The organism is Bacillus sp. TH19, from assembly GCF_016651075.1.
GTDB lineage: Bacteria > Bacillota > Bacilli > Bacillales > Bacillaceae_G > Bacillus_A > Bacillus_A mycoides.
On record NZ_JAEKEO010000001.1, the window covers coordinates 461,373 to 519,043 of the forward strand.

A 57,671-nucleotide genomic window follows, 5' to 3' on the forward strand; every position below is an offset into this window, starting at 1 on the left:
TATAGAAAAGAATTTACATGTATTAGAAGATGCTATTGTGGAAGGGCGGACAACGTTTGGAAATATACTGAAGTATATTAAGATGACAGCAAGTTCAAATTTTGGAAATGTATTAAGTTTATTAATTGCTAGCGCATTTCTTCCTTTTCTTCCAATGTTACCAATTCAAATATTATGTCAAAACTTACTATATAATTTATCCCAACTTTCAATTCCATGGGATAAAGTAGATAATGAATTTTTAGTGAAACCAAGAAGTTGGGATACAAAAGATTTATTTCGTTTTATCATTTTTATTGGGCCGGTAAGTAGTGTTTTTGATATAATCATTTTTATTGTAATGTGGAATATATTTGGTGCAAATATTCCTGAAATGCAATCCTTATTTCAAACGGGTTGGTTCGTAGTAGGGTTACTAACACAATTATTAATTGTGCATATGATTCGTACTCAACATATTCCTTTTCTACAAAGTACGGCTGCTAGACCTGTTTTGATACTTACAGGTTTAGTTATGATTATAGGGATTTCCCTTCCATTTACCAGGTTAAGTACCCAAATTGGCTTAACTCCACTTCCGTTGTATTATTTCCCGTGGTTATTTGGAATTTTAACAATATATGCTCTAGTTACTGAAATTATAAAGAAAATATACATCAGGAAGTTTAATCGATGGCTTTAAAACTAAACCATTTTGTTGAAGTTCATTGTACGTTGAAAAGGCGGAGTCTCTTTGGAGACTTCGCCTTTTCGGTATATCATGAATTACAGGAATTACTAGTAGCCTCATAATATTTCCTCATATATTCATGCCTCTGTTTATCTCTTGAGAAACTTTGCACCTTCACACAAATTGAGGGGGAAGTTTTCTTGGCTAAAAATAATCTAGATAGTTTAATTCCTAATTGTTCCTGTATCTTTTATTTTAACATGTGTATTCACACGTATTTTAGCTTTTGAAAAAGCGCGCAACCAATCTTCTTTTACCTTTTTCCATTCTTTATATTGAAAAGCTCTAGCGTGTAACGATAAACCAATTGGATCAATTTTATTTCTCTGCATATCCTGTAACATGCCTTGTAATTTTTTATTGAACTCTTCCTGGATTTCATGTTCCAATCTACCTATATTCTTATTACCATGTAAACGAGTTTTAGTTAAGTTTCCGTTGGTTTTTTCAATTAAGGATACATTCATACTTACATCTATATTAAAAATAAATTTACCTTTTTGGAAATCAACACTAATTTTTCTCTTTGCATTTTGTACGAAAACAGACGTATTTGGCTTTTTATCAGATTTTTTTGGAGAAAGAACAAGGTGTAGTATCATCCGACCTGTATTTTTTGACTTATTAATAAGGTTGAAAAACTTCACATCGGTTTTAGGAATCTTCGTTAAGTACTTTCCTTGATGATTTAAAAATGCAATTCCTACCGTATCAATTTCATTATTTGTTTTCTTGATAATGGGAACAGTTTGCGTCATTCCCTGTTCATTTTTTTCTCTCATTAATTGTTGAATTGTAGAAGAGACGGATTGATTATTTTGAATTGAAGACTCGATTACACCATTTATATAAGATGGAAGTGATGGCTTATCAGGCCTATTAACTTTAAACATATCTTCTGCCGGTCCATCAACAAGCACCACTTTAGCATTGATGGTAGCGTAAGGATCACGGTAAGAGGAATCGAGCGCCTGTATCCAATTTTCTTCTTGTGCTAATTTATCCCCAATTAAAATAACTTCAGCTTTGGATGATGTCACATACCCTGTTAATTTCGTATCCATTTTGCTAAATCCATCATATATGGTTGACGCCTGAACCCAATGCTCTACAGTACTGCTTTGCTGTTTATGATGAAAGAGTGGTATGCTTGTGCCCACTTTTATGTTTCCATTAGAAGTACTATCTAAGCCGATTAAAAGGATTAAAGAAACTTTTTCAAGAGGAATTCTCTGACCACAACCAATTAAACATACACAACAGATTACAATCCATATCCATTTTCGAATCAAAGCTGTTTCCTCCTAGTAAACCAAGTAAAAAGAATGCTGTATGCGAAAAAAAAGATTGGTAATAGAATAAAGAAAATGATATTTAAGATATCCATAAGAGAATATATAAACAAATATTGATCCACATCGGGATTTAGAAAAACGAATAAGCCGACTATTAATACCATAAAACCAACCAGCACCCAATTGCGAACGGTTTTTTGAAATAAAATGGTCACAGATTCGAAACTGAAAAATAAATACGGATATATTGTAGTGGAAAATACAATCAAATAGTAAGCGATATATAAAATTTCTAATCGTTCTATGAAAGAAAAACGAACTCCTTTTAACAGATGAAATACTGGCCAAATTACTTCTTTTATCCCCTCCGGACTAAAGTATATATAAGAAAGAATAGTCACATATAGATAGAAAAACATGGTTCCAGTATTCGCTATTAGTATTCCTTTTATGGCTTTTTGTTTTTTTTGTAAGAACGGATAAATAAAATATGCAATTTCTAAGCCCGCATAAGGAGTAATGGTTTCTTTTGTTGCCTTTACAATAGGATATAAGCCATCTTTAAAAATAGGTAGTAGGTGTAAAGGATTGTAAATACTCTGTAATGAGAAAAGGAGAAAGATTGGCATCCAAGTAGTGAAGAAGAAAACAAGCATAGAGTAACTAGTAAGAGCCCTTATCCCACTCAGTGATAAAATAATAAAAGGTAATAGTAATAATATGGAAATTTGATAAGCAGGAGTGGAAGGGAATATCCACACTTTTACAATATCAGTTGCCTTTAATAAAGTATTAAAACCAGCAAAAAATAGATAAAAGGCATATAAAAGAAGAAAAATTGTCCCTAGCCATTTACCAAAGTATGCATTTAAGATCTGAGAGAAATTTTTGTTAGGATTTTTTTGTAACATTAATATAATAATTACGCCAATTATAGAAGTAATTATCCATCCCAGAATGATAGAAATCCAGCCGTCTGTACCAGCGGTAGTGGCAAGAGGGCTTGGCATAATTAACATACCTGATGCAAGTTGCAGTGAATGAATGAAAACAATATATTCGAATAAGGTTATACTTTGGAATTTAAGATTCCCCATGCGAACCACCTTCTTTTTTCTTTCTTTGTTTCGGCTGTCCCGTGCTCGAGCGGGTGGTGATCATAGAAATGGGAAATCTTACAAAAGAATCTTTTAACTCTTGGAGACGAAATGGTGCAATTGGCAATCCATATGGTGAACCATAGGAAGTTAATGAAACAAAATGAGCAAATAAGAGCATTAATCCACTAACAATACCTACAATTCCAAAAAAGTAGGCAAATAACATCATTGGAAAACGAATAAGCCGAATACAACTTGATAAATCATAATTAGAAACAACAAATGATGCAATGGCAGTAATAGATACGATAATAACCATAACGTTACTCACAAGTCCTGCTTGAACAGCTGCTTGTCCAATTACAATACCTCCAACAATTCCAATTGTTTGTCCAATTGGTTGTGGTAGACGAATACCCGCTTCACGAAGCATTTCTAATGTGATTTCCATAATAAATGCTTCTAGTAAAGGCGAGAAAGGGACTTTAATTCTTGACGTTGCAATAGAAGTATATAGATCTAAAGGAATGATTTCAAAGTGGAATGAAACCATTGCAATATATATTGCGGGTAAAAATATAGCTATAATAAATCCTAAAAATCGTAATAAGCGAAAAGATGATGCAATCAGCCAATGTACATTATAATCATCGGGAGTCTGAAAAAATCCAATTAAATTCATTGGAACGATCATTGCACCAGGAGATCTATCAATTAACACTGCTACTTTACCATCAAGAATATGATTAGAAATAGCATCTGGGCGTTCACTTAAATAAGCCTGTGGAAAGGGAGTCCAATTTTGATCTTTTGTAAAGTTGGACAATTCTCCTATGCTCAATACTGTATCAGTTTTAATTTTACAGATTCTTGTCTCCACTTCCTGTACCACATCTTCGTTAGCTACATCGCCTAAGTAAAGTAAATATACAAAAGTAGTGGCCCGTTCTCCGATTGTCAATTTTTTGATTTTTAACTCAGTAGAAGGAATATATCTACGAATGAGACCTATGTTTTTAGTGGCATTCTCAATAAACCCATCATGAGAACCTTTAATGGTAACTTCTGAAATAGGTTCCTGAATCGATCTTTCTGCCCATCCCTTTGTATTTATGAGAAGGGCTTTCTTTTCCCCTTCCATAAACAGTACACATTGTCCCTCGAGCAGCCCTTTTTTAATTTCATTCCATGTATATACTGTTTTTGTATAAGTAGCAATAATATTAGAATTAAATACCTGCCTGTCTTCATTTACTTCTTGTAATAATGGTGTAACGACATTTCCTTTTAGTGCAAAACCATCTGTCAGACCTTCAAAATAATATAGTAAAATATTCGTTTTTGTTTTTAATTGTAATGGATGTTCAACTAAATCGGCACAAATATCAAAGATCTGTTCTAATGTATTCTTAATTTCTTGTAAATTATTTGTCTGGATAGTTTCAACAATGGTATTTTCCATGGTTTCTAAGTTCTTTTCATTTAAAGACATGATTTACACCTCTTTACGTATAACGGTCGTGTTTTTATTATTTTTATATAATCAAATTTTATTCATTGGGATAGCAACACATCGCTATCAACTTGAAATTTTGTGGCACCCCAGAACGAAATTTTAAAGCCTTCTTGAAACAAAAAATTTCATTTTATCATTATTTTTGTGGTGACCTGTTTGCTTGGTTAGCGTGGTTGCCAAATTTAATTATTGCCGAATTATTTATAAGACAAAGTCTTAATAAAGAGCAACAACAGAAAAATACTGATTTACATTTTTGATGCAAATCTGATGTGATATTGAGACCAGGACTCTTAGGTAATTCAATGATTTTCTATAAAAATACACCTAATACTAATCCAAGACTAATAATTATATGAACTGTACCCCGAATCATGGACACTTAAAAAAAGCCCCATGATTCGGTTTTTTTTGTATTTTTATCAAAAAACCGGAACCAACGATAGAAATGAGGTACGGAGAATGAGTAAGATTATTTTTAACGAAATTCAAATGAAACAGCTAGAAAAAAATAAAAATGCATTAAAAATGTCGGAATGTTAGATTAGCTATTGTTCAGATTTCAAAGTAAGAGCGGTAAAAGAAAATCAACAAGGAAAAGGTCCTATCCAAATCTTTTTAGAGAATGGGTTTAACTTAGCTGTGATTGGTGAGGAAGGCTTTTATACAGAACGCCGTGGGAAAGGAAGCACGTATTGCGTTTTTAGAAGCGGAATTGACATTCCTAAAAAAGTTAGACGAACTCGAAAGGCAGGCGTTACAGGTAAACGTAAAAAGACCGCCTATTACGGGCGGTCGCTTTTCTTAGGACATAAACAAAGGATGCAAAGTGCAACAAAAAATATAGGTAACAAAATTATAAGCGATAGCCTCTTCATAAAACAGGTATTGAATCATCGGCATGTCCCAATATGAAACTTTTAAAACTGCAACTGTATTTTCTCTCGATGTTTCATTTAGTGTTGTACCTATAACTTTTCTGTATACAGTAAATTCTCCGATATAAGCTGGATCATCAACATGACGGAACGGTGTGTCACCTTCAAGCTCAATGTCCGTAGATTTTATATTAGGATATGTATCTTTAATTTTTTCTTTTAATATAGCTAAATCACTTTTACTTATTTTTTGAGGTGCTCCCGTAGTGGCTTGTGCGTATACGTGTAATTTTATGTCATCTTTTTGGATAGCTGACCTACCTACTATTCTATTTGGAGAAAATATAAGTAATATCACATGCAAAATAAAAAAAATTACAAAGACTTTAGAGGATTTTTCTAACTTGTTCAATTATCATATCACCAATATATACTAATTATATTATAAGGTATATTAGGTTTTTTTAGTTAGACGTACCAAACTGTTTTTGTTGACTGAGACGAAATTGTTCTTCATACCAACTCACTTTTGCCGTGAGCTCCTCTATTTGAGCTTGAAGTGATTCAATTGTGGGTTGATTTGGATGTGAAAGTGTTGTTTTCATAGATAAATCCATTCGATAAAATTGTCCAAATTCCTTTTACATATATGATTTTTATAGAATGGTTCTCGCATGTACGGCTTGATGCCCTTGTTTTTGGTGACTAATTTTCTGTTTATACGGTATTCATAGATAATTAAGTAGTTCAAATTTAGTAAAGAAAAAGAATAAAACATATATGGATGCGGATTGAGTAACCCTATCGCTCTTTTCGAACAAGAAACCCCCATCGTCTTTAGAAATACAATGTAAGAGAGGTTGGATACAGTGCGACATTGAAACACATAAGTTTTTTGTGTTTTAAACGAAATATAGAAGTAATGTAAGGATTTCATGCATATAATAATGTTAATGGCTAAAATTAACAAAAAATTCATTTTAATCAGATAAAAATGACAAGATTTTAACTTACAATTATGTTAATGCGATTAAAAAGGCTAATAACTATTTTTCATAACAGTTAAGTTTAGATAGGAAGAGGATAATGAAGACTAAAGATAGTTATAAAATCATTGTAATTGGTGCCGGGACTGCGGGACTGTCCTTTACTGCACATTTATTACGTAATGTATCCCTATTTAAAGAAAGTATAGCGATTATTGATCCATCTAAAAAACATTATTTTCAACCTCTGTGGAGTTTAGTGGGTGGTGGAATTGTTTCAAAGGAGTCTACGATGCGTGATCAAGAATCACTTGTTCCTAATGGTGCGATCTGGATTCCTAAACGTGTTGTTAAGTTGTTCCCATCTGAAAATAAGATTCTTTTAGATGATGAAACTATGCTTGAGTATGAAATTCTTATTGTAGCAGCCGGTATACAAATAAATTGGGGTGGTATTAAAGGGTTGAAAGAATCTATTGGGACTAATGGTGTTTGTAGTAACTATTCCTATAAATATGTTGATTCTACTTGGAGAGAAATTGAAAGATTTAAAGGAGGAAATGCTGTTTTTACCCACCCAAACACCCCTATTAAATGCGGTGGTGCCCCACAAAAAATTATGTACTTAGCCGAGGAGCATTTTTGTAATAGTGAAGTAAGAAAGAATAGCGAAGTTATGTTTTATTCTGCAAACCCTAACATATTTCAGGTTCCACGATATGCAGATACACTAGATAAGGTGTTAAAAAGAAAGCAAATTATAACGAATTATAATAAAAATTTAGTAGAAATTATTGCCGAAAAGAGAGAAGCTATTTTTGAGGATACGCAAACACTAAAAAAAGAAAGTGTGTCATATAGCATGTTACATGTTGTTCCACCAATGGGACCGCCTAGTTTTATAAAAGATAGTGAAATAAGCGATCATCAAGGTTGGGTTGATATAGACCCTTATACTTTGCAGCATGTACGTTATAAAAATATTTTTGGACTAGGGGATTGTACAAATTTACCCACATCTAAAACTGGAGCGGCAATTCGAAAACAAGTACCTGTCTTAAAACAAAATATTATGGACGTACTGAATGGAAGAGATATGCAGGCTAAATATGATGGGTATACATCTTGTCCAATTGTTACAGGGTATAAAAGTCTTATACTAGCTGAATTTAACTATGAACATGAGCCTCAAGAAACGTTTCCGTTTAATCAAGCGGAAGAACGGTATAGCATGTTTTTGCTAAAAAGATATATGTTGCCATATATGTATTGGAATTTGATGTTGAAAGGGATTCTATAAGGAAAGATAGAGAGTTGTTGTAACAACCGAGAAGTAATTTGAAATAAGCATTTGGAGGGAATAGCTATGCTCTTAAAATATTTTTATGATGAAAAATTAGCACATGCTTCCTATTTAGTTGGTTGTCAGAAGGAAGGAGTAGCAATTGTAATTGATCCAAGCCGTTGTATAGAACAATATATAGAATATGCTAGGAAAGAGGGAATGGAAATAATTGCTGCGGCTGAGACACATATTCATGCTGATTTTCTTTCTGGGGCTAGAGAACTTTCTCATCTTTATAAAGCAAATTTATATGTATCTGATGAAGGTGATTGTGATTGGAAATATCAGTATCTTAATGAGATTCAATACCATCTTGTCAGAGAGGGAACTGAATTTAAAATTGGTCATATAAAATTTAAAGTAATTCATACTCCAGGCCACACACCTGAAAGCATTTCTTTTTTAGTAACTGACACGAGCCAGAATAATTATACAAATGAACAACCTATTGGAATATTCACGGGTGATTTTGTATTTGTAGGCGATGTAGGAAGACCAGACTTATTAGAAACAACTGTTGGTATTAAAGACACTGCTAAAAAAGGAGCAAAGCAACTATTTGATTCTATACAAAAAATAAAAAAACTACCTGATTATTTACAAATCTGGCCATCGCATGGTGCAGGAAGTGCATGTGGAAAAGCATTAGGGGCAATTCCAACTTCTACATTAGGTTATGAAAAGATGCTCAATTGGGCATTTCAGTGTAATGAAGAAAGTAATTTTATATCTACTCTATTGACGGGACAGCCAGATCCTCCGAAGTATTTTTCATTAATGAAGTATTTAAATAAATTGGGTCCACCAATTCGTAAGAAGAGAGATATTATTAGCATTAATACATTTGAAGAGTTCCAAGAAATCACTAAAAAAGTTCAGCAAATTGTTGATATAAGGGATGTAGAGTGTTTTGCTGCGGGTCACATTGAAAAATCCATTAATATTCCGTATAACAATTCTTTTTCAACTTGGTGTGGGTGGTTATTAGACTATAAAAAAGAAACATTAATGATTTTAGATATGGAAAAAGTTAATGTGGAGGAAGTTATTAGAGACTTTGAGTCTATTGGCTTAGATAATATTATTGCTTTTGCACCTTCAAAAGTAATTCAAAGATTCCATAGTTTAGAGAGTTATAAGGAAAAAACATCAGATGAATTATATCCGTTAATAAAGGATGGAAGTGTTAAGGTTATCGATGTGCGTAGTAAAAAAGAATGGGATGAAGGACACCTTCAGGATGCAATACATATTGCTTTAGGTAATTTATTTGAGCAGCTAGATCAAGTTCCTACAGGTTGTCCTATAGTTTTACAATGCCGGACGGGTTTACGTTCTGCTATAGCTGCTAGTATTTTGCAAAGAGCTGGTTTAAAGGGTGTAGTCAATTTAAAAGGAGGATTCCTTGCATGGGGAAAGTCTGGATTACCATACTATAAGTAATTTAAAAGAGTATAAAATGTCTTTTCTTTTTTCAACATTCATCTTTTATTGACTGTCGGGATATTGCAGATGCTGCAGTGGAAGTTTTGATTAACAGGGAGAAATCAGGGGTAATAAAAAGGATAGTCATTATTTAAGACGTAACGCTTTCTCTACGAGCTGACGAATTGCTTCATTTCAATTACTTATCTTGTTATCGTGCCAAAAATCCTCTATTTATTTTACTTGTTCTTTTGTAAATGCAAATAAATTTTCATGTATGGGAAAAGCTTGTTACAATAGTAAAGAATAACTTGGGTACAATTGATAATGAAATGGGGAAAGATATTAGATGAAAGCAACCGGAGTAACTAGAAAAATAGATGAATTAGGGCGTGTGGTAATTCCAAAGGAACTTAGAAATACGCTAGGTATGAAAGAAAAATCACCATTAGAGATCTTTGTAGAAGGTGAAGACATTATTTTACAGAGGTATCAGCCTGGTGGTGTTTGTGCGTTAACAGAAGAAGTGTCAAATCGTAACATATCATTAGCAAATGGTAAGATAGCATTAAGTCCAGAAGGTGCAGAATTATTAATAAAAGAAATAGAACAATACCTTGTAAAATAAGAAGCTCCTTTCAAGGGGCTTTTTTAGGTTTAACATTGTAATTTCACGTACCGTAATAATTAATAAAAGATAAAACACCACACAAATAGTCTACATTTACTTTTATGTTGAATTAATCCGCTAAATGGATCATGTATTGTTTATTTTGCATAGATTTCTTGCGAAATATGTCCCTAAAGCAGTATTTCAATTTAAATGTGATACGATAGTTATATATTCGTTTTGCTAGTAAAAGGAGATGAGTTTCGATGAAAAACCACAAAAAAGTAAATGGAAAAATCCTTCAAACAAATAAAAAATGGTCACATCTCAAGCGAAAACAAAAAGAACATATTTCTAATTGGTTACGTAGAGAATATACACAGTTTGTGAACTACTCGCCACTTAGCAAAGCTTGAAGTGGAAGCTTCTCAGTTCCACGACGAAAGTACCCTTTCGTCTCCCTGAGCGTTACTTCGGGGTGTTCCACCCCTAGATGTCCAACGCTTGGACGCTCTTTTGGTACGGTTGATATTTTACGCAGGAACCGAATGGCTTGGTTTTCGCACTCTATTTTCTTCCTGCAACCTCATATATCAAGTTATCAAAGAACTTCATATAGCTAGTTTATCAAAAGTTTTTGGCTATGCCAAACCGAAATTCATCTCCCACCTACCGTTGGGCTACGCCCTTCACACGCTTGAGGAAGGAGAATTCTTTCGGGGAATTCGTTAAAAACACATCATAGAAAACCTAGAAAGTATGAACATGATGAGATTCTTCATGAAGTGATGATTCAAATGCAGGAACGTGAAATTTGGATTCTTTATGGTGAAGTAAAAAGATATTATCTAAGCAAAATAGGAAAATGGTTTAGAAAAATAGAAAGTGAATGGGAATCACATATATCCAACAGTGAAAAGCAGCAGGTATGAGAAGAAAAGTAAATACAAACAAACCAGGGGGCGCATTTCATGTTTAATTTACAAGAAGATATGTATGAACAATTGAAAGAGAAAAAAGGGGAAGTTACTGTATTTTTAAAGAATGGCGTTCCAGTACGTGGGCAGATCCTTGCAACAGATAAATTTACTGTCTTAATGATGGTTCATGGTAAACAACAACTGGTATACAAACAAGCCATCTCTACAATCATTAAGTAATACCATAAAGTATTTAGCTCTACCTAGGCAAATTTTACGATCTATGCAATACCAATCTGTTAATATGTACAAATGTAAACAGGATATTAGGGGCACCATATAGTGAAAACGAGTTTTACAAAAGTATGAAAGTAGCAAACTAATATAAACAAGTTGTAATATTGCCATCAACTCAAAAAGAACATGTAGTAATTTCTACATGTTCTTTTTTTAATAAAAATGAAAGTAAACTTTTAGCCGTTTAGTTTACTTTCAAATCATTTATTTAATTAGGTTTATCACAACTTATTCATTTCCCTCAAAAATTCTTATAGAAGTATACCTTTAAAGACATTACTTATATAGTCAAGGATTATCATGTTTAAAGATGTGTTATAAAATATTTTTAAACGTTTATTAAACATCTACAACCTTTATAAATTTCTTAGCGTACAAATTTATCGAAATGATATGGTGACCCCAATTAGGATTACGTTCTTGTGAACTACCCGCCACTTAACGTCCTAACGGACTGTTTGAAGTGGGGGCTTCTCGGTTAGTCGTTACTTTTGATAGCTAACGAATTCGTCCTAAGACAGCCGAGCTAACTCCCTTGTTCCAAAGGTTATTTTATTGCTATTTATGCTAACGCTAATAGGCGTATTGCTTCATTTTTGATATTGATAGCTGCGTTATAATCTCTATCGAGATTTACACCGCATATACAAGAATAGACTCGTTCAGACAATGTCATATTTTTTACATTCCCACAACTGCTACATGTTTTTGTGGAAGGAAACCATTTGTCTATTTTCACAAGTTGTTTTCCTTGTTCGTTTAGTTTATAAGCTAAGAAAGAAATGAATATACCCCACCCATTATCAGCGACACTTTTTCCAAAATGAAGTGCTTGCGACATTCCTTTCATGTTTAGGTCTTCAATAGCTACAACATCAAAATTAGTAGCCAACTCTTTAGACTCATGATGAAGGAAATTCTTACGTTGGTTAGCTACTTTCTCATGTAACTTAGCTACACGAATATGTTGTTTATTCCAGCGCCCAGAGCCTTTATTGCGTCTTGCTAATACTCGTTGTGCCTTTGCTAATTGGTCCAACATGTTACGATAGAACTTAGGATAATTGGCTTTCTCATCCTCAGAACTAACGTATAATCCATCCATCGCAAAGTCTAACCCAACAACTGTTTCTACTTCTTTTTGCACAATCTCTTTTTCGTATTCAGTCAAGATAGACACATAGTATTTACCAGTAGATGTCATAGAAATCGTACATGACTTGATAATATGGTCTTGTGGTATCTCTCTATGCTGTTTGAAACGTACCATTTTCAGTTTTGGCAATTTGATATGACCAGTAAGCAACATAATATTTCCGTTTACTACATTCGTTGTATAAGACTTTCTGTCTTTTTTACTTTTGAATGTCGGAAAGTCATTTTGACCACTAAAAAAATTCTTATAGGCAGTTTGCAAGTTTAATTGAGCATTTGCCAAAGCTAATGAATCAACTTCTTTTAACCACTCAAATTCTGTTTTATATTTCGCAGGAGTTGGAAGCTTTTGTTTCTTTAGTTGTTCCTTATCATCTTTGTATTTTTCGTACGCTTCTTTCCGTTCAGCTAACATTCTGTTATACACGAAACGTACACAACCGAAGGTTTTACGCATAAGATATGCTTGTTCTTCTGTTGGATACAAACGGAATTTATATGCTTTATTATGCTTTGTCATATCATTTCACCTCACTTTTCACCTTGATTTTCAATATATTCCTTTACTACGTCTATTGGCGAACCACCAGTAGTTAGTAAACAAAAACTTCTTGACCAAAACATTTCTTTCCAGAGTTTCTTTTTCACTTGTGGAAAGTCTCTCTTGATTAGTCGAGAACTTGCACTTTTATAAGCATTAATGAATTTTGTCATTTCTGTATTCGGATGTGCCTTGAACAAGATATGTACATGGTCAACATCATAATGCCACTCTACCAGTGTTATGTTGTAATTCTCGGATAACCTGATAAACATGTCTTTTGCATAATCTGACATATCATCATCAAACACATTTCTTCTGTATTTTACGACCAACACCAGATGATAATACAATAAGAACACTGAATGATTATTGCTATCTAATTTCATTGATATACCAACCCTTATACTTTATAAGACTGATTATATCAGAGGCAAAATAAAAAGCAAAGCCTTTTGGCTACGCCAAACCGAAATTCATCACCCACCTACCGCTGGGCTACGCCCTTCACGCGCTTGAGGAAGGAGAATTCTTTCGAGGAATTCGTTAAAAGTACTGGTATATCCGGGTTTAGGTGATTAGTTACAACTGCTTGGAAGTTTTTGTACCAAAACATAATGTATTAATATTTTGACATTTTTAAAGATTTTAATACGTTTTTAATAATAAACGTATTAAAATCCTTCTTTTTCTCATACATTCATTTGATTATTCTTCTTATCAAGTGAATTGAAATATGTTCATTATCTTATATAAATGAGTATATTTATGTTAAATTGTGTAAATATGTGTCAATAGATAATATGAATATATAAGTAATATCTATTACTTATATATTCATATTATAAGTATTTGGAAATATAGCGGAGGGATATTATGAAAAGGGGACAGCAACAAAAAACAAAAAAATTAGTGATGATAACTGCCACATTATCTATGTTTGCTACTGGAATAACGCCTTCATTAGAAGTCTTTGCGGAAGAACAAGCACAGCAAAAGAAAGTATCTACAACGTTACAGAATGAAAATTCTGTTAATGTGGAAAATCGAGTATTTGCAGTTCCAGGAAAAGGAGATGTCTCCCAACTTCAAAATATTGAAAGAAGGGAAAGAAATTTTAGTGCATACGAGCCAACAGGGTTATATGCTAAGCCAAATGAACAAATAACAATTCAGGTACAAGGAAATCAAAGTATACAAGCATATATTGGAACTTTCTCGTTCGATGCTTCTTGGAGGGAAGATTCCAAAATTAAATCATTTACTTTAAATCCAGGTACAAACACAATTCAATCTCCAAATGGAGGAATGATTTATTTTTATAATAAACAACAAGGTGGTACCATTCAAACAACAGTAATAACAGGCGGAACGGCTACTCCTCTCTTTGAACTTGGAAAGCATACGAAACAAGATTTAATAAATATGCTCAATCAATATCCAAATGCACATGCGGTGGAATTAAAAGGGGAGCGCGTATTGATTACTGCTAGCCCAGTTCGTGTTAAAAAATATTTGATAGACTCTAACACAGATCCTGTACAACTCTTAAAAAAAATGGATGAGGCTACTAGAATTCAAGATAAAATATCTGGATTATCTGAAGAACAAGTAGATAAACATTATCTGCATTATGTGGAGGATAACCATTCTCTGGATTATTATATGTATGCATATCCTCACAGAACTGCATATGTAGGAGATGCAATCCAACATGTATTAGACATTAATAAATTTACAAATGATGGATGGGGACCTTGGCATGAGGCAGGACATATGAGACAACAAACGCCTTGGAACTTTAAAAATATGACAGAGGTACAAGTCAATCTTTACAGCCTTGCTGTAGAAAAAGCATTTACATCTAATCAACCTTTTAGATTGCAACAAGAGGGCGCTTATACTAAGGCATTTCAATACTTAGAACAACCTAATAAAAATTATGATGACATTAGTGACCTTTTTGTTAAAGTTGTAATGCTTTGGCAATTACAACTAGCGTACGGAGAAGACTTCTATCCTAAGTTGCATCAGCTGTATAGAGACATGCCTTCAAATGAGATTCCACAAACTGATGAAACGAAAAAACAATTATTTATGATTTCAGCATCAAAGGCAGCAAAACAAAATTTAATTCCGTTTTTTGAGAAATGGGGATTACGCCCAAATAATGATACAATCCAAAAAGTAGCGGCACTAGGGTATCCAAATTTAACGGCTGAAATTTGGAAAAGTACAGATTCTAATCCGGTTAAACCGGATACACCGAATTTTTCGAATATTTTAGAAGGAAACCAGTTTGCATGGTCGCTAAAAGGGATTGGAGATTTTGAATTTGCGAAAGTAAATTTAAATAAATCAACAGAAGAAATGCAAATTAATCTAAAAGCAGGTGTACCACATAACTACTTTGATAGTACATATGCAAGTATTAAAGTGCAAAACACATCAGGTAAAGTGGTATATAACAAAGAGATTTATGGAAATAAGCAACAAAATGCTGAGCAAGCAAAAGTTCCGGTAAAAGTAGGCGATTTTATTGAATTCACACATTTAGAAGGTGCGAACAGAGCTACTATTACAAATATGGAAAAAAACATTCAGGAAAGTTTTGGGAATAAAGCGGTCTATGAGATTACAAAAGAGGGATTGAAGAAAGTAGATAACATTGTTAATCCGAAACCAGATACAGAAGCTCCCACACAGCCACAAGGATTATATGCAAGTAACGTTACTTCTAACAGTGTAGAGCTAAAATGGAATTCTTCTACAGATAATGTAGGTGTAAAAGAATATCAGGTATTACGTGATGGACAACTAATTCAAACGGTACAAGGAACGACGTTTACTGATCAAAACTTAACAGCTAACAAGGAATATAAATATGCAGTGAAGGCTGTAGATGCAGCTGGAAATACATCAATTCAAAGTAACATTCTTCCGATAAAAACAAAAGATCAAAATGTATCTTATGAAAAATGGAATCCGAATAAGGCATATACAAAGGGAGACAAAGTAGAACATCAAGGGAAGGTGTATGAGGCTGTTCAAAATCATCAAGGAAATGGTGACCCGAATTGGATATTTGCGTTATCTTTATGGAAACCACTTACAATCAATTAATATGTAAGAATCAGATGTGAATATAGAACATCATAGATTGGGGCAGTATTTTAAAGAATTACTGGATGTTGCTTGAATTTTGATAGATTTCTCTACTAAGTTATTATTTAAAAATAAAAATTAGAAAAGGAAGTAGATTAGTGATTAGTCAGAAAACGAAAAAAAGATTTAATAAAGTTATTATAATTACCGCAGCATGTAGCATGTTTTCTATGTTTGGAACGTCTATTTCGCACACTAAAGCAGTAACACGTTCAGCTGCTCCTTCAGTTTATGTGAGTCCACAAAATACAGCTTCCTCAGATATTATTAGTATAGACTGGTCACCAGTTCAGACTGCACCTTATACGTATTGGGCTGTACACAACTGGAATGCAGGTGGTGAAGCTGGAGGATATGCTGGTTTTCAACAACAAAGTGGGTTTGATGAAAATGGAAAGCGTACTTTACATTTTGCCTTATGGGATCCAATTGCCTCTAAAGAAGCAATAAAGGCCGAATACTTATCTCCGAATTCACAAGCTGGACTCTTTGGAGGAGAAGGAACAGGACTGAAGGTTCAAACAACTTATGGTTGGAAAGACCACAATTGGTACAGAATGACAATGCGTTCATGGCAAGAAAATGGTCATACTAAATTTGGACAATGGATGAAAGATGTAACAAAGAATAAATGGCATCTAATTGCAATTATGGACTTTCCGGTTGCTAATGTTGCATTTAATCATGGATTAGGAATGTTTCAAGAAGACTGGGCTGGTAATGGACAGGATGTTCGAGAAGCACGCCTAAAAAATGGTTATAGTCGAAAGTTATTAGATAAACAATGGAATTCTTGGAATAATCAAAGTATTTCTGGACAGCATGATACTTCTTATCAATATGATGGAGGAGCGACTTCAGAATATGTATGGGTCAAAGCAGGAGGTAATACTCAATCTACCATTGGAACAGGAAAAATATTCACACTAAATCAACCTACTCAACCTGAAATAGGAAAACTAGATTTTGATATACAATCTATATATTATGAAAATGAAAAATTAAATGTATCCTGGAAACTAAAAGAAAATAGCACACCACAATTTAAAGGTAAAATTGAAATTTATAATGATGAAAATATGACAGGACAACCAATCGAGATAATTGATAATATTAAATCTTATCAAAGTGAGATTAGTCAATCTATACTATTATCTACAAATGCTTATGCAAAAATTATATTAACAGATTTATTTGATCAAACTGTTGAGAAAAAGGTACAAATCAAAAATGAATCTCCAAACATTTTAGAAGGTAACGAATTTGCATGGTCGCTAAAAGGGATTGGAGATTTTGAATTTGCGAAAGTAAATTTAAATAAATCAACAGAAGAAATGCAAATTGATTTAAAAGCAGGTGTACCACATAACTACTTTGATAGTACATATGCAAGTATTAAAGTGCAAAACACATCAGGTAAAGTAGTATATAACAAAGAGATTTATGGAAATAAGCAACAAAATGCTGAGCAAGCCAAAGTTCCGGTAAAAGTAGGTGATTTTATCGAATTCACACATTTAGAAGGAGCGAACCGAGCTACTATTACAAATATGGAAAAGAACATTCAGGAAAGTTTTGGGAATAAAGCGGTCTATGAGATTACAAAAGAGGGATTGAAGAAAGTAGATAAAATTGTTAATCCGAAACCAGATACAGAAGCTCCCACACAACCACAAGGATTATATGCAAGTAACGTTACTTCTAACAGTGTAGAGCTAAAATGGAATTCTTCTAGAGATAATGTAGGTGTAAAAGAATATCAGGTATTACGTGATGGACAACTAATTCAAACGGTACAAGGAACGATGTTTACTGATCAAAACTTAACAGCTAACAAGGAATATAAATATGCAGTGAAGGCTGTAGATGCAGCTGGGAATACATCAAATCAAAGTAACATTCTTCTGATAAAAACAAAAGATCAAAATGTATCTTATGAAAAATGGGATCCGAGGAAGGCATATACAAAGGGCGACAAAGTAGAACATCAAGGGAAAGTGTATGAAGCCGTTCAAAATCATCAAGGAAATGGTGATCCGAATTGGATATTTGCCTTATCGTTATGGAAACCACTTACTTTGAATTTTTAAGTTGATGGGCGTGGGAATACCACGTTATAAAATGAAATTCGATAAAGGTAAAATTAGTGAAAGTTATAGGGACTAAGGTGTATTCCACTATGTCAGCCAGTTGCGAAAGGTTAGGAAACTACCAAATTATATTCATGTTGGCTGTTTAATTCCTCATGCCTTTAAGTATGGAAATTATTTTATATAAACGAGAATCATGCAGCAGTCAAAGGTCAAAAACAAAAAAGGGGGAATTATTTTGAAAAGGATTTCATCTTTATTATTAACAATGCCGATTATTTTAGGAAGTATTGCTACGATTCCGCATACAAAGGTTTCAGCTGAAACAATATCATTCAATCAAGAAACATTCACTTTAGAAACATTGAACCAACAGACGGATCAAGCAATTACAAATGGTAATTTTGAAGCTCATTTGAATAATCTCACAGCATATTTGAATGGAAATGTTGGGGGTATGACTGAAGAGAACTTGAAAAAGAAGCTTGCAGACCCAGTATTTGCAGCAGCTTTGGCTCAGTGGCAATTCATATCACAAACAGGTGCTGCAACAATGGCTACATTTGCTAAAAAAGATGCTAACCATCAGAAATTTCTTGGCTGGGCTATGAAAAATACAGGTGTCATGAATACCTATCTTGAAGGTGGTAGTCCAACTGGAAAAAATCCTGTAAATGCACTTGAGATATGGAATACAATCTGGAATGCGGATGCAAATTCTCACGAAGGATTGTATTTAAAACTAGCGATAGCTACATCGTTAGCTCATGCTGAACCTATAAAATATTGGACAAACAATCAACCTATTAATCCATTAACAAGGTACCAACATTATAAATCAGCAGATCAAAATAATGAGTTACTTCCTTGCTTTAGAACATATGATGTTTGGCATTTAAGGTTAGTAGTGAATACTTGGTCACCAGAAGAAGATTTAACTTGGGCAAGGAATATGATTAATACGGAACATCCAGAACTTAAAAATCAAGATAAGGTAGGGGAAAGTGCATATTTGATTAATTATGTAACCCATAACAAAGATGGAGTTAGCATTCACGCTGGAAATGATGCATTCTACGGTTTAGGTTGGAATCTTTCTTCCATTTACAGATTTGGCGGGGTATGCGGTAATATTTCGAAGTTTGGTACGCAAGTAAGCCAAGCCTTTGGAGTGGCAGCTATGCCTGTTGGACAACCTGGACATTGTGCACTCATATGGAATAACAAACCATCTTCTTGGAATTTAGGAAATGATATATCCGGATGGGGTGAATCGAGCCGTCATGATGCAACTGTTATTCCTTGGTCAGATAATAGCCCGACAAATCAAGTACCGTATATGCTACTATTTGAAAATGCTGAACGTGACCCAGTAAAACTAGATCAATCAGAGCGATTACGCTGGTTAGCGAAAGCGATCACTTCAGCAGATAATAAAATTGCAATTTATAAAATATCCACCAATATTTTACCAATCAATTTTTTAGTATGGAAAGATTACGTTTCTCTTATGTTACAAAATCCAAATGTAACAGATGCTGAGTGGAAAGAATTAAATAACAGTATCATTTCTGTTTTTGCGAATGAACCGCGACCGATGATGGATCTTCTTACTCAAATAAAAAGCCATGTACCAAATACAGATGATATCTTGGAAGGAAAACAGTTTTCATGGTCACTGAAAGGGATTGGAGATTTTGAATTCGCAAAAGTAAATTTAAATAAATCAACAGAAGAAATGCAAATTGACCTAAAAGCAGGTGTACCACACCATTACTTTGATGGCACATATGCAAGTATTAAAGTGCAAAACACATCAGGTAAATTGGTCTATAACAAAGAGGTTTATGGGAATAAACAGCAAAATGCTGAATCAAAAACAGTCCCAGTAAAAGTGGGCGATTTTATTGAACTTACACACCTAGAAGGTGAAGAGAGAGCAACGTTAATAAATTTAGATAATAATAAGCACGAAAGCTTTGATAAAAAGGTAATGTATGAGGTTACAAAGGATGGCCTGAAGAAAGTAAATCAAATTGTTAATCCTAAGCCAGATACAGAGGCTCCAACACAGCCACAAGGATTATATGCAAGCAATGTTACTTCTAACAGTGTAGAGCTAAAATGGAATCCTTCTTCAGATAATGTAGGTGTAAAAGAATATCAGGTATTACGTGATGGACAATTGATTCAAACGGTACAAGGAACGACGTTTACTGATCAAAACCTAAAAGTTAATAAGGAATATAAATATGCAGTGAAGGCTGTAGATACAGCTGGAAATACATCAAATCAAAGTAACATTCTTCTGATAAAAACAAAAGATCAAAATGTATCTTATGAAAAATGGGATCCGAGGAAGGCATATACAAAGGGCGACAAAGTAGAACATCAAGGGGAAGTGTATGAAGCTGTTCAAAATCATCAAGGAAATGGTGACTCAAATTGGATATTCGCTTTGGCATTATGGAAGCCACTAACATAGGGGTCTAATATATATTGAAACTACGCCCAAATGTTGAGGGTAATTATGGGGTTTCCCTCATTCCCATTAAGCTAACATTTTGAAGTGCCTCCAAAACGGAAATTACAGCCAATAAAATAAAGTGGTTTTCCAATGTTGGGTTCCGTGAATGTTACCTATTGAAAAAATGATTTATAGTAATAACATAGACATTTGACGAAAGGGCACCGAATGCATGGTTGCCCTTATTATTCTAAAAGTTCCTTTATAATTTCTTTTATATGCTTAGTGGGCTTATCAACATGGTTTAAATAATAATTTTCAGTTATGACAAGACCTGGTCCTACTATTGAACGAAGAAAAGGTGATATCTTTCCTGTGTAATCATTAATAGTTATGCATTCAGTATCTTCATTCATTAGAATGTTATATTCACATGCTATTTCTAATACAGGCTTTCCTTCATTATTTATCATTTTTCGAGAACTGATGGATTCAATAAGCGCATTACTTTGTTCGATTTGAAAACTATCTGTATTAGCCAAATCGTAGGAAATAATGAAAGCTATACCTATTGCGTTAATCATAGATTTCCTCCTTTAGTAGTTTTGCTTACTAAAATATAATAATATATATTAAAAGTAAACAGTATGAGAGCAAGTGATGTATGGTTGCTCTTTTTTATACGAAATATCACCTGCCGTAATGGATTATATAATAACAATTTCAGACATAAAGATAATTCAGAGGCATACACTTATATAGAACGGTTGCAAATATAATTACCGATATTCTTTGCGAGAGAGCACTTAAGGAGAGTGCTCTTTTTCATTTTCACACTTTAAAGGAGACAAGCATATAGTATAAAACAAGTTATATTTCATCTAATCCCTTTTTTACCAAAGTACTCGCGGAAACGAGTGCTGTTATTATGTCACCTTTTGATAAGGACAAGTATAGGGACAACCCTACGTTGTTCCTTATTCACTCATATCTAACTCCTTATCACATTAAGAGAATCCTTGTGTAGGATGCTCTTAATGTGATAAAACAATTTTTACACCAAAAAAGAAAGGCTTGATACATATGACGTATACGTCCGTTTTAATGATTATTGGAAAGTAAACTTCTATTCAAAAGTTTATTTTCGCAGCATTTTAGTATATATGCGGTTGCATACATCGAATTAGCCTTAAGCATTAGCAGTTTAATTCTAGGGATAATCGCCCTAATACTTAAGATCTGGTCTAAACGAACAATATTTGTAATTTCATTTGTTTTATTATATTGTGCTTATTTTAGGACTAGATTAGAAATAAGCAGGATTTTACGAGTGGATTATTGTAATAGGACATATTCTACCGTCATTGTGAGGAGTTGATTTTTTGGTTAATCTATTGGAAAATACATTCCAATTATCAGCAATAATACTACTCTTATGTTCATTTTATTATTACAGGCATTTTAAAAAGATTAAGAGAGAAAGAATACTAACTTCATTTGAATTTTCAATTTATATCATAACCCGAGTTGCATTTTTTCTTTGTGCAGGTAGTTATCTACTTTTGTTCTTGGATAAAAATTATTAAACAACCAGAAGCTATTCTTGAATAAAGAACAGCTTCTTTAAGGCAACGAAGGTATTTAAAACATGGAGATACTCTCTCAAAACGCGTTCGTTGGTTCTGGTGCAAAAACTTAAGGACAATTGCAATGAATCTATAAATCTTGGACATACTGTTACTATGACTTTAAAAAGGGTGCGTGATTGGTATGGAAAAGGAAAATGTATTCAAATGGAAGCGTTATCAGCCTGATATTATTTTGTTAACGGTAAGATGGTACCTACGGTACAACCTCAGTTTTCGTGATTTGGTGGAAATGCTAGAAGAACGGGGTTTATCCATTTCTCATACAACGATTATGCGTTGGGTTCATCAGTATGGTCCTGAATTGGACAAACGAATCCGCCGTCACCTCAAACAAACAAATGACTCTTGGAGAGTCGATGAAACATATATCAAAGTAAAAGGTCAATGGATGTATCTGTATCGTGCTGTTGATTCGAAAGGAAACACAATTGATTTTTTCCTAAACAAAACAAGAGACCAGAAGGCTGCAAAGCGCTTTTTCAAGAAAGCTTTGCGGTCTTTTCATGTTTCAAAGCCACGTGTTATAACAGTCGATAAGAACCCGGCTTATCCTATAGCAATTGAACAGTTGAAAAAAGAAAAAAGAATACCTGATGGTATGCAATTTAGACAACAAAAGTACTTGAATAACATAGTAGAACAAGATCATCGCTTTATAAAGAAGCGAATCCGTTCTATGTTTGACACAGCTACATCCATTCTTTCTGGAGTAGAAGCCATGCATATGATTAAAAAAGAGCAGCTTGATTTACGGGACCAGTCTGTCCAAAATCAGAAAGAATTCATCCATCAATTGTTTGGACTTGCAGCATAAGATACGATTCCGTTAGGAATATATGTGCTTTATTCTCCTATATTTTATTTTTGCACCAGAATCATGAGAAGGGAGTATGTGTCAATTTTACCGTTGTGAGCGGCAATAACAAAGTAAAACTGCCGAAGAACGGAACGGTTGTATTTGCTGGCGCGCCGAACTCGGAATTTGCAATCACGTTGAACTAGCTACAATTCTAGATGGACTTCAACAAAACCAGTACGACACAGAAGAGGTGTTTTGCTGGTTTTGTTTGTATTTACGTATGATCTTTACGAAGAGGCTTTCCACGAATAATATCACGCTCAAACTCTGCAAGAACAGCTAGCATACCAGTTCTGGGCAATCATCTTTTGCCCCACTCATCTTCTCGGTGTAAATACGTTCGCAGCCGGCATTATGATGTACAAGCCCTATACGATGCAGGAATTATCCGAGGTGTTTCGGCTACTAAGTTTAACCAACATGGCACACTCACACATCAACAGGCTGCACTTGTGTTAGAACGAACACTAGAATATCTAGGTGTAGAAAAAGAGTCAAATACAGGGCCCTACCACATACCCATCAACCTAAGATTTTGAAATAACCCCCAAAACGAAAATTTTATATCCCTACAGTTATTTATGAAAGTTCAATTCATTTTTTCATTTTGGGGAACAACCAACTTCTTAAGTTGATGGGCATAGCACCGTACATCCATCAACTTAAGAAGAATAAACGCCACCAAAACAAAAAAAGCCCCAAATTTTTCTTGAAAATAAATTAGGGCTCTTGAACCAGAAAAGTATATTTTTAACTATGAAAACTACGATAAATTTTTCCTTTTTTCCTACTTGCTAAATTCAGCAAGTAAAATATTTTTAAAAGGATCAGGATTGTCAGCTTTTCCTAAACTGTTAAAATTGACAGCTAACGTATGCTTACCTCCAAGTGTACCTCCAGCAAAAGTACTAAACCCTGGAATGCCACCTGAGTGCCCCCATATCGAGACACCGTTTGGAAGCCTAGTTTCATAGATTCCAAGACCATATCCGACGATTTCAGCACTTCCTGTAGGAACTGTAGTAAGCATTTGTTTTAGTTGCTGTTCCTTCAGTAATTTACCACTGAGTAAGTAAGAGAAGAATTTGTTTAAGTCGTCAGCAGTAGAAATCATATCTCCAGCCGAGCTACCTATACTTGGATTATAATACGTAATGTCTTTTAGCTCACTTGCTCCGTCTGGTTGGAAATATCCACGGGCATGGTTGGTGCCTGGAATAACGCTTGAATTGCCAGGTAGAAATGTATTTGACAATTCAAGTGGTTCAATAATTCGATTTTCAATCTCTTCCGCATAGCTGTTTCCAGTTACTTTTTCGATAAGGATACCCAGTAATACGTATCCTGTGTTTGAATAAGACCAGCCCTTTCCTGGGGCAAAGTCTGGGGGCAGCGAAAGTCCAAACTTCACTAGATCTTCAGCAGTAAACGATTTATTTCTATTCTTAAAAAAATCAGCTTCTTTTGTCCTTGAGTATTCAGCGATACCACTTGTATGGTTCAATATCTGCCGGATAGTAATCTGTTTAGCATCATATCCGTTTCCTTGAATAACACCAGGCAACCATTTTTCGATGGAATCGTCTAGATTCAGGCGATTCTCTCCAGCTAATTGAAGTACAACCGTTGCGGTGAACGTCTTCGTTACGCTGGCAATACGAAAGCGAAAATCTGTTTTCATTGGTTTCTTGGTGCTCAGATTCGCTACCCCAGCGGCATAACCCCACGTTTTTCCACCCTCATAGGTTTTAACAAGTATCCCCGGGAATCCAAGATGCAATGTATCTCGCATTGCTTGTTTGACGGAATTACGATCTCGTTGAGTGCTTGTGTGTGACGAACTAGATACATTTTCAGTGGACTCTGCTGTTACAATTGATGTTGGTGTTGTGTATAACAGGGAACTCCCAGCTATTAAAATGGCAAGACTTGCACATGTAATTTGACTACGTGTTTTCATAAGGCATTCCTCTCCTCTATTCATATTGTATAGGTGGTTGCTTGCTGTTTCATACTAACCACACAGCTATCATCTTCACCGATTACAAAAGGTCAACATTGAATTTGTAATCATCTTCATAAGTATTATTTTACCAACGCCATTCTGCCCTAACAAACGGTAAATCTCTCTTTTTCCACATGTTTGTAAACCACAGAAATTACTTCTTTTCCTTGAAACACTTTTGTTACTAGTTTGTTTTTCATATATAAGTCATATCTGTTCCGCCTTTCACGCCTCGTAATATTTTTATCCTATACAATGAAACTCTCTTTTTCCTTACCCATTCCTTACAAATTTCTTACGTTCAAAATAGATTCTATTTATTAATATTATTTAAAATCTGCGATACGATTTAATCTTAATTTAGTTGTTTTATAGAAATATTTCTGGTTTTCAGAAAATAATAATCGGAATATTCATTGTTTTCTATATTATTTTTAGAAAATAATCCCATTAATAGGAGTGTTATGATTTAATTGTTAGTCAATATCTCACTTTTAGAGCGTTAGTGTCTTTGAGAAAGTCTAAGCAAGCTATTGATTTCATTACCATCACAAACGAACTGCAAAAAAAGAATAGGGTTGAAGAGGCGGGAGAAGTCTCTTATTCCACCCAATTAGTTTCTATCGTCCCTATTTAGTAAACTTAAGGAGCTCGTTTTTATGAAAACTACCGAATCAAAAAGTCTATGGGGAAATACAATTTATTTACAAGTTTTCTCTGCATATTCACTGCTTATGCTCGGAGTATTTATTGACATGTTAGCCATTATGACCATTGTTAGTTTTGAATGGGAAGTAGACCCCATCATGATTGGATTAATTCCTGTTGCGTATGCACTTCCTGGGATTATATTTAGTTCATGGGCAGGCGTGATTGCTGATCGCTTTAGAAAAATTCCAATTATGATGTTTTGTAATCTAATGGTTGGTTTATTAACAATTGTTCTTTTATTTGTCCAAAATATTCATTGGCTTTTGTTAGCATTAATGGTTCGTTCCATTTTCACCGTTTTTTACTATCCTGCACAGCAAACACTAACACGACAGATTGTTTCTCCTGATCTGCTTACCAAAGCAGTAAGTATCAATGGGATAGTTGAGCAAGGAACCAAGATACTGGGCCCACTTATAGGAGGAATGTTGCTGAGCTGGTTTCAGCCAGAGTTTTGTCTGATTATAAGGGCAATATGCTGTTTACTAGCTGCTTTGGTTCTGTTGCCCACAATAAGGTTACAGGAATCTCTGTCAAGAGAACATATAGAAAAGAAACAGCAAAGTACTTGGACTGCTTGGTTACAAGGCTGGGGTTATGTATTATCCAATCGGATGATATTATCAACCATGATTTTCTTTACAATAGCTATGGCAGTATTACAATTAGTAGACTCACAGTTCCCTACTTTATTTAAGAGCTTGTTCCCAAATGATAAGAGTAAAATGGGATACATCATTTCTATTATTGGTCTTGGGGGAATAATTGGCGCATTCTTAACTCAGAAATTAAAACATTTTCAATATGGTTGGATAATATGTGGAGGTATTGCTTTAATGGGAATTGGCTTTGGAGGAATCAGTCTGATAACTCTGATAAGTCCTGATGCATCCCTCATTTTTGCCTATCTGATCAGTTTTATAGCTGGTATTGGAAGTGGACTTATGTTTGTATCCAATCAAGTCATTCTACAAATAGAATCTCATCAAGAACAGGTCGGAAGAGTATTTGGGATTCAAAGCAGTTTAGCAAATGCAGCCCTCATTATTTCTCCTGCTATGAGCGGTCCACTGGTTCACTTCTTCGGAGTAATTGAACTCTATTTTTATGTGGGTATTGGGCTCATCATCATTGCAGTAATTGGGGTTGCACTACAGAAATATTTATGGGTTACACATAAACAAGAACCTGTAAGAGTAAATAATTTTTGAAGGGAAGATTTTTTATGGCCAATGAGGAATGTTATCCGTTAAGTCATCCACAGAGGAGAATATGGTATACAGAAGTTATTCATTCCGGTAAAGGGATATGTAATTTAAGGTTTTTGTTTAAACTTCATAGAAAAATGGATTATTTAAAATTAAATCGAGTTGTGAATCGTGTTATTAGTGAAAATGATGGTCTTTGCATCAGATTAAAAGAAAATGGGCATCAGGAACCTGAACAATATTTTATTAAACATGAAGAACAAGAATTTGAGTTTTTCGATTTCAGTTCCGTGGAGGATTCAGATTTACTTGAGAAATGGATTGAGCAGAAAACAAAAGAAACGTTTACATTATTTAATTCAGATTTATACTATTTCGCTTTAATAAAATTAAACGATAATGAATGTGCAGTCTTTGGGAATGTTCATCATATTATCATGGATGGTTTATCAATCCAAATATTTACCAGTCAGATTGCAAAATATTATTATGAGATGCATAACGAGACTGAGGAAGGCGAAATTAGAAATTCATATGTTCAATTTCTGGCCAATGAACAAACATACTTGAATAGTATTCGCTTTCAAAAAGATCAAAAATTCTGGTTAGAGGAATTTAAAACAATTCCATCTGTGACGGGATTGAAGCCTTATAATACGTACCAAGTTAGTACCAAAGCATCACGTGAAACGTTTATATTATCGGAGTATTTGAAGAAAAAGATAGAGTTATTTTCTGAAGATTATAAATTAAGTGTATATTCTCTTTTTGTTGCTGCTTTCTCATTGTCTATGTATCGGTGGACCTCATCGCTTGATATTGCATTAGGAATGGCTTATGGCAATCGTATGACTAAAATGGAACGGGAATTAATTGGAATGATGGTGAGTACGGTTCCTCTAAGAATGGATATGGATCCAGAAGAAGAAGTACTTTCATTTATTGGTAGGGTGTCCAGAAAACAAAGTAAATCATTACGACATCAGAAATACCCATTTGATTTGTTATTAAAGCAGATTAATAAAGAGAATAACAGCAATGTTAGACTTTTCGGAACTACGATTGATTATAGAGATCGTGATGAAAGTGGTGACTCACTTTGGATTCCAAATGGTGAAGAAATGCAAGATTTTGCAGTACATATTGAGAATTTGACTGATATAGACTCTTTACAAGTACATATTGACTATCGTAAAGAGCTATTTTCTAAAGAAGAGATAAACCGCTTTTTTAAAACCATGTTAGCAATATTAGAAAATACATTTAAAAACCCAAAGCAAAAGGTTTCTGAGATTGAAATTATTTCAGAAGAAGATAAAAGAAAAAGTTTAGTAGAGTTCAACAATCCTAAGCTTGATTTTCCACCTCAAGTAACTATTCATGAATTGTTCGAACAGCAAGCGATGATTTATCCAAATTCTATTGCAGTTACGTATGAAAAAGGAAAAGTTACTTATAGGGAGCTAAATGAACGTGCAAATCAGTTAGCTCATTATCTGCAGAAAAAAGGAGTAGGACCTGATACTTTAGTTGGGCTGTGTGTTGAACGTTCTCTAGAAATGATTGTAGGTATTTTAGGGATTTTGAAGGCTGGTGGAGCCTATGTTCCACTTGATCCAACATATCCAGAGCAGCGACTTCAATATATTTTAGGGGATGCTGGCATTCAGTTATTCGTAACGCAAGAAAGTTTAAAAGAATTGAAATGGTTACCAGAAAATATTAAATCGATTTGCCTGGATCGTGATCGAGATGAGATTGAGCAAGAAAGTAAGACTTTACCGATTTCTAATGTAAATCCTCAACACCTAGCTTACGTAATCTATACTTCGGGATCAACAGGGAATCCGAAGGGCGTCATGGTAGAGCATCACAATGTTATTCGTTTATTTAAATCAACGGAATGTTGGTATCAGTTTAATGAAAAAGATACTTGGACGCTTTTTCATTCTTATGCATTTGATTTCTCAGTATGGGAAATTTGGGGAGCATTATTGTATGGTGGAAAACTGGTTGTTGTTCCTTACTGGATTAGTCGATCGCCTAAGGATTTCTATCAACTATTGGTAGAGGAAGAAGTCACGGTTCTAAATCAGACGCCTTCCGCATTTCGACAATTAATACAGGTGTGTGAACAAGAAGATGAGAATAAAAACTTGCAGCTGCGTTATGTGATATTTGGTGGAGAAGCGTTAGAACCTATTAGCTTGTTACCATGGTTTCAAAGGTATGGTGAGAAAGAACCGCAGTTAATTAACATGTATGGAATTACAGAAACTACAGTTCATGTTACATATTATCCAATTACTCTAGATGATGTGCAGCATGCTTCAAGAAGTAATATCGGAAAACGAATTCCAGATTTAGAAGTGTATATACTAGACGCCTATCAACAACCTGTTCCTATAGGTGTAGATGGTGAGCTTTATATTGGCGGGGCAGGGCTTGCACGTGGGTATTTAAATAGACCTGAATTAACAGCAGAGCGCTTTATATCTCATCCATTTAGTAGTGATTCGAAAGCAAGATTATACCGGACAGGAGACTTAGCGAGGTATTTGCCGGATGGGAATCTGGATTATCGTGGAAGAATTGATCATCAGGTTAAAATACGTGGTTTCCGAATTGAGATTGGGGAGATTGAGTCTACTTTAAATGCATATGCATCTATAAAAGAGGCAGTTGTAATTGTAAGAGAAGATCAACCGGGTGATAAACGATTAGTAGCATATGTTGTAGGAGATGGAAATGTAGGTGCGTGGAGAGAGTACCTTAAAGCGAAACTACCGAGCTATATGGTCCCTTCGGGATTTGTGACGATGGAAGCTATTCCACTTACAGCTAACGGTAAAGTTGATCGTGAGGCCGTACCTGTGCCGGAGGAAAGGCAGATTAAAAGTGAAGCTGTTGCCCCTCGGAATAGTAACGAACAGATACTGGCTACCATCTGGAAGCATGTGTTAGGTGTTAAAAAGGTGGGAATCTATGATAATTTCTTTGAAATTGGTGGTGACTCGATTCTCAGTATTCAAATCATATCTCAAGCAAGTCAAGTGGGGTTAAAACTTACTCCAAAGCAAATGTTTGAATGCCCAACCATTGCCGAGTTGGCACAAGTGGCTATAGAAACGCAGGGAGTGCAAGCGGAGCAGGGAATTGTGACAGGAGAAGTGCCCCTTACTCCAATTCAGTACTGGTTCTTCGAGCAAGAACATTCACGTCCGGAGCATTGGAATCAATCAATGCTTTTAAGAGTAAAAGAGAGATTGGACGTGAAGTTACTAGAAGGAGCGATCTTAAACTTACTAAAACATCATGATGCTTTACGTTTCCGGTACGAACAGTTACCAAATGGAACGTGGAGGCAGAGAAATGAAGGGACTGATGAGCATTCTGTACTTCATGTGGTAAAACGGAACAAAGCTAATCAACAAGCGTGGAATAAAGTAATACAAGAAGAGATGAACATTACTCAAACTAGTTTCAATTTAGTTACAGGTCCGTTAATGAGAGTAGTTTACTTTGAGGACACCTTGTCTGGAAATGATCGAATATTCTGGGTGATTCATCATTTAGTAGTAGATGGAGTATCGTGGAGAATTCTATTGGAAGATTTACAGGTGGTATATAACCAGATGAAACAAGGTCAAGGAGTTCGCCTACCTGCGAAAAGTACATCTTTTAAAGAGTGGTCGGAACGCCTGCAGGCATACAGTGATTCTGGTATTTCAAAAGAAGTACAAGATTATTGGAATGAACGGGTAGAAAAAGAAACGATGAAAATTCCAATGGACTATCCAATGCAAGAAACAACAGAAGAATCGATTGATCAAGTGACGAGGACTTTAGGAGTAGAAGAAACACATGCATTGTTACAAGAAGTTCCAGTGACTCATAAGACAAGGATAAATGAGGTACTATTGGCGGCATTAGGACAAGCTATCGTCGATTTTACAAATCAGCAAACGGTTTCTATTCATCTAGAAGGACACGGGAGAGAAGAGATGGTTGAAGGTATTGATCTATCACGGACAGTGGGCTGGTTCACGAGTATTTATCCTGTTCATCTGAATTTTCAAGGAACTAAAACACCTATTGAAGGATTAAAGGCTGTAAAAGATCAATTGCGTCAAATTCCGAATCGCGGAGTTGATTATGGTATTTTACGTTACTTGAAAAAAGAATTACTTCCGTTTTATCAGCAAAAGCCTTCAATAAGCTTTAACTATTTGGGCCAATTTGATCAAGTGTTTTCAAAAGAATCTTTGTTTATGCAAGAGACAGGGTTTACATTTTTAGATCATGCTCCAGATTCCAAGCCATCTCATCTAATTGAGGTTATCGGTATGGTAAAAGATGAGAAGTTACATTTTGTTTGGATATATAGTAGAGAACAGTTTTCTAGATTAAAAATTCAAGCGATAGCAGATGGTATGTTGAGGCATCTTCTTCAACTTATTAATAAACCAACAACAGAGTCAGCTTTTACAGTATCAGATTTTGCTGATGCTGAGGATCTTACGGAAGAAAGCTTGAGCAAAGTATTACTTAAATTAACAAAGAAGAGGGTGTAAAGATGGGAGACGTTATAGATATATATGGATTATCACCTTTGCAAAAAGGAATATTGTTTCATACTTTATACGATCAAGATGATGAACATTCTTTTTCCTACATTGTACAAGTAGGCTTCTTGCTCGGGGGGCAATTGGATGTTGCTACTTTTGAAAAGGCTTGGGAATATGTTATTCATCGACATGAAGTTCTACGCTCAGTATTTGTGTGGGAGGAAGTAGAAAAACCTCTGCAAGCAGTTTACCAACGTCTTCCTTTTACTATTCATCAAGAGGATTGGAGTGCCCATTCGCATGAGGAGAGGGAGAAGAAATTACACCAGTTTTTGACTGTAGATCGTAGAAAAGGATTTTTATTGGATGAAGCACCGTTGATGAGAGTCACTGCGATTAAAGAAGCAGAAGAGGAAACGAGAATCATTTGGACACATCATCATATTTTGCTAGATGGGTGGAGTGTGTCATTGGTCTTTAGTGAAGTGATGGAAGTTTATCTCAAGATGATAAAGGGAGAAGTGTTGAATCTTCCTAAATCTCTTCCTTATAAAAAATATATCCAGTGGATAAATAAACAAGATCAAAGTCAAGCAGAGGAATTTTGGAAAGAAGAATTAAAGGGGTTTTATGCACCTACGCCATTAGCGATGGAAAGAAAGGATCAAGAACAGGAGAAGGGCTATGGAGAGTGTGTTTATCAGATATCTGAGGAACTCACTGAGAATTTACAAGAGTGGGTACGAAATAGTCGATTAACATTGAATACGTTAGTACAAGGCGCATGGGCCTATTTGATGAGTAGGTATAGCGGTGAAAGTGACATCGTATTTGGCATAACTAGCTCTGGACGTCCTACTGATTTGATAGGAGCAGAGAATATGGTAGGTCTATTTATTAACACATTACCTACTAGAATTCGATTAACGGATGATATATCAGTAGTAGATTGGCTTCGTAAAATACAGATGAAAGAAATGGAACGAAGACAATATGAGCATAATTCGTTGGTTGATATTCAAGGGTGGAGTGAGGTTCCGCGGAATAGTTCCTTATTTCATACCTTGTATGTGTTTGAAAATTATCCAATTCAAGGTAAGAGAAATGATGATTTAAGATTACTAGATGTTAAAAGCGCGGAACAAACAAATTATCCTTTAACACTCATTGTAATGCCCGGTAAGAAAATTACTTTAAAGTTGATGTATGATCGAAGCTATTTTAATGAAGAAACAATAAATCGGATTCAGGGTCACTTATTGCAAATATTAATTCAGATGACGAAGAGCTTAGATTCAAAACTCTTTGAAATTACTCATTTAACAGTGGAAGAGCAGACACAGTTACTAGAGGAATGGAATAATACTCAAGTAAAATATTCAGCTGAAGGCATGATTCATACGGTGTTTGAGGAGCAAGTCAAGAAAAATCCAGAAGCAATCGCAGCTATGTACGAAAATGAACAAATTACCTATAGAGAGTTGGATGAGCGTGCGAATCAGCTAGCACATTATTTACAAAAGCGTGGTGTAGGTTCAGAGTCTCTAGTCGGGGTATATATGGAACGTTCATTACAAATGATGATAGCGTTATTAGGTGTTCTAAAATCAGGAGGGGCGTATGTTCCACTTGATCCTACTTATCCAGAGAGTCGGCTTCGTTATATATTAGAGGATGCTGGAATCGAAGTACTAGTGACGGAAGAAAATTCAAAAGATTTATATATATCTGAAGATATTGAAACGATTTGTATGAATAAAGATTATACTGCAATTAAAAAAGAAGAATCAATCCCATGTATAAGTGGTGTAACAGGGAGAAGTTTAGCGTATGTTATGTATACTTCAGGATCTACAGGTAATCCAAAGGGAGTGATGATTGAGCATCATTCAGTAATCAATTACCTAGAATGGATGCAACATAAATATCCACTTTCTGAAAAGGATGTGGTCTTGCAGAAAACCCCATTCTCATTTGATGTATCTGTTTGGGAGTTATTTTGGGGTATTCACGTTGGAGCAAGTGTATCTTTCCTACCTCGAGGTGGAGAAAAAGATCCTTCTATTATAGCTGAAGTGATTAAAAAACATCAGGTTACTATAGTTCAATTTGTACCTTCGATGTTATCTGTTTTCTTAGATCACTTCAATCATATTGAATTGAACATGAATTGTTCGTCCGTACGCCATGTATTTTCTGGTGGAGAAGAACTAAGTTCAGGGTTAGTTAGACGATTTCAACAGAAATGGAATTATAGTGGACAAGTGAAATTAACCAACTTTTATGGACCAACTGAAGCCACTATTTATGTAAATGCATTTGATATTCAGCCTAATCAAGAATTTGTTTCTATTGGGCAGCCAATACAGAACACGCAATTATATGTATTAGACCAAAATCAACGCTTGCAATCAATAGGAATTGAGGGTGAGTTATATATTGGTGGTGCTGGTTTAGCACGTGGATACTTAAATCGTCCGAATCTTACTGCTGAAAAATTCGTTTCGCATCCATTTCGATTGGGGGAACGACTATATCGAACAGGAGATTCAGTAAGATATCTAACTGATGGAAATATAGAATTTATAGGTAGAATGGACCATCAAGTAAAAATGCGCGGTTTTAGGATTGAATTAGGAGAAATTGAAGCGACTTTAGAAAAATGTTCGTTTATTAAAGAGGCTGTCGTATTAGTTAGAGAAGACCGTCCAGGTGATCAACGATTGGTTGCATATGTAATAAGCGATGGAAATACCCAAGAGTGGAGAGAGTATTTACAAAAACAATTACCGAATCATATGATTCCAGCTCACTTTGTAGAGTTAGAACACTTCCCGCTTACTCCGAATGGGAAAATTGACCGAAAGGCCTTGCCAGCACCTGATGAGCAAGCTATTGGAGATTTAAATGTTCTACCTCGAACGCCATCGGAAGAGCTTATTGCCTCGGTTTGGGGTCAAGTGTTAGGGACAGAAAATATTGGTATTCAGGATTCCTTCTTTGAAAGTGGTGGGCACTCACTACTTGCTACTCAAATCGTCTCTCGATTGCAAGAATTGTTCCAAATCAAAATCCCATTACGTGAACTTTTCAAGCACGATACAGTGGAAGCATTAGCGAAACGAGTAGATCAGTTGCGCAAAGAAGATAAAAAACGAGAGGTTCCACCCCTTGTACCTATGACACGAGAAGAATCTATTCCACTTTCCTATGCGCAGAAACGTCTATGGTTTATTGAACAATTAATGCCAAATAGTGCGATGTACAATATTCATGCAGCGTGTCGCTTAACAGGTAAATGGTCAATTGAAGCATTGGAATCCGGATGGAATCAGTTGTTTGAGCGTCATGAATCATTACGAACGATAATTCTAAAACAAGAGGGTGAACCTTTTCAACAGGTTCAATCTCATGTATTCAGACATATCTCTCAAACGGATCTAACAGATCTCTCTTTAGAAGATAGGGAAAGAGAAATGAAACGGCTCATTCAAAACGAAGCGGAGGAACCATTTCATTTTGGACAAGGTCCTCTAATTCGAGCACGAATATTGAAAGTGGACAGGGAAGAAAGGGTTCTCCTTTGTACGATGCATCATATTATTTCAGATGGATGGTCAATGGGAATCTTACTTGAAGAATGGATGGCTTTTTATGAAGGAGCACTAAGCGGAAAACCGGTGGAATTGAAGGAGTTATCTATCCAATATGCAGACTTTGTCATGTGGCAGAAGGAATGGCAAAAAGAAGAGAATTTGGATCAGCACCTTCAATATTGGAAGGAAGAATTATCTGGGGAGCTACCGGTTTTACAATTACCGATGGATCGTCCTCGACCTGCGGTTCAAACCCACCGTGGTGCAAGTCAGTCCTTAACGGTGGCGAATTCCCTACAGGAAAAGCTCAAAGATTTAAGTCTGCAAGAAGGATGCACTTTATTTATGACATTGATGGCAGCGTATCAAAGCTTCCTTTCTCGTTATACAGGACAAGACGACATCTTGGTTGGAAGCCCAATTGCAAATCGAAATGTTAAAGAGATTGAGGGATTAATAGGTTTCTTTGCAAATACGTTGGTTTATCGAGCAGATTTCAGTGAAAATCCGACGTTCCAAGAACTTTTGTCGCAGGTACGAAAAAAAGCACTAAAAGCCTACGAGTATCAGGACATTCCATTTGAGAAAGTGGTGGAATCTGTAAAACCGGAACGGAATACAAGTCATTCACCGATATTTCAAACCATGTTTACTTTACAGAATACGAAACAAGCGTTTCCTCAGCTATCTGAAAGAAACATGGAACTCATGGAAAGTCATGCTTCTGTTGCGAAATTTGATTTGAGTTTATTTGCTTCTGAGACGGAAGAAGGATTATCGCTAACCTTTGAATACAATACTGATTTGTTTAATGATACAACCATTGAACGCATGGCAAGTCATTTTGAACATTGGTTAAATCAAATTGTCTCTCATCCAAAATATTTATTATCTGAACTGAATATGTTATCGAAAGCAGAATATAAGCAATTACTAGAGGAATGGAATGAATCAGGTGTTGTAGATATACAAGAAAGCACGATTCATACATTGTTTGAAGAACAAGTGAAAAAAACACCAGAAGCAATTGCAGTAGTGTGCGAAGATGAAGAACTAACATATCGAGAGTTGGACGAACGCTCGAATCAGCTGGCACATTATTTACAGAAAAATGGTGTTGCATGCGAATCATTGGTTGGGATTTGCGTTACACGTTCATCCGAGATGATTGTCGGCCTCTTAGGAATTATGAAGGCAGGAGGAGCATATGTCCCAATTGATCCAGCGTATCCGGAAAGTCGACTGCAATACATTTTAGAGGATGCTCAAATAAAGGTACTGGTGATACAGGAAAAGTTACAACAAAAAATGGTTATAACTAAATCCGTTGCCGTGATTTGTATTGATCGTGATCGAGAAGAAATAGAACAAGAAGTAACTACAGTGTGTACCAGTGAAGTGACGGGCGATAATTTAGCCTATATTATCTATACTTCAGGTTCCACTGGAAATCCAAAGGGGGTAATGATTGAGCACAGGAATACAGTAACAATGATTCATTGGGCGCATCACACATATTCGCAAAAGGAATTAGCGGGAGTATTAGCTTCAACTTCGCTATCCTTTGATCTATCCGTTTTTGAAGTGTTTGTTCCCTTAGCGATGGGTGGTAAGGTGATTGTCGCTGAAAATGCTCTACATCTAGACAAGTTGTCTACCAAGGGTGTGACTTTGGTCAATACTGTGCCATCGGCAGCGAAGGAACTGGTTCGCGCAAAAACAATTCCTTCTTCGGTAAAGGTGATGAATTTGGCTGGAGAACCATTACCATATTCACTCGTTCAAGATTTATACGAGAGAAGTACGATTGAGAAGGTGTACAACCTATATGGACCGTCCGAAGATACTACGTATTCCACATATATGGAATTAGAAAAGGGTGTCATGTATAGGGTACCACCAATTGGTAAACCAGTCTTCAATGCAGAAGTATATGTATTGAGTACTGAACAAAAAATGGTTCCAATTGGTGTAGTTGGTGAACTTTACATTGGTGGATCAGGATTAGCACGTGGATACTTAAACCGTCCTGACTTAACGCAAGATTGTTTTATACCGCATCCGTTTAAAGAAGGAGAGCGAGTATACCGGACTGGAGACCTAGTAAGGTATCTGCCAGATGGAAATTTGGAGTATCTTGGCCGAATCGATCATCAGGTAAAAATTCGTGGGTTCCGGATTGAACTAGGAGAAATTGAAGCGACATTGCTAAAGCATACATTAGTTAACGAAGTTCTTGTGATGGTGCGGGAAGATTATCTTGGTGATCCACGTTTGATTGCCTATGTTGTGGGAGATGGGGATGCTCATAAGTGGCGTGATTATCTCAAGGACCAGCTACCAAATTACATGATTCCAGCCTATTTTGTCGGATTGAATGCATTTCCACTCACTCCAAATGGAAAGATTGATAGGAAGGCCTTACCAGTACCAGAGAGACAGGAGATAGTGAGGGGGTATATTGCTCCCCGTACACCTACGGAAAAAACAATCGTTTCAATATGGCATCAAGTTTTAGGTGTAGAAAATATTGGAGTGCAGGATTCGTTTTTTGAAATAGGTGGGCATTCATTACTTGCTACACAAGCTGTTTCCAATCTTAAAGAGGCTTTTGGAATCGAGTTACCATTGCATGATCTATTTACGTTTCATACGGTGCAACAATTGGCAAAACAGATTGATCAATTGTTCTATAACAAAAATCAAGAAATACAGAATGATAGTAAGGAGAATGTAAGTCTTCAAGACTATATTCAAAAAGAAGCAGAAGTGAGTAGTGATGAAGAATTACTTGAACTACTTAAGCAATTAGAAGAGCTATCAGAGGAAGAAGCACAAGGAATATTCGAGAGTAATTTAGTTGAGGAAGGGGTAAAAAAATGAGAAGTGATTTACATGCAAAGCTGAGTTCACTTTCTCCTGAGAAAAGAGCTTGGCTTCAGAAGCAAATGCAAAAAAAGGAGAATAAAGAAGCACTTCCGTTGTCTTATGCACAACAACGTTTGTGGTTTATGGACAGATTTAACCCAAACAGTTCTTTATATAATATTCCAACGGTATGGCATCTAAAAGGAAATTGGATTCCTGAAGTATTAGAAAAGGGATTCAATCGACTCATTGAACGTCATGAATCATTACGAACCGTTTTTAAAGAAGTAGGAGAACAACCTGTACAACAAATTGTCGAATTCCTTCCTAGAGCATTACCTGTAAGGGATTACTCGCAACTTCCTCTAGAAGTAAAAGAAAAAGAGGTAGATAGTTTAATTGCGAGAGAAGCGCAAGAACCATTTGATTTAATGAATGGCCCTTTAATTCGTAATCAGCTTGTTCAATTAGGAAAGAATGAATGGTTATTACTATGTACGATGCATCATATTATTTCTGATGCTTGGTCCATCGGTATACTCATGAATGAATTACTTACTTTCTATGAAGAAGAAACGGGCGGGAATCCTGCTAAATTAAGTTCACTATCCATTCAATATGCAGACTTTGCGAAGTGGCAAAAGGAGTGGTTGCAAGGTGATGTGTTAAATCGTCAACTTACGTATTGGGAGGAAGAATTGTCTGGGGAGCTTCCTATATTACAACTGCCAGTGGACCGACCTCGACCGGTTACGCAAACTTACGCTGGGGATACGCATCACGTGATTTTTCCTTATAGATTACTCAATCAATTAAAGGATATAAGTCGACAAGAAGGATCTACCTTATTTATGACTTTAATGGCTGCATACCAGAGCTTTCTTGCTCGTTATACGGGGCAAAAAGATATTCTAGTCGGAAGTCCGATTGCAAATCGGAATCATAAGGGAGTAGAAGGATTAATCGGTTTCTTTGTTAATACGTTGGTTTACCGATCAGATTTGAGTGGCACCCCTACTTTTCGGGAGATTTTGAACCAAACAAAGAAAAAGGCGTTAAAAGCTTACGAATATCAAGATATACCATTTGAAAAAGTGGTAGAAGCTGTGCAACCTGAACGAAGTATGAGTCATTCTCCTATCTTTCAGACCATGTTTACACTACAGAATATAAAACAAGAACGACTAGATTTGTCTGGTAGAAGTATCGAAATGGTAGAAAGTAATATGTCTATTGTAAAATTTGATCTGAGTTTAACTGCCTACGAAGTGGAAGAAGGTCTATTTGTCTCATTTGAATACAACACGGATTTATTTGATAGTAGTACCGTTGCACGTATGGCAGGCCATTTTGAGAACTGGTTAAATGAAATCGCGTATCATCCAGATGAATCATATACAAAGCTGTCAATGTTATCGGACACAGAGCAGAAACAACTCCTAGAAGAATGGAATGATACTGACATAGTTTATGATCATGAGTGTATGATTCATGAGCTATTTGAGCAGCAAGTTGCACGTACACCTGATGCAGTGGCGGTAGTTTATGAGGGTGGAAAGCTAACGTATCAAGAACTCAATGAAAAATCGAATCAATTGGCACATTATCTACAAAAACGAGGTATAGGACCTGAATCATTGGTCGGTATATGTGTTGAACGTTCTCCTGAAATGATTATTGGTCTCTTTGGGATTTTGAAAGCAGGTGGGGCTTATGTCCCACTGGACCCAAGTTATCCCGAAAATCGCCTGAGATACATTTTAGAGAATTCACAAATTCAAGTGCTGTTAACAAAAGAGGCACTACAGGACTGGTTACCTAAAGATATTCAAGCAATTTGTTTAGACCGGGATCAAGTAATGATTTCTAAAGAGAGTAATTTGGCTCCGGTGAGTGGAGTAACAGCAAATAACTTAGCCTATATCATATACACTTCGGGTTCGACGGGAAATCCGAAGGGAGTAATGATTGAACATCATTCGGTTATCAACCGCCTACAGTGGATGCAGAAAAAGTATCCATTATCTGAGGAGGATACAATCCTACAAAAGACACCGTTTTCATTTGATGTTTCTGTCTGGGAATTATTTTGGTGGTCATTTGTAGGAGCGCGTGTTTGTTTGCTTCAACCAGGAGGAGAGAAAGATCCTGCGGTGATTGAGGAGTATATCGAACGATATCGTGTGACCACCATGCACTTTGTTCCGTCGATGTTATCTACTTTCTTGGATTATATGGAACAATATAATTCGAAAAGGGATGTATCGTCTTTAAATCAGGTTTTTACTAGTGGAGAAGCATTAAATACTGAACAGGTTCGCCGGTTTAAGGGGGTATTTTACGATGTTCAGCAAACAAAGTTAATTAACTTGTATGGCCCTACCGAAGCGACTGTGGATGTGACTTATTATGATTGTGATTTAGAAAAAGAACCTATGCTTATTCCAATTGGTCGTCCAATTGATAATACAGAGTTGTATGTGTTGGATCAATATCAACAGGTGGTACCGATTGGTGTGGCGGGGGAACTTTACCTTGGAGGAGTAGGCTTGGCACGTGGCTACTTCAATCGACCAGAGTTAACTACTGAACGTTTTATTCCGCATCCCTTTAAGGAAGGGGAACGATTATATCGAACGGGTGACCTGGTGAGATATATGAATGATCGTAACTTGGAGTATATTGGAAGAATAGATAACCAAGTCAAAATCAGAGGATTCCGAATTGAACTGGGAGAAATCGAAGCAGCTTTACATGATCACTCATCTTTAAAAGAAGCTGTCGTGTTGGTGAAGGAAGATCGACCAGGAGATAAGCAGTTAGTAGCTTATGTAGTGGGTGAAGGGGATACTGGAGAGTGGCGTGAATATCTGAAGAAGCAATTGCCAAATTATATGGTTCCGGCATACTTTTTCCAAGTTGAATCGATGCCACTCACTCCAAATGGTAAGGTGGATCGGAAAGCTTTACTGGAATTGGAGGCACAGTTCATAAGTGAAGATATTACTTCATCAAGAACACCAGTGGAGGAGCTCATCGTTTCTGTATGGAGTAAAGTATTAGGTATAAGAAATATTAGTGTTCAGGATTCTTTTTTTGAAATCGGTGGTCACTCGCTACTAGCTACTCAAGTAGTGTCACGCTTACAAGAAATCTTTCAAATCGAATTACCGGTACGCGAACTATTTGAGTATGCAACGGTGGAGTCACTGGCAAAGCGATTAGATCAGTTACGTAAAGGAGATAGAAAACGAGATATTCCGCCACTAATGCCGATGGAACGAGGGGAAACTATTCCACTATCTTATGCCCAACAGCGCTTATGGTTTATCGATCAATTTACACCTAATAGTGCACTTTACAATATGCCAATAGTATGCCGCCTTACAGGGAGTTGGCTACCTGAGGCATTGGAAACGGGATGGAATCAGCTAATAGAGCGTCATGAATCATTGCGGACGGTCTTTCATGAAGTGAACGGTCAACCCGTACAGCAAATTGAACCGTATGCTTTTCGATTAATTCCGAAAACGGATTTAACTATGCTTTCTCCAGAAGACCGAGAAGAAGAAGTTAAACGTTTGATTCAACAAGAAACAGAAATGCCATTTGATTTAGGCGAGGGTCCACTGATCAGGACAAGTATTTTGCAAGTGGGAGAGGAAGAATGGATTCTCCTTTGTACTCTACATCATATCATTTCAGATGGATGGTCAATGGGAGTCCTACTTGAAGAATGGATGGCATTCTATGAGAAAACTACGGATGGAAAGGTAGCAGAACTTGAACCATTACCGGTTCAGTATGCCGACTTCGCGCAGTGGCAAAAAGGATGGTTGAAGGCGGAAGTGCTTGATCAACAACTCCAATATTGGAAGGAAGAATTGTCTGGGGAGCTTCCTGTACTCCAACTTCCTATGGATCGCCCGCGTCCCGCAATACAAACTCATGACGGGTCGACATACACTCTGGTTCTGCCAAGCGCGCTACATGACAAATTGAACGAATTTAGTCGCCAAGAAGGGGCTACACTCTTCATGACGCTGTTGGCTGCATATCAAAGTTTTCTATCACGTTATACGGGACAAGAAGATATTCTGGTCGGAAGTCCAATTGCTAATCGAAATTATAGAGAAATTGAAGGACTTATTGGTTTCTTTGTCAACACGTTGGTTTATCGGGCTAATCTGAGTGGTAGACCGACATTTCAGGATGTTCTGTCTCAGGTTCGTCAAAAGGCATTGAAGGCGTATGAATATCAAGATATCCCTTTTGAAAAAATTGTAGAAGTTGTACAACCAGAGCGGAGTACAAGTCATTCGCCAATCTTCCAGACTATGTTCATCTTGCAAAATATGAAACAAGAGTTCCCGGTGTTATCTGGTAGAAGTATTGAAATGATAGAAAGCCATAGTCCAATCGCAAAGTTTGATTTAAGTGTAATGGTAGCTGAGACGGAAGAGGGAGTACGTTTTACTTTTGAATACAATAAGGATTTATTCAATGCCACAACTATTGAACGGATGGCAGGGCACTTTGAGAAATGGCTACACGAAGTTTCCCATTACCCGCAAAATCCGTTGCATAGTCTGAGCATGCTATCGGAACCTGAGCGTACTTTGTTATTAGAAACATGGAATGACACTGTAATGGAAATGCTCCCACAGGGTCTTATTTGCGACAGATTTGAGGAACAAGTAGCAAAGCGTTCTGAAGCGATTGCGGTAGTTGATCAAACAAAAGATTGGACTTACGGTGAACTGGATGCACAAGCAAATCAGTTGGCAAATGTTTTACAGCGAAAAGGAGTTGCTCCAGAGTCAGTCGTGGGAGTTTATCTTCCGAGGTCGGCTGAGCTCATGGTAAGTTTACTAGGCATATTAAAAGCTGGTGGAGCTTATGTCGTTTTAGATCCGTTGTATCCAAAATCAAGGTTAGAATACATGATTGAAGATGCAGGAATTCAATTTGTAGTGACGGCGGAAGGACAAGAAGGCCTTTTCGAACAGGTCGAAATGGTGAGGTTAGAAGAGTTAACAGTGGAAAGCGTAATCGCACCTACACGGCAGATAAATCCAGAGAACTTAGCTTACATTGTCTATACCTCTGGTTCTACAGGAAAGCCAAAGGGTGTCATGATTGAATATCGCTCATTAATGAATATGGTTTCTTGGCATCAAGAAGTTTATCGTATTACAGCAGAGGATCGTGCGACTCAGATTGCAGGGATTGCTTTTGATTCGGCTGTTCAGGAGATTTGGCCGTATCTAACTGCTGGTGCAGCACTCTACTTGTCAACAGAGGAACTGAGAATTAATCCAGAAGCACTAAGAGACTGGCTCATTGATTCGCGAATAACAGCTAGTTTTGCACCTACGCCTATTCTGGAAAGACTCTTGAAATTATCTTGGCCAGGTAAAACGGATCTTCGTTTTATCATTACCGGCGGGGATCAATTAACGCAGTATCCATCTAACGATATTCCTTTTGCGGTAATCAATCAGTATGGTCCATCGGAAAATACCGTTGTTACCACGGATTGTTATGTACCTGTAGGAGTGACAACAGGTACGCCATCGATTGGTCGACCGATTGCGAATACAGAAGTTTATGTGTTAGATTCTCATCTTCAGCTAGTACCAAGTGGTGTGATTGGAGATCTCTATATTGGAGGGAAAAGTCTTGCTCGTGGATATGCTAATCGTCCGGACCTTACAAAGGAAAAATTTATTTCGCATCCATTCAAGTCAGGAGAACGTCTCTATTACACCGGAGACAAAGCAAGTTATCTTTCTGATGGTGCTCTCCAGTTCCATGGTCGTATAGATGACCAAGTGAAAATTCGTGGTTTCCGGATTGAATTGGGAGAAATAGAAGCAGTCTTGCAGGCACATTCTTCTGTGAAAGAAGCGGTTGTATTGGTACGAGAGGATGATCCAGGCGACAAGAGATTAGTAGCTTATGTAGTTGGTGAAGGAAGTGTCCAAGAATGGCGAGAGCATCTACAAACACATTTACCAAATTATATGGTCCCAACAAACTTTATTGAGATGGAATTTTTACCACTTACACCGAATGGAAAACTTGATTTAAAGGCATTGCCAATACCTAGCAAATTATCTACGGAAAATACCGTTCACGCACGAACTCCGCTAGAGGAACTTATCGCTTCAGTGTGGAGTCAAGTGCTAGGAATAGAAAATATAGGTGTTCAGGATTCTTTCTTTGAACTTGGTGGTCATTCTCTACTTGCTACACAAGTGGTCTCACGCTTGCAAGAAGTCTTTCAAATCAAATTACCGGTACGTGAACTGTTCGAATATTCAACGGTCGAGGCACTGGCGAAGCGATTAGATCAATTACGTAAGGGAGGCAAAAAACGAGAAATTCCACCATTGATGCCGATGGAACGAGGAAATGCCATTCCACTTTCTTATGCTCAACAGCGCTTATGGTTTATCGATCAATTTACACCTAATAGTGCACTTTATAATATGCCGATGGTATGCCGTCTTACAGGAAATTGGTTACTAGAAGCATTGGAGTTGGGATGGAATCAGTTGATAGAGCGTCATGAATCATTGCGGACAGTATTTCATGAAGTGGACGGTCATCCTGTGCAGAAGATTCAATCGTATACTTTCCGTTCCCTTCCACAAATTGACTTAACTAAGATTTCTCCAGAAGAGAGAGAAAGAGAAGTGGAGCAATGGATTCAAACTGAAGTCGAATCCCCATTTGACTTAGAGCAAGGGCCATTGTTCCGTGGACAAATCGTGAAAATTTCAGAAGAAGAATGGGTTCTTCTGTGTAATATGCATCATATCATCTCGGATGGATGGTCGATGGAAATCTTGCTCCAAGAATGGATGGCATTTTATGAGGAGGCGATTGGTGAAAAACCAGCAGACCTTGCACCACTACCAGTTCAATATGCCGATTTTGCTCAGTGGCAAAGAGAATGGTTGATAGATGAAGTACTAAACCAACAGCTTGCATATTGGAAGGAAGAACTGTCTGGTGAGTTACCAGTCTTAATGTTGCCGATGGATCGTCCCCGTCCTCCGGTGCAAACCCACCATGGATTAACTCATAATGTGTTGTTGTCACGCTCATTACTGGATAAATTAAACGAACTTAGTCGTCAAGAAGGGGCCACGCTTTTCATGACCTTATTGGCATCGTATCAAAGTTTCCTTGCCCGTTATACAGGACAATCAGATATTCTTGTTGGAAGCCCAATTGCGAATCGAAATTATCGAGAAATTGAAGGGTTGATTGGTTTCTTTGTCAACACGTTGGTTTATCGAGCTGATTTAAGTGGCGCACCGGCATTTCAAGAGTTGTTGTCTCAAGTGCGGATAAAAGCATTGAAGGCATATGAGTACCAAGATGTTCCGTTTGAGAAAATTGTGGAGGTTATCCAACCTGAACGAAGTACAAGTTATTCTCCGATTTTCCAAACCATGTTTACTTTGCAAAATACGGGACAAGAGCTACCACAGCTACATGGACGAAGTATAGAAGTAATGGACAGCCACGCTTCAATCGCCAAATTTGATTTAAGTTTAACTGCCGCAGAAGTGGAAGAGGGCTTATTGCTTACTTTTGTTTATAGGACTGATTTATTTGACAGTTTAACTATTGAATCCATAGCCGAAAATTTTGGAAACTGGTTGAATTTAATCGTGGAACATCCTGATAAATCATTAGCTAAGTTGCCGATACTGTCAGGATTACAGCAAAAGCAGTTAGAAGAGTGGAATAATAATGCTGTAGCATATCCACAGGAATTTGGGATTCATCAGCTGTATGAAGAGCAAGTAAATCGTACACCTGACGCGGTGGCAGTGGTAGATGAAAAACAGCAGTTAACCTATCGAGAGCTGAATGAAAAAGCAAACCAATTGGCACATTATCTCCAGAAATGTGGGATTGGGAGCGAGTCATTGGTTGGTCTCTGCTTCCAGCGTTCAGTTGAGATGATTGTCGGTCTCATGGGGATCTTGAAAGCTGGGGCAGCCTATGTTCCATTGGATCCATCGTATCCAGAAAGTCGCCTACGATATATTCTGGAGGACACAGGGATTCAAGTATTGGTCACGAACGAAGCATTAGAAGGTTGGATAACTGAAGAAATCAAAACAGTTTGTTTGGATCGGGATAAAGCGATGATTTCGCGAGAAAGCACCCTTTCACCAATATGTGAAGTGACAGGAGAAAACTTGGCGTATGTAATCTATACTTCGGGATCAACAGGGAATCCGAAGGGAGTTATGGTAGAGCATCAAAATGTGATTCGTTTATTTAAATCGACGGAATGTTGGTATCAGTTTGATGAAAAAGATACTTGGACGCTTTTCCATTCTTATGCGTTTGACTTCTCGGTATGGGAGATTTGGGGGGCATTACTCCATGGCGGAAGATTGATTGTTGTTCCTTACTGGATTAGTCGATCGCCCAAGGATTTCTATCAACTGTTAGTAAAGGAAAAGGTTACGGTTCTTAATCAGACACCATCCGCATTTCGACAATTGATACAAGTGTGTGAACAAGAAGATGAGAAGAAAGACTTGCATCTGCGCTATGTCATATTTGGTGGGGAAGCACTCGATCCTACCAGCTTGGTACCATGGTTTCAAAGGTATGGAGAGCAGGAACCACAGTTAATTAATATGTATGGAATTACAGAAACTACCGTTCATGTTACGTATTATCCAATTACTCAAGATGATGTGCAGCATGCTTCAAGAAGTAATATAGGAAAACAGATTCCAGATTTAGAAGTGTATGTACTAGACGCTTGTCAACAACCTGTGCCTATTGGCGTAGCTGGCGAACTATATATTGGTGGAGCAGGACTTGCACGTGGATATTTAAACAGACCCGAATTGACTGCAGAGCGTTTCATTCCTCATCCATTCAGTAGTGACCCAGGAGCGCGATTATATCGGACAGGAGACTTAGCGAGATACTTACCTGATGGAAATCTGGATTATCTTGGGCGGATTGATCACCAGGTGAAAATCCGTGGTTTCCGAATTGAGCTCGGAGAAATTGAATCTGCTTTAAACGCACATGTCTCCATAAAAGAGGCTGTTGTAATTGTTCGAGAAGATCAGCCGGGTGATAAACGGTTGGTGGCATATGTCGTGGGTGACGGGAATGTAGGTGAGTGGAGAGATTATCTCAAGGCGGAACTACCAAGCCATATGGTTCCTTCAGGATTTGTGATGATGGAAGCCATTCCACTAACTGCTAACGGAAAAGTTGATCGTGAGGCCTTACCTGTACCAGAGGAGAGGAAAATCGAAAGTGAATGTGTTGCCACGCGGAATGGTAACGAAGAAACACTGGCCACCATTTGGAAGCAAGTATTAGGGATTAAAAAGGTGGGAATCCATGATAACTTCTTTGAAATTGGTGGAGACTCAATTCTCAGCATTCAGATTGTCTCTCGTGCGAAGCAAGCAGGTTTGCAATTGACGCCAAAGCAAATGTTTGAACACCAAACGATTGCCGAGTTGGCGCAAGTAGTCAATGAAGAACGGGGTGTACAAGCAGAGCAGGGAGTTGTAACTGGAGAACTGATCCTTACACCAATCCAGCAATGGTTTTTTGCACAAGATCATCCAAACCCACACCATTGGAATCAATCCATGTTTTTTAGAACAAAAGAGCGACTGGATATAGTAATACTGGAAAAATCTGCGAGTACCCTTCTAATCCATCATGATGCTTTGCGTTTAAGATATGAACGGTTACCGAATGGAGCTTGGAAACAGCGGAACGAAGGGATCGAAGAACAATCGACGCTGACCGTTATTTCATTAGACGAAGTGCCACAAGCAGAATGGCATCAAGTGATTCAAACGGAGATTGACACTGCACAAGCAAGCTTGCACTTACACGCAGGACCGCTAATGAGAATGGTGTATTTTGATGAAGGTGAGAAAAGAGCAGGCCGATTATTCTGGGTGATTCATCACTTAGCAGTGGATGGTGTTTCTTGGCGGATTTTACTGGAGGATCTGCAAACGGCGTATAATCAAGCGAGCAAGGATCAGATGATCCAATTACCTACAAAGAGTACATCCTTTAAAGCGTGGTCGGAGAAATTGCATCATTACGCTGAAGCTGGGATTGTGCAAGAAGTGCGTGATTACTGGGAGCAGCAATCCGAACAAGAAGTGGCTATGCTACCAGTGGATACCACCCTCGAAGTTCCAGCAAACACAGGAAACGAGGAGATTACCGTGGTGCTGGATGAGAAAGAGACCCGTACGTTATTGAAAGAGATTTCAAGCACTCATCGTGTCCAAATCAATGAAGTACTATTAACAGCATTGGTACAGGCTACGGCAGCATGGACAGGTCATCCGACGCTGACCGTGGATTTGGAGGGGCATGGTCGGGAAGAGATTATCGAAGACGTTGACCTATCTAGAACCGTGGGGTGGTTTACAAGTATTTATCCTGTTCACTTAAATATTACCGGTGCCGACACGCCAATTGCAGCATTAAAAGCAGTTAAAGAACAAGTGCGTAAAATTCCTAATAAGGGTGTTGACCATGGAATTTTGCGGTATCTGAACACAACAATGTGTGAGCAATGGGGGTCTCAACATACACCGTCTATTAGTTTTAACTATCTTGGACAATTTGACCAAATGTTTTCTGACGATGCAATACTTATTCCAGAGAACGGATTTAAGCGCTTAGATCATGCTTCTGGTTCCAAGCGATTGCATTTAATTGATGTAATTGGAATGGTAACGGATGGGAAGCTTCAGTTCACTTGGGTATACAATGTAGGACAATATGCGAAATCAACGATTCAAAGTATTGCAGAGAATATGCTCCATCAACTAAGTAAATTGATTCAATCTGCGGATGGAGAATCTGCACTGACCGTTTCAGATTTTGTGATGGCTAATCTTGACCAAGCCAGTTTGACAAAAGTATTAACCAAGATGAATCGTGGAAATAATTATCCGATTACCGATTTATATCCACTATCGCCTTTGCAAGAAGGAATGATTTTCCATGCATTGCATGACCAAGGGGAGGAACATGTAGCGCCGTATATAGTGCAATTAAGTTTCATGATTAGAGGAGAATTGGATATTGCTACTTTCGAACTGGCGTGGAAATCGATAATTCAGCGGCATGAAATTTTCCGCTCAGCTTTCCTTTGGAATGAAGTTGAGGAGCCTTTACAAGTGGTGTATGAGAGTGTTCCATTTAAGGTGAATGTAGAAGATTGGCGTACGCTGACTGCTGAAGAAAAAGAAGAGAAAAGAAAAGCCTTTTTGGCATTGGATCGAAAACAAGCCTTTCTTTTTGATAAAGCGCCATTGATGCGGGTGACTGTCATTCAAGAAGGTGAGGAAGAATATCGAATTGTTTGGACACATCACCATATTCTGTTGGATGGATGGAGCCTACCACTGGTCTTTAACGAATTGCTTACAGTGTACCAGAAGAGAATGAATGGAGAAGCCGTGCATTTACCTAATTCATCGCCATACAAGAAATATATTCAATGGCTAAGAGAACAGAATCAGGAGCAGGCGGAGCAATTCTGGAGAGAGAAACTTAAAGGTTTTACAGCTCCAACCCTGCTGGGCTTAGAAAGTAAAGAGCAAGAAAAAGGTTACACAGAGAAGGTAACTTATTTATCAGAAGAGCAAACCCAAGCGTTACAAAACTGGGCGAAGCGCAATAGGCTCACTTTGAATACAGTAATTCAAGGTGCGTGGGCGTATCTCATGAGCCGGTATAGTGGAGAAGATGAAATTGTCTATGGTGTAACTAGCTCAGGACGCCCTACGGAGATTATTGATGTTGAAAACATTGTAGGTCCTTTTATTACCACATCACCGACGCGAATTCAGTTGATAGATAATATAAAAATAATGGATTGGTTGCAGAAGATACAAGAGGAAGAGATAGAAAGAAGACAATATGAATATGCTTCTTTGACAGAGATTCAAGGATGGAGTGAAGTTCCTAGAGGAACCCCGCTGTTCCATAGCTTGTATGTGTTTGAAAACTACCCAGTGAAAGAGGAGTCCTCAGGAAATCTAGAAATTGGTGGGTTGGAAGGAGTAGAGCAAACTCATTATCCATTAGGATTGACAGTTGTCCCAGAAAGCCAGTTGTTGTTAAAGTTGAAGTATGATCGTAGCAAGTTTAATGGTCTCACTATTGAACGGATGCTGGGGCATTTAAGCCAGGTGTTAAAGCAAATGATCGAGAACGTTGATCAAACTCTGTCGGAGCTGGTGTATGTTACGGAAATAGAACAGAAACAACTACTGGAAGAATGGAATGATAATGCAGCAGCGTATCCACGTGAAAGTGTGATCCACAAACTTTTTGAAGATCAAGTGGATCGTACACCTGATGCGGTGGCAGTGGTGGATGAAAATCAGCGGTTGACGTATCGAGAGCTGAATGAGAAAGCAAACCAATTGGCCCATTATCTTCAGAAAATGGGGATTGGGACGGAGTCATTGGTCGGGCTTTGTTTCCAACGTTCAGTGGAGATGATTGTCGGTCTCATGGGAATCTTGAAAGCTGGATCAGCCTATGTTCCGCTGGATCCATCGTATCCAGAAAGTCACCTACGATATATTCTGGAGGACACAGGAATTCAAATATTGGTTACGAACGAAGTATCACAAGGTTGGATGCCTGAAGAAGTTGAAACAGTTTGTTTGGACCGAGATCAAGCAATGATTTCGCAAGAAAACACTCTTTCACCAATATGTAAAGTAACAGGAGAAAACTTGGCGTATGTTATCTACACTTCAGGTTCGACCGGGAATCCAAAAGGGGTTATGGTGCAGCATCATTCGGTATTAAATCTATCCTATGGTTTACAGAAAGAGGTTTTTTCACATCGGGCACATGATAACATGCGCGTTGGTCTAAATGCCTCAATCGCCTTTGATTCATCCGTTAAACAATTACAAATGCTTTTGTATGGTTCTAGTTTGTATATTATTTCAACAGAAGTTCGCAGTGATCCTCAACAGTTTATATCTTATATTCGGGAGAATAAGTTGGAAATGTTCGATATAACACCTTCACTACTCCAATTACTAATAGATGAGGGGTTGTTAGAAACAAACGATAGTGTTCATGTTCCAAGCAAGGTACTGGTCGGTGGAGAAGCGATTATGCCATCACTGTGGGAACAACTAGTAGAGAATGACCATATCCATTTTTATAATGTATATGGTCCTACGGAATGTACGGTTGATGCGACATGCTATCGTATCAAAAAAGATAGTAAGAGAGTAACCATTGGGCGTCCGTTGCCAAATGTTCAAGCCTATGTATTGGATGAGAAGTTGTTACCTGTTCCAGTTGGTGTAACGGGTGAACTTTATATCGGTGGAGCAGGCCTAGCGAGAGGATACTTGAATCGTCCAGAGTTAACGTTAGAACGTTTTATTCCACATCCATTTAATGAAGGAGAACGGTTATACCGGACGGGAGATCTAGTCCGTTATTTAGCTGATGGCCATTTGGATTATCTGGGAAGAATCGATAATCAAGTGAAAATTCGAGGATTCCGGATTGAGCTTGGAGAGATTGAAGCGAATTTAGAAAGTCATCCATCGGTGAAAGAGGCGGTAGTCTTGATAAGAGAGGACCAACCAGGAGATCAGAGATTGGCTGCCTATGTGGTGGGTAAAGGAAGTATGCATGAATGGCGTGAGCATCTCAAGAGGCAAGTACCGAATTATATGATTCCTGCACACTTTATTGAGGTTGATGCGATTCCCCTTACAACAAATGGGAAGGTTGATCGAAAGGCACTGAACAGCTTAACGATTCAAAGAGAAAGTACCTTTTCTACACCAATCATCCCACGGGATGAAATCGAGTATCAGCTGATTACAATCTGGCAGGATTTGCTACAGTTAGAAGATATCCATGTAAACGATGATTTCTTCAATATAGGAGGTCACTCTCTCCTTGTAATCAAATTGATTTCAAAGGTCAGAGAGAAATTTGGAAAAGAGATTAAGGTGCCCGCACTAATTAAGAATCCGACAGTGGAAGGAATCGCTTGTCTCATCCGTGAGAATCATCGTATGGAAGAATCATTATCGGTTCTGGTTCCATTACAAGAATCAGAGAAAAGACCTTTCTTCTGTGTTCACCCATTTATGGGTAATGTACTCTGTTACATTCAGCTAGCAAGGTTACTCAAGGATCACTGCTCATTTTATGGTCTACAGAATCCTCTCGTAGAGAAAGAAGGAATGAACGGGTTGATTTTATCGGAAGTAGTTCAACTCTACATCGAGGAAATGAAGCGGGCTCAGCCAGAGGGGCCGTATCGTCTGGGAGGATGGTCTCTGGGCGGTGCCATCGCCTATGAAATCGCAACTATGCTACGGAACCAGGGAGAAGAAGTTGAGGTGTTGGTACTATTGGATACCAAGGTGCCTTCAGAACGGGATTACAAGACAGAAGATGAAATGCTATCTTATATATTGGAGCATTTCATCAATATAGAGTTAGTGGATCAGGAAGAAGAGCTTGTTCATCAACAGGACATGCTTGTTGAGCAATTAATTGTGGAAGGAGTGCTCCCGCCTGATGCAAATCTTACGAATTTGAAGCAAATTATCAATGCTCACAGGAAATGTCTGAATTTAATGGCAGAGCATGATTTAACACCATATTTTGGGGAAGTCATTTACTTTAGTGCTGAGGAAGGTAAAGAATTGTTTACGGATTGGAAGCCTTTATTAAAAGGAAGAGTGAATATGTATTCGGTCCCTGGATCACACGAAGAAATAGTAGCTTCCCCCGCAGTTGAAAAGTTAGCTAAGTATCTACTAAATGAATTAGAAGGAATAAAAGAGACGTCCCTTTCACTAACGGAAAAGTAGAGAGCACAAAATAGGCAACTTTATAAACAAACATTGTTATTATTAAAGTTGTTATTTGTGAGTAGTAGTGTAAATAAAGAGAGCAGTCCAATAACTGCATATCAAGTGTAGGAGATTATGTATATATCAAGAGCATTACTTTTTAAGGGGCTAATGAAAAATTGCTTGATAGGGACATAGAAACATATATGAGTTGTTCATAGTATGCTGTAAATTATCTGAAGTTTTTGTACCAGAAGCGAATGCTTTGATGATATTGCTGAGGAAAGGTGTATATTTTCATTGATATGTTAATATGCACCTTTTCTATTATATTTGCACTTGAATAGATGCAAGTTAGAAAATGAAATTGAATTTCTATAACGTATACATAGGAAGCCATCCTTTTAAAAAGGAAGTGATTTATCATACAAATTCATGCTGTGAAAATACCAAAGAATATTGGAAATCATTTGTTTAATCAATTTAGTAACTTGATTTCAAATGAGAAGAGAGAACGAATGAAGCGGTTATTAAATTTATGTGATATTAATAGGACTTTAATAGGAGATTTGTTAATCCGATCTCTAGTCTGCCAAAAGTATAAAATTAGTAATGAAGAAATTAGATTTATATATAATGAGTATGGAAAACCTTTTGTTGAAAACTTTTCTGACTTTCATTTTAATATTTCACATTCAGGAGAATGGGTGGTTTGTGGCACTGCTAATTCTAATGTAGGGATTGATATAGAGAAAGTTTCAGAAATAGAGGCTCTTAAATTAGCAAATGAGTTTTTTTCAGATGAAGAATTTTATGATATATCTAGTATGAATTCTGATGAACAAATTAATTATTTTTATGATATATGGACATTAAAAGAAAGCTATATAAAAACGATTGGAAAAGGGCTTTATATCCCGTTAAATTCATTTTCTATAAAAAAAGAGTCACGAACTTTAATCTCATATAAGAATATACCTAAAGACTTTTACTTTAGACAATATAGCATTGAGCCGAATTATAAGATATCTGCTTGTGCAACAAGGGAAGAATTTCCGCAGGATATAATAATTAAAGATATTTATACAATTTGCCAAAATATAAACAAATTTTAAAGTAAGGAGAAAATCAATGCAGAAGACTAAACTTTTTTGCTTTCCACATGCTGGGGGATCTGCGTTTAGTTACGCAAAATGGAAAAATTACTTTAATCCATATATTGAAGTAGTCCCAATAGAGTTAGCTGGTAGAGGATATAGAATTGAAGAAAGCTTGTACCAAAGTATGGAAGAGGCCGTAAATGATGTCTACACTAGTATAGTTAAGCAGATAGAGCATTCGCCCTATATTCTATATGGGCATAGCATGGGAAGTTTGATTGCCTATGAAGTAGCCAGAAAAATACAAGATTCTAAAAACGTATTGCCTGAATTTCTTGTTTTGTCCGGTAGAAACCACCCAAATAGTAAAATGAAAAATATCCGACATAATCTTTCTAACGAACAATTTAAAAGAGAAGTTATTGCAATGGGAGGTACACCGTCCGGGGTACTTCAATCAGAAGAATTAATGGGGATTTTCCTCCCAATTCTAAGAGCAGATTTTAAAATTGTTGAGACATATATTCATGACAATAATATGCAAGCATGTGGTATTGATTTTCTTATATTTAATGGGGAAAATGATGAATTTACTACATATAATCAAGTAATAAAATGGGAGCAATACACAAGTAAAACGTGTACTTTTCACTCTTTTAAAGGTAATCATTTCTTTCTAAATGAAAATATTGAAGAAATAGCAAATAGAATTATAAGAAAGTTAGATTCTAAAAGATTTTCAACTAGTTTTTAGAGTTTTTCTAAGTACAATCATGGCTGAGAAACCAAAAATTAAAGGTGAAAAATACAGGTACTGCTGGAATATCATTGAATGGAGTCATAGAAGCCTCAACGAAATGTTCAAAGGTAGGTAATGATGGAATTCTAAGCAAAATATATGAATTAACTTTAGTTTATTTAGGCTTTACCTGTAGGTGAAGTTTTCTTATTTCATTTTATTTTATCACCAGAAAAATGATCTTCTAAATTAAATTTAAGCATTTTTGAATTTAAACATGTCGTGCTTTCTCATATTGACAGTAATCGACTTACGTGGCTGGAAGAAAGAATTGCTAATTATTTGGGTAATACACCATTATACTTGATACAAGGTACATAACAGTTAGGGAACCTGTATGTAAAGCTACTGTATATGTGAAGTGAAAAGGCCGGCTCTTATACTTATGAGTCGGCCTTTTTGTTTTATGGATATCAAATTAGAAAGCAACATTTCAAAGGGTATCTTGTGATATAACTAAGTAGAATTTTAAACAAGGGGATGATGAGATGAATAAATTGAAGGGGAAAGTTGCATTAGTAACAGGTGCTAGTAGGGGAATAGGGCGAAGCATTGCCTTACATTTGGCTCAAGCTGGTGCGTTAGTCGTAGTTCACTATAGTAAAAGAAAAGAAGAAGCAGAAAGAGTAGTGCTTGAACTACCCCCACTTTCACTTCGTTTAGAAGTGGGGGATTCCTAAGTAAAGAGTTCTAATAAAATTAAACAAGATGGCGGTTCTGCATTTGCAATCAGTGCAGACTTAAGTACTTTTAACGGTATAAATTACTTGTATTCAATGTTGGATCAATCTCTTCAAAAACATATAGGTAATACTACATTTGATATACTTGTAAACAACGCTGGAATTGGGCAGATTTTAACGTTAGAGGAATCTACAGAGGGGTCTTTTGATGAGGTTATGAATATTAATGTGAAGGCTCCATTTTTCATTATTCAAAAGGCTTTGCCACGTTTAAAAGATGGAGGACGTATTATCAATATTTCGTCATTTGTTACACGGATAGCCTCCCAAAGTGTTTTTGCCTACAGTATATCTAAGGGGGCAATTAATATACTCACTTATACTTTAGCCCGTGGTATTACAGTAAATGCAATTCTCTCAGGCATAATTAATACAGAAATGAATGCTGAGACATTGGGGAATCAAGATGGACGAAAATATGATGCAGGTTTATCGACCTTTAATAGGTGGGGAGAACCTAATGATATAGCTGATATTGTAGGTTTTCTTTCATCATCAGACAGTCGTTGGATAACTGGTGAGTTAATCGATGCAAGTGATGGATCTTGCTTATAATGCTAGAGGAAAAGCCGACTTAAATTGAGTTGGATTTTGCAAATCTATTATTTATTTGTTAAACCAGTGAACTACGCACCACTTATTAGCTCTTACAATAGCCAACTTGAAATGGGTCCAAAGGTGGTAAGTCAATTAGAGTAGAGAACTAATTATGCTGTAGTAGGATTAATGTTAAGTATAAATGATAAAAAGCAATAAATATGCACAATTTCATATATAAATAGATACTTTTTGTTAACTCTTTTAAAGGGGAGGAAATGTATGGAATTAGTATGATAGAATCAATTTGTATTAAATCGAAAGGGGATGAGTGTAAGTTAAAAAGAATGATTCTAGGGGTTTCATCATTAGTAGTGGGAGCAACAGTTGGTTTAGCGACAGATGTATCCGCAGCACCTGCCCCACCATTAAAATCATTAAATGTAGTAAAAGTTGAATCTCAATTAGGCGGAGTTGAATTTATTGGTCCTAATAATCTAAGTACAGTTAAAGATCATGGAGGAAGCTATTTATCATTTATACAAATGAAATGGGATATGGTAAAAATTCGATTGCTCAAATGAGTGGTCAAAAACTAAAAAAAGTAGATTCTAAGATGATTGATATTAATGGTGATAGAACAGTTGATGGATGGGAATATAAATGGGATGCTTCGGGACAGCAAAATGGACAATTTAAATATCAAAACACATCTACAAATGCACCTTGGAATACATTATCTACGTCATTAAATATTAAATAAGCTAACAGAAGAATCTAATGTTAATTTTTTTTGTCGGTTGCAATAAATGTAATGTTTAGGTAACTAAAGGAGTCTACGTTTTTTAGTGGGCTCTTTTAATCTAATGATAAGATACTGGCAAATTGATAAGCTATTTTATCCAATTGTCACATTCAAAATTTACATAATGTTATTTCGGTAAACAAATTTATGTTTAATAGTGTGAGTAATTAAACATAAATCTATCAAAAAATCAATAAAGTTATTAAATGAGTCTTTCAGCATAATTATCTAAAACTACATATTTATGAATTTTTATAATATTTTTAGTATATATCTAGTCCTAAATCATACCATTTTATAACAAAATACTATAATTTGATTAGTAATAGTAGTGAAAAAAACATTAAACATAACTAGGTAATATAGCTAATGTTATTTTTTCACATAATTTGTTTAATAGTATGCATATCGTTATTATTCAATGTAACTAAAATAATTTAAAAGGAGATAGGAAGTTATGTTTAAAGTAAAAACAAATGGAAGAATAAAAAAGATTGTTATGATTTCTGCGGCTTGTACCATGATGTCAATGTATGGGGCACCAATTTCTAGTACAGAGGCAGCAATCCGATCGCATGCTCCATCAGTTTATGTAACACCACAAAATACTGCTGCTTCAGATATTATTAGCATAGACTGGTCACCAATCCAAACGGCACCTTATACATATTGGGCTGTACATAACTGGAATCAGGGAGGAGAGGGTGGCGGTTATGCCGGCTTCCAACAACAAAGCGGTTTTGATCAAACCGGTAAACGTACCCTTCACTTTGCACTTTGGGATCCAATAGCATCAAATCAAG

Annotated in this window: 28 protein-coding genes and 5 pseudogenes (2 of these 33 cut by a window edge); 24 read left to right on the plus strand and 9 right to left on the minus strand. The window is 36.6% G+C overall.

What is annotated here, in order from left to right; all coding sequences use genetic code 11:
• A protein-coding gene (mgtA, locus tag JFU54_RS02140) for a magnesium-translocating P-type ATPase (protein ID WP_201063593.1) crosses the window boundary here: on the plus strand, positions 1-682 show its end. 2,012 nt of this gene lie to the left of the window's left edge; the window shows 682 of its 2,694 coding nt (coding positions 2,013-2,694); its start codon lies off the left edge, out of view; it ends in the stop codon at positions 680-682.
• Between the two features lie 212 nt (positions 683-894).
• Here the strand turns inward: mgtA and JFU54_RS02145 are convergent, their stop codons facing one another.
• Genes JFU54_RS02145 through JFU54_RS02155 form a run of 3 tightly spaced genes read right to left on the minus strand, consistent with a single transcriptional unit; the run spans position 895 to position 4,617 of the window.
• Positions 895-2,022, minus strand: a complete 1,128-nt coding sequence (locus JFU54_RS02145; RefSeq protein WP_002203957.1) for a Ger(x)C family spore germination protein — start codon at positions 2,020-2,022, stop codon at positions 895-897.
• Positions 2,019-3,122 carry a GerAB/ArcD/ProY family transporter gene (locus JFU54_RS02150; protein WP_201063594.1) on the minus strand — a complete coding sequence of 368 codons (1,104 nt, stop codon included), beginning with the start codon at positions 3,120-3,122 and terminating at the stop codon, positions 2,019-2,021. Before JFU54_RS02150 ends, JFU54_RS02145 begins: the two co-directional genes overlap by 4 nt.
• Positions 3,109-4,617: a spore germination protein gene (locus JFU54_RS02155; RefSeq protein ID WP_151304218.1), complete on the minus strand. Its 1,509-nt coding sequence runs from the start codon at positions 4,615-4,617 to the stop codon at positions 3,109-3,111. Before JFU54_RS02155 ends, JFU54_RS02150 begins: the two co-directional genes overlap by 14 nt.
• Before the next feature lie 176 nt (positions 4,618-4,793).
• Between JFU54_RS02155 and JFU54_RS30460 the strand changes: the two are divergent.
• Both JFU54_RS30460 and JFU54_RS30050 read left to right on the plus strand, forming a co-directional pair.
• Positions 4,794-4,901 (plus strand): annotated as a pseudogene (locus JFU54_RS30460) (DUF2306 domain-containing protein); the annotation flags it as partial.
• Positions 4,902-5,317: 416 nt separating this feature from the next.
• Complete coding sequence (locus JFU54_RS30050; RefSeq protein WP_265323983.1) at positions 5,318-5,449, plus strand: hypothetical protein; 132 nt, start codon at positions 5,318-5,320, stop codon at positions 5,447-5,449.
• Here JFU54_RS30050 and JFU54_RS02160 read toward each other — a convergent pair.
• Together JFU54_RS02160 and JFU54_RS29405 are read right to left on the minus strand one after the other, a co-directional pair.
• Positions 5,446-5,931, minus strand: a complete 486-nt coding sequence (locus tag JFU54_RS02160; protein ID WP_142247197.1) for a transposase — start codon at positions 5,929-5,931, stop codon at positions 5,446-5,448. The genes JFU54_RS30050 and JFU54_RS02160 overlap by 4 nt on opposite strands.
• A 52-nt stretch (positions 5,932-5,983) precedes the next feature.
• Positions 5,984-6,136: a hypothetical protein gene (locus JFU54_RS29405; RefSeq protein WP_198285753.1), complete on the minus strand. Its 153-nt coding sequence runs from the start codon at positions 6,134-6,136 to the stop codon at positions 5,984-5,986.
• A gap of 469 nt (positions 6,137-6,605) precedes the next feature.
• Here JFU54_RS29405 and JFU54_RS02165 point away from each other — a divergent pair, with 469 nt between their 5' ends.
• The 6 genes and pseudogenes from JFU54_RS02165 (at position 6,606) to hfq (ending at position 11,045) form a co-directional block, all read left to right on the plus strand.
• The gene (locus JFU54_RS02165; protein ID WP_201063595.1) at positions 6,606-7,805 is read left to right on the plus strand and encodes an FAD/NAD(P)-binding oxidoreductase; all 1,200 of its coding nucleotides are present in this window, start codon (positions 6,606-6,608) and stop codon (positions 7,803-7,805) included.
• Between the two features lie 66 nt (positions 7,806-7,871).
• A complete protein-coding gene (locus JFU54_RS02170; protein ID WP_201063597.1) occupies positions 7,872-9,293 on the plus strand; it encodes an MBL fold metallo-hydrolase in 1,422 nt (473 codons plus the stop codon).
• A 331-nt stretch (positions 9,294-9,624) separates the two neighbouring features.
• Positions 9,625-9,903: an AbrB/MazE/SpoVT family DNA-binding domain-containing protein gene (locus JFU54_RS02175; RefSeq protein ID WP_002069660.1), complete on the plus strand. Its 279-nt coding sequence runs from the start codon at positions 9,625-9,627 to the stop codon at positions 9,901-9,903.
• Positions 9,904-10,151: 248 nt separating this feature from the next.
• Positions 10,152-10,301, plus strand: coding sequence for a hypothetical protein (locus JFU54_RS02180; RefSeq protein ID WP_016097109.1), 150 nt, complete (start codon positions 10,152-10,154; stop codon positions 10,299-10,301).
• Positions 10,302-10,613: 312 nt separating this feature from the next.
• Positions 10,614-10,817, plus strand: a pseudogene (locus JFU54_RS02185) (transposase); the annotation flags it as partial.
• Positions 10,818-10,856: 39 nt separating this feature from the next.
• Positions 10,857-11,045, plus strand: a complete 189-nt coding sequence (hfq, locus tag JFU54_RS02190; RefSeq protein WP_002203963.1) for an RNA chaperone Hfq — start codon at positions 10,857-10,859, stop codon at positions 11,043-11,045.
• 619 nt (positions 11,046-11,664) lie between these two features.
• On the opposite strand, the gene JFU54_RS02195 is transcribed toward hfq, so the two are convergent.
• A complete protein-coding gene (locus JFU54_RS02195) occupies positions 11,665-12,777 on the minus strand; it encodes an RNA-guided endonuclease TnpB family protein (RefSeq protein WP_201063599.1) in 1,113 nt (370 codons plus the stop codon).
• An 11-nt stretch (positions 12,778-12,788) separates the two neighbouring features.
• Positions 12,789-13,187: an IS200/IS605 family transposase gene (tnpA, locus tag JFU54_RS02200; protein ID WP_016093708.1), complete on the minus strand. Its 399-nt coding sequence runs from the start codon at positions 13,185-13,187 to the stop codon at positions 12,789-12,791.
• 487 nt (positions 13,188-13,674) lie between these two features.
• Between tnpA and JFU54_RS02205 the strand changes: the two genes are divergently transcribed.
• The 3 genes from JFU54_RS02205 (at position 13,675) to JFU54_RS02215 (ending at position 20,538) form a co-directional block, all read left to right on the plus strand.
• On the plus strand, positions 13,675-15,921 hold the full coding sequence (locus tag JFU54_RS02205; protein WP_201063601.1) for a M60 family metallopeptidase: 2,247 nt from the start codon (positions 13,675-13,677) through the stop codon (positions 15,919-15,921).
• A 140-nt stretch (positions 15,922-16,061) separates the two neighbouring features.
• Complete coding sequence (locus JFU54_RS02210) at positions 16,062-18,053, plus strand: DUF3472 domain-containing protein (RefSeq protein WP_201063602.1); 1,992 nt, start codon at positions 16,062-16,064, stop codon at positions 18,051-18,053.
• A 238-nt stretch (positions 18,054-18,291) separates the two neighbouring features.
• A complete protein-coding gene (locus JFU54_RS02215) occupies positions 18,292-20,538 on the plus strand; it encodes a putative mucin/carbohydrate-binding domain-containing protein (RefSeq protein ID WP_201063603.1) in 2,247 nt (748 codons plus the stop codon).
• A gap of 227 nt (positions 20,539-20,765) precedes the next feature.
• On the opposite strand, the gene JFU54_RS02220 is transcribed toward JFU54_RS02215, so the two are convergent.
• Positions 20,766-21,104 carry a hypothetical protein gene (locus JFU54_RS02220; protein WP_201063604.1) on the minus strand — a complete coding sequence of 113 codons (339 nt, stop codon included), beginning with the start codon at positions 21,102-21,104 and terminating at the stop codon, positions 20,766-20,768.
• Between the two features lie 798 nt (positions 21,105-21,902).
• On the opposite strand from JFU54_RS02220, the gene JFU54_RS29645 reads away from it, so the two are divergent.
• Together JFU54_RS29645 and JFU54_RS02225 are read left to right on the plus strand one after the other, a co-directional pair.
• Positions 21,903-22,106: a hypothetical protein gene (locus tag JFU54_RS29645; RefSeq protein ID WP_080448057.1), complete on the plus strand. Its 204-nt coding sequence runs from the start codon at positions 21,903-21,905 to the stop codon at positions 22,104-22,106.
• 184 nt (positions 22,107-22,290) lie between these two features.
• Positions 22,291-22,983 (plus strand): IS6 family transposase, encoded by a 693-nt coding sequence (locus JFU54_RS02225; RefSeq protein WP_201063605.1) that lies wholly within the window; start codon positions 22,291-22,293, stop codon positions 22,981-22,983.
• 832 nt (positions 22,984-23,815) lie between these two features.
• Here JFU54_RS02225 and JFU54_RS02230 read toward each other — a convergent pair.
• Complete coding sequence (locus tag JFU54_RS02230; RefSeq protein WP_201063656.1) at positions 23,816-24,988, minus strand: serine hydrolase domain-containing protein; 1,173 nt, start codon at positions 24,986-24,988, stop codon at positions 23,816-23,818.
• 550 nt (positions 24,989-25,538) lie between these two features.
• On the opposite strand from JFU54_RS02230, the gene JFU54_RS30315 reads away from it, so the two are divergent.
• From JFU54_RS30315 to JFU54_RS02290, 10 genes and pseudogenes are all read left to right on the plus strand, one after another.
• A complete protein-coding gene (locus tag JFU54_RS30315) occupies positions 25,539-25,670 on the plus strand; it encodes a DnaB-like helicase N-terminal domain-containing protein (RefSeq protein WP_003192741.1) in 132 nt (43 codons plus the stop codon).
• Positions 25,671-25,692: 22 nt separating this feature from the next.
• Complete coding sequence (locus JFU54_RS02240) at positions 25,693-26,955, plus strand: MFS transporter (protein ID WP_078205050.1); 1,263 nt, start codon at positions 25,693-25,695, stop codon at positions 26,953-26,955.
• Positions 26,956-26,969: 14 nt separating this feature from the next.
• Positions 26,970-31,526, plus strand: coding sequence for a non-ribosomal peptide synthetase (locus JFU54_RS02245; RefSeq protein ID WP_201063606.1), 4,557 nt, complete (start codon positions 26,970-26,972; stop codon positions 31,524-31,526).
• 2 nt (positions 31,527-31,528) lie between these two features.
• On the plus strand, positions 31,529-37,999 hold the full coding sequence (locus JFU54_RS02250) for a non-ribosomal peptide synthetase (RefSeq protein WP_201063608.1): 6,471 nt from the start codon (positions 31,529-31,531) through the stop codon (positions 37,997-37,999).
• A complete protein-coding gene (locus tag JFU54_RS02255; RefSeq protein ID WP_201063610.1) occupies positions 37,996-52,902 on the plus strand; it encodes a non-ribosomal peptide synthetase in 14,907 nt (4,968 codons plus the stop codon). Before JFU54_RS02250 ends, JFU54_RS02255 begins: the two co-directional genes overlap by 4 nt.
• Positions 52,903-53,324: 422 nt before the next feature.
• Complete coding sequence (locus tag JFU54_RS02260) at positions 53,325-53,999, plus strand: 4'-phosphopantetheinyl transferase family protein (RefSeq protein ID WP_043314397.1); 675 nt, start codon at positions 53,325-53,327, stop codon at positions 53,997-53,999.
• A gap of 16 nt (positions 54,000-54,015) precedes the next feature.
• Positions 54,016-54,738: a thioesterase II family protein gene (locus JFU54_RS02265; protein WP_151304223.1), complete on the plus strand. Its 723-nt coding sequence runs from the start codon at positions 54,016-54,018 to the stop codon at positions 54,736-54,738.
• 533 nt (positions 54,739-55,271) lie between these two features.
• A pseudogene (locus tag JFU54_RS02275) lies at positions 55,272-56,081 on the plus strand (SDR family oxidoreductase).
• A gap of 260 nt (positions 56,082-56,341) precedes the next feature.
• Positions 56,342-56,826: pseudogene (locus JFU54_RS29650) on the plus strand (DUF4879 domain-containing protein).
• A gap of 499 nt (positions 56,827-57,325) precedes the next feature.
• Positions 57,326-57,671, plus strand: a pseudogene (locus JFU54_RS02290) (putative mucin/carbohydrate-binding domain-containing protein) (it continues 2,018 nt past the right edge of the window).

Coding starts and splice junctions, on each gene's coding strand:
- JFU54_RS02245 (WP_201063606.1), top strand. CDS start 26,970: ATGGCCAATGAGGAATGTTATCCGTTAAGTCATCCACAGAGGAGAATA.
- JFU54_RS02205 (WP_201063601.1), top strand. CDS start 13,675: ATGAAAAGGGGACAGCAACAAAAAACAAAAAAATTAGTGATGATAACT.
- hfq (WP_002203963.1), top strand. CDS start 10,857: ATGTTTAATTTACAAGAAGATATGTATGAACAATTGAAAGAGAAAAAA.
- JFU54_RS02250 (WP_201063608.1), top strand. CDS start 31,529: ATGGGAGACGTTATAGATATATATGGATTATCACCTTTGCAAAAAGGA.
- JFU54_RS02180 (WP_016097109.1), top strand. CDS start 10,152: ATGAAAAACCACAAAAAAGTAAATGGAAAAATCCTTCAAACAAATAAA.
- JFU54_RS02265 (WP_151304223.1), top strand. CDS start 54,016: ATGCAGAAGACTAAACTTTTTTGCTTTCCACATGCTGGGGGATCTGCG.
- JFU54_RS02220 (WP_201063604.1), bottom strand. CDS start 21,104: ATGATTAACGCAATAGGTATAGCTTTCATTATTTCCTACGATTTGGCT.
- JFU54_RS02195 (WP_201063599.1), bottom strand. CDS start 12,777: ATGACAAAGCATAATAAAGCATATAAATTCCGTTTGTATCCAACAGAA.
- JFU54_RS02170 (WP_201063597.1), top strand. CDS start 7,872: ATGCTCTTAAAATATTTTTATGATGAAAAATTAGCACATGCTTCCTAT.
- JFU54_RS02230 (WP_201063656.1), bottom strand. CDS start 24,988: ATGAAAACACGTAGTCAAATTACATGTGCAAGTCTTGCCATTTTAATA.
- JFU54_RS02175 (WP_002069660.1), top strand. CDS start 9,625: ATGAAAGCAACCGGAGTAACTAGAAAAATAGATGAATTAGGGCGTGTG.
- JFU54_RS02155 (WP_151304218.1), bottom strand. CDS start 4,617: ATGTCTTTAAATGAAAAGAACTTAGAAACCATGGAAAATACCATTGTT.
- JFU54_RS02240 (WP_078205050.1), top strand. CDS start 25,693: ATGAAAACTACCGAATCAAAAAGTCTATGGGGAAATACAATTTATTTA.
- JFU54_RS02255 (WP_201063610.1), top strand. CDS start 37,996: ATGAGAAGTGATTTACATGCAAAGCTGAGTTCACTTTCTCCTGAGAAA.
- JFU54_RS29405 (WP_198285753.1), bottom strand. CDS start 6,136: ATGGATTTATCTATGAAAACAACACTTTCACATCCAAATCAACCCACA.
- JFU54_RS02165 (WP_201063595.1), top strand. CDS start 6,606: ATGAAGACTAAAGATAGTTATAAAATCATTGTAATTGGTGCCGGGACT.
- JFU54_RS02225 (WP_201063605.1), top strand. CDS start 22,291: ATGGAAAAGGAAAATGTATTCAAATGGAAGCGTTATCAGCCTGATATT.
- tnpA (WP_016093708.1), bottom strand. CDS start 13,187: ATGAAATTAGATAGCAATAATCATTCAGTGTTCTTATTGTATTATCAT.
- JFU54_RS02150 (WP_201063594.1), bottom strand. CDS start 3,122: ATGGGGAATCTTAAATTCCAAAGTATAACCTTATTCGAATATATTGTT.